This is a genomic window from Pseudomonas sp. HLMP (assembly GCF_046365545.1).
GTDB classification, from domain to species: Bacteria; Pseudomonadota; Gammaproteobacteria; order Pseudomonadales; family Pseudomonadaceae; genus Aquipseudomonas; species Aquipseudomonas guariconensis_B.
Window position 1 is genome coordinate 4,779,996 of record NZ_JBDLLR010000001.1, and the last position, 55,389, is coordinate 4,835,384.

Here is a 55,389-nt window from a genome sequence, read left to right on the forward strand (position 1 = left end):
ACGCTGATCCGGCAGATCTCCCAACACGCTCATTCGGAAATCGTCGGCATGCTGCCCGAAGGCAACTGGGTCACCCGTGCCCCGACCCTCAAGCGCAAGCTGCAATTGATGGCCAAGATCCAGGACGAGGCCGGTCACGGCCTGTACCTGTACAGCGCCATGGAAACCCTCGGCGCCGACCGCGACGAGGAGATCGCCAAGCTGCACAGCGGCAAGGCCAAGTATTCGAGCATCTTCAACTACCCGACCCTGAGCTGGGCCGACATGGGCGCGGTGGGTTGGCTGGTCGATGGCGCCGCCATCGTCAACCAGGTGGTGCTGCAGCGCACCTCCTACGGCCCCTACTCCCGCGCCATGATCCGCATCTGCAAGGAAGAGAGCTTCCACCAGCGCCAGGGCTACGAACTGCTGCTGACCATGATGCGCCACGGCACCCAGGCGCAGAAGGACATGGTCCAGGACGCCATCAACCGCCTGTGGTGGCCGGCACTGATGATGTTCGGCCCCAGCGACGAGCATTCCCCCAACAGCGCCCAGTCCATGGCCTGGAAGATCAAGCGCCAGACCAACGACGAACTGCGCCAGCGCTTCATCGACCAGACCGTGCCGCAACTGGAGCTGCTCGGCTGCACCGCGCCCGACCCGCACCTGAAGTGGAACGAGGCTCGCGGCCACTACGACTTCGGCCAGATCCAGTGGGACGAGTTCTACGAAGTCATCAAGGGCAACGGCCCCTGCAACCAGGAGCGCGTGGCCACCCGCCGCAAGGCCATCGAAGACGGCGCCTGGGTACGCGAGGCCGCGGTGGCCTACGCACGCAAGCAACAGAACAAGAACGCCGCCTGAAGCGGCGATTGATGCGGAGAATCGAACATGTCTGTCTGGACCCTCTATGAAGTCTTCGTGCGCAGCAAGCACGGCCTGAACCACAAGCACGTGGGCAGCGTGCATGCCGCCGATGCCGCCATGGCCATCGAGAACGCCCGCGAGCTCTACACCCGCCGCAGCGAGGGCGTCAGCCTGTGGGTGGTGCCCTCGGCGCTGATCACCGCCTCCTCGCCCGACGAGAAAGACCCACTGTTCGCCCCCTCGGACGACAAGGTCTATCGCCACGCCAGCTTCTACGAGCTGCCCGAAGAAGTCGGACACATGTGAGGCCAGCCATGCATAGAGAAGACCTCATCCAATACCTGCTGCTGCTCGGCGACAGCGCCCTGGTCCAGGGCCAGCGCCTGTGCGAGTGGTGTGGCCGGGCACCGGCCCTGGAAGAAGAACTGGCGCTGATGAACGTCGGCCTCGACCTGGTGGGCCAGGCGCGCAACTGGCTGGAATACGCCGCCGAGCTGCTCGACGACGGCCGTGATGCCGACGCCCTGGCTTTTCGCCGGGACGAGCGGGCGTACCGCAACCTGTTGCTGGTCGAGCAGCCCAACGGCGACTTCGCCGTGACCATGGCCAAGCAGTTCTTCTACGACGCCTGGCACCTGGCGATGCTCGAAGGCCTGGCCCGCTCCAGCGACGAGCGCATCGCCGGCATCGCCGCCAAGGCGGTCAAGGAAGTCACCTACCACCTGCGCCGTTCCGGCGAATGGGTGCAGCGCCTGGGAGGCGGTACCGAGGAAAGCCGCCAGCGCATGCTCGAGGCGATCCCGGCCTTGTGGCGCTTCACCGTGGAACTGGTCGCCGGCAGCGATGCCGAAGCGCGCCTGGCCGAAGCCGGTATCGCCGCCGACCCGGCCCAGGTCGGGAGCGCCTGGCTAAAGCAGGTGAACGCGACCTTCGCCAGCGTCGAGCTGCCGCTGCCCAAGGCCGCCAGCCACTTCTACCTGGACGGGCGCAAGGGCCTGCACACCGAGCACCTGGGCCTGCTGCTGGCCGAGATGCAGTTCCTGCCGCGGGCCTATCCCGATGCGACCTGGTGAGCTGATCGCCAGCGACCGCGGCGCCCGGGCGCCCCGGCACGACGACCTGGCCCGGGCCTGGGAGGTGCTGGAGCAGGTGATGGACCCGGAAGTGCCGGTGGTCAGCGTGGTCGACCTGGGCATCGTCCGCGACCTGGGCTGGCACGCCGGACACCTGCACCTGGTGGTGACACCGACCTACTCCGGTTGCCCGGCGACCGAGGTGATCGAAGGTGACATACGCCAGGCCCTGGAACAGGCCGGTTTCGCCGAGCCAGCCTTGGAACGCCGCCTGACCCCGGCCTGGAGCACCGATTGGATCAGCCCCCAAGGCCGGGAACGGCTGCGCGCCTATGGCATCGCCCCGCCCGAGGGCAGCCACAGCAAGCGCAGCCTGCTCGGCCAACCGCCCCAGGTGTGCTGCCCGCAGTGCGGCAGCGCCCACACCGAGCTGCTCAGCCAGTTCGGCTCCACGGCCTGCAAGGCGCTGTACCGCTGCCGCGAGTGCCTGGAGCCTTTCGACTATTTCAAATGCATTTGAGCCGTGGAGAACGCCATGAGCCAGTTTCACAGCCTGACCATCAAGCAAGTGCGCAGCGAGACCCGCGACGCGGTGTCCATCCTCTTCGACGTGCCGACGCACCTGCAGGCGCAGTTCCGTTTCACCCAGGGCCAGTACCTGGTCATGCGCACCCGGTTGGACGACGAGGAAGTGCGCCGCTCCTACTCCATCTGCAGCGCGGTGCAGGACGGCGAATTGCGTGTGGCCGTCAAGCGCGTGCCGGGCGGGCGCTTCTCGGCCTTCGCCAACGATGCGCTCAAGGCGGGCCAGCAACTGGAAGTGATGCCGCCGAGCGGCAGCTTCTTCGTGCCGCTGGACCCGGAGCGCCACGGCCACTACTTGGGCGTGGCGGCCGGCAGCGGCATCACGCCGATCCTGTCGATCATCGCCACCACCCTGGCCAGCGAGCCCAATAGCCGCTTCACCCTGCTCTACGGCAACCGTTCCAGCTCCGGGGCGCTGTTTCGCGACAAGCTCGAGGACCTGAAGAACCGCTACCTCGACCGCCTGAACCTGATCTTCGTGTTCAGCCGCGAGCAACAGGACGTCGACCTCTACAACGGCCGTATCGACGCCGACAAGTGCGGCCAGCTGTTTTCCCGCTGGCTCGACGTACGCGCCCTGGACGCTGCCTTCATCTGCGGCCCCCAGGCCATGACCGAGACCGTGCGCGAGAGCCTGCAGGCCAACGGCATGGCCAAGGAGCGCATCCATTTCGAGCTGTTCGCCGCCACCGGCAACCAGGCCCGCCGCGAAGCGCGCGAGGCCGCCCGGCAGGTGGACTCGGCGCTGAGCCACATCACCGTGATCAGCGATGGCCGTGCCCTGACGTTCGACCTGCCGCGCAACACCCAGAACATCCTCGAGGCCGGCAATGCCATCGGTGCCGAGCTGCCCTACTCGTGCAAGGCCGGGGTCTGCTCGACCTGCAAGTGCAAGGTGGTCGAGGGCGAGGTGGAGATGGACAGCAACCATGCGCTGGAGGACTACGAGGTAGCGGCCGGGTACGTGCTGTCGTGCCAGACCTACCCGGTGAGCGACAAGGTGGTGCTCGATTTCGACCAGCTCTGATACCGGAGCGCCTGCTTCGCGGGCTTGCCCGCGAATAGGCCCCGGCGACCCCGCAACACCCGCGTGACCTGAAAGAACAATTACAACACCAGAGAGATCGCTTCCCATGACCCCCGAACGCATCGAAAGCATCAGCAACCACCCCGACTTCCAGCACCTGGTACGCCACAAGCGCCGCCTCAACGGCAGCCTGACCCTGACCATGCTGGTGGCCTACTACGGCTTCGTCCTGCTGGTGGCCTTCGCCCCCGGCGTGCTCGGCCAGTCCCTCGCCGGCGGCGTGACCAGCGTCGGCATGCTGGTCGGCGTGCTCATGGTGCTGCTGTCCTTCCTTCTCACCGGCCTCTACGTGCACCGCGCCAACAACGTCCTCGACCCGCTCAACGAAAAGGTCAAGCAGGAGTGCGCGCAATGAACTGGACCGCCATCTCGATGTTCATGGTGTTCGTCTGCTTCACCCTGCTGGTGACCCGCTGGGCCGCGGCGCGCACCCGTTCGGCCAGCGACTTCTACACCGCCGGCGGCGGCCTGAGCGGCATGCAGAACGGCCTGGCGATCGCCGGCGACATGATCAGCGCCGCCTCCTTCCTGGGCATCTCGGCCATGATGTTCATGAACGGCTACGACGGCCTGCTGTATGCCCTGGGCGTACTCGCCGGCTGGCCGATCATCCTGTTCCTGATCGCCGAGCGCCTGCGCAACCTGGGCAAGTACACCTTCGCCGACGTGGTCTCCTACCGCCTGGCCCAGACCCCGGTACGCCTGACCTCGGCCTTCGGCACCCTGGCCGTGGCGCTGATGTACCTGGTGGCGCAGATGGTCGGCGCTGGCAAGCTGATCGAGCTGCTGTTCGGTATCAGCTACCTCTACGCGGTGGTCCTGGTCGGCGTGCTGATGGTGCTGTACGTCACCTTCGGCGGCATGCTCGCCACCACCTGGGTGCAGATCATCAAGGCCGTCATGCTGCTCTCGGGTACCACCTTCATGGCCTTCATGGTGCTGCGCCACTTCGGCTACAGCACCGAGCAAATGTTCGCCAGCGCCGTGGCCGTGCATGCCAAGGGCCAGGCGATCATGGCCCCCGGCGCCCTGCTGTCGAACCCGATCGACGCCATTTCCCTGGGCCTGGGCATGATGTTCGGTACCGCCGGCCTGCCGCACATCCTGATGCGTTTCTTCACCGTCAGCGATGCCAAGGAAGCGCGCAAGAGCGTGTTCTACGCCACCGGCTTCATCGGCTACTTCTACCTGCTGCTGATCGTCATCGGCTTCGGCGCCATCGTCATGGTCGGCACCGAGCCGGCCTACCGCGACGCCAGTGGCGCGATCATCGGCGGCGGCAACATGGTCGCGGTGCACCTGGCCCAGGCCGTGGGCGGCAACCTGTTCCTCGGTTTCATCTCGGCGGTGGCCTTCGCCACCATCCTGGCGGTGGTAGCAGGCCTGGCGCTGTCCGGCGCCTCGGCGATCTCCCACGACCTGTACGCCTGCGTGGTGCGCAAGGGCCAGGCCAGCGAGCAGGAAGAGATGCGCGTATCGCGGATCGCCACCCTGGTGATCGGCGTGCTGGCCATCGTCCTGGGCCTGGTGTTCGAGTCGCAGAACATCGCCTTCCTCTCCGGCCTGGTACTGGCCGTCGCCGCCTCGGTCAACTTCCCGGTGCTGCTGCTCTCGATGTTCTGGAAGGGCCTGACCACCCGTGGCGCGGTCTGCGGCAGCATGGCCGGGCTGGTCTCGGCGATCGTCCTGGTGGTGCTGGGCCCGGCGGTGTGGGTCAACGTACTGCACAACGAACAGGCGCTGTTCCCCTACAGCAACCCGGCGCTGTTCTCCATGACCCTGGCCTTCCTCGGTGCCTGGGCGTTCTCGGTCACCGACGGCTCCGAGCGGGCCAACCAGGAGCGCGGACGCTACCTGGCCCAGTTCATCCGCTCCATGACCGGTATCGGCGCCGCCGGCGCCAGCAAGCACTGATCCTTGAACATCGAATGTCGGGTACAACAACAATGAACCACACTCGCTTCAAGTCGGCCGCCTGGTTGGCCAGCCTCGTCCTGCCCCTGCCGGCCATGGCGGATTTCATCGGCGACAGCCAGGCACGGCTGGAGATGCGCAACCACTACATCAACCGCGACTTCCGCCAGGACAATGCGCCCCAGGCCAAGGCCGAGGAATGGGGCCAGGGTTTCACCGCACGCCTCGAGTCAGGCTTCACCGATGGCCCGGTTGGCGTCGGCGTGGACGCCATCGGCCAGCTGGGCATCAAGCTCGACGCCAGCCGCGATCGGCGCAACACCGGCCTGCTGCCCTTCGGCCCGAACAGCCATGAACCGGTCGACGACTACAGCGAACTGGGCCTGACCGGCAAGCTGCGGGTGTCGAAGAGCACCCTGCGCCTGGGCACCCTGCAGCCGATCCTGCCGGTGGTGGTGTACAACGACACCCGCCTGCTGGCCTCGACCTTCCAGGGCGGCTTGCTGAGCAGCCAGGAACTCGACGGCCTGACCGTCAACGCCGGGCGCCTGACCAAGGCCAACCTGCGCGATTCCTCCGGGCGCGACGACATCGGCTACGGCGCGGCCAGCAGCGACCACTTCGACTTCGCCGGCGGCAGCTACGCGATCACCCCGCAGACCAGCCTGAGCTACTACTACGCCAAGCTCGACGAGATCTATCGCCAGCAGTACCTGGGCCTGGTCCACACCCAGCCGCTGGCCGAAGGCGTGAGCCTGCGCACCGACCTGCGCTACTTCGACAGCCGTGGCGACGGCGCCGAGCGTGCCGGCAACATCGACAACCGTAACTTCAACGCCCTGTTCACCCTTGGCGTGCGGGCCCACAAGTTCTCCGCCACCTGGCAGCAGATGTCCGGCGACAGTGCCTTCCCATTCCTCAACGGCGGCGACCCGTACACCGTCAACCTGGTCACCTACAACACCTTCACCCGCGCCGGGATCGACTCCTGGCAGTTGCGCTACGACTACGACTTCGTCGCCCTCGGCATCCCCGGCCTGAGCTTCATGACCCGCTACACCGACGGCCGCCATGCCCAGACCCCGACCTCGGGCAACGGCCGCGAGCGCGAACGCGACACCGACATCACCTACGTCATCCAGAGCGGGCCGTTCAAGGACGTCAGCCTGCGCTGGCGCAACGTCACCTTCCGTTCCGGCAATGGCCTGAACAATGCCGTGGACGAGAACCGCCTGATCATCGGCTACACCCTGGCGCTGTGGTAACAGCGCCCCTCAACAGGAGAACAGCATGTCTGACGCCCCAACCCTGCAAAGCTTCATCGCCGGCCGCTGGATCGGCCAGCACGGCGCCCAGGCCCTGCGCAGCGCCCTGGACGGCCATGTCCTGGCCTACAGCCACGAGGAGCGCCCGGACTTCGCCGAAGCCCTCGAACATGCCCGCCGCCAGGGCCTGACCGCGCTGATGGCCCTGGACTTCCAGCAGCGTGCCGCCCGTCTGAAGGCCCTGGCCCTGTACCTGGCCGAGCGCAAGGAGCAGCTCTACGCCCTCTCCCACCACAGCGGCGCGACCCGTACCGACAGCTGGATCGACATCGAAGGCGGCAATGCCACGTTGTTCGCCTATGCCGGCATCGGCAGCCGCGAGCTGCCCTCGGGCAACCTGGTGCACGAAGGCCCGGCCATCCCTCTGGGCAAGCAAGGGCATTTCGCTGGCAGCCATATCCTGGTGCCGCGCACCGGGGTGGCGGTGCACATCAATGCCTTCAACTTCCCGATCTGGGGGATGCTGGAGAAGTTCGCCCCGACCTTCCTCGCCGGCATGCCGTGCATCGTCAAGCCAGCGACCTCGACCAGCTACCTGACCGAGGCGGTGGTGCGCCTGATGAACCAGTCGGGCTTGTTGCCGGCGGGCAGCCTGCAGCTGGTGATCGGCAGCACCGGCGACTTGCTCGAGCGCCTGCAGGGCCAGGACGTGGTGACCTTCACCGGCTCCGCCGACACCGCCGCCAAGTTGCGGGTAACGCCGAACCTGGTGCGCCACTCGGTGCCATTCACCGCCGAGGCCGACTCGCTCAACTGCGCCATCCTCGGCCCGGACGTCAGCCCCGACAGCGAGGAGTTCGACCTGTACATCAAGGAGGTGGTGCGCGAGATGACCACCAAGGCCGGGCAGAAGTGCACCGCCATCCGCCGCGCCATCGTCCCGGCCAGGCACCTGGACGCCGTGGCCACCCGCCTGCGCGAGCGCCTGGCCAAGGTGGTGGTGGGCGACCCTTCGGTCGAAGGCGTGCGCATGGGTGCGCTGGCCTCCCACGACCAGCAGCGTGATGTTGGCGAGCGCGTGCGTAGCCTGCTCCAGAGCTGCGATCAATTATTCGGCGCGAGCGACGGCTTCGCCCCGGTCGGCGAGGGCGTGGCCGAAGGCGCGTTCTTCGCCCCAACCCTGCTGCAAGCCCGCGATCCCCATGCCGAAGGCGGCGCCCACGACATCGAGGCCTTCGGCCCGGTGAGCACGCTGATGGCCTACGACGACCTGGACGAAGCCCTGGCCCTGGCGGCCCGTGGCAAGGGCAGCCTGGTGGCGACCCTGGTCACCGCCGATCGCGCGGTGGCGGCCAAGGCCATCCCGGCGGCGGCCGCCTGGCATGGGCGCCTGCTGGTGCTCGACCGCGAGGCGGCCAAGGAATCCACCGGCCACGGCTCCCCCTTGCCACAGCTCAAGCACGGCGGTCCCGGCCGGGCCGGTGGTGGCGAGGAGCTCGGTGGCCTGCGGGCGGTCAAGCACTACCTGCAGCGCGCGGCGGTGCAAGGCTCGCCGAGCATGCTGACGGCAGTGACCGGCGAGTACGTGCGTGGCGCCGAGGTGATCGAGAGCGAAGTGCATCCGTTCCGCCGTCATTTCGACGACCTGCGCATCGGCGAGTCGCTGCTCACCCACCGGCGTACCGTGACCGAGGCGGACCTGGTCAACTTCGGTTGCCTGTCGGGCGACCATTTCTACATGCACTTCGACGAGATCGCCGCCAAGGCCTCGCAGTTTGGCAAGCGCATCGCCCATGGCTACTTCGTGCTGTCCGCGGCGGCAGGGCTGTTCGTGTCGCCGGGCGAAGGGCCGGTGCTGGCCAACTACGGCCTGGATACCCTGCGCTTCATCAACCCGGTGGGCATCGGCGACACCATCCAGGCCCGCCTGACCTGCAAGCGCAAGATCGACCAGGGCAAGTCCAGTCCGCTGGGCCAGCCCCAGGGCGTGGTGGCCTGGGACGTGGAGGTGACCAACCAGCTGGGTGAGCTGGTGGCCAGCTACGACATCCTGACCTTGGTGCTCAAGCGGACTTGAATGCCGTGAGGGCTTGGGGCCGCAAAGCGGCCCCCAATGGCGACGCAAGCCTGGCCCCCACCTGCCACCGCGGTTGACTCCCCCTGCCATAAATGCTCAGATGCGCCCCTGTTTCAGGTGTCCCCCGCCGCCGTGCGGGGGGTTAAACGGGAAGCCGGTGCCTCGCCCTCGCGCGACCAGTCCGGCGCTGCCCCCGCAACGGTAAGCGAGCGATGCATTCGACACACCACTGTGCCGCCGGCATGGGAAGGTGAATGCCTCACGCCCCTCGCAAGCCCGGAGACCGGCCTGACACTGCAATTGGCAACTCCCGCGGTGGGCGGGCGCGGGCCGGTCCTGGGGCAGCCTCGTGCCCACGATTGCTCCGTGCGTGCGCTCCGTCGGGTCTTCTCAACCCCGCAACGGTCGCTCACCCATGTCTTTGCCTACCCTGCGCATCGAAGGCCTGCACTGGTCACCGTCACCCGGCGAACGCCGGCTGCTCGACGGCATCGACCTTGAGGTCGGCCCTGGCGAGTTCGTCGGCCTGATAGGCCCCAACGGCAGTGGCAAGACCAGCCTGTTACGCTGCGCCTACCGTTTCACCCGGCCAGACAGCGGCCGCGTATCGCTAGAAGGCGAGGACATCTGGCAGCGCCCGCCGCGCTGGGTGGCACAACGCATCGCGGTGATGCTGCAGGAGTTTCCCGAGGACTTCGGCCTGAGCGTGCGCGATGTCGTCGCCATGGGCCGTACCCCGCACCTGGGCTGGTTCCAGGGCGACAGCGAAGCGGCGCTGGTCGATGCCTGCCTGCGCGAGCTGGGCCTGCTGGCCTGCGCCGAGCAGGGCTTCGCCAGCCTGTCCGGCGGGGAAAAGCAGCGGGTGCTGCTGGCCAGGGCACGGGTGCAGCAACCGCGCCTGATGATCCTCGACGAGCCGACCAACCACCTCGATCCGCGCTACCAACTGGCCCTGCTCGAGCACATGCGCGGTACCGGGCTGAGCCTGCTGGCGAGCTTCCACGACCTGAACCTGGCCGCCGCCTTCTGTGACCGGCTGTATGTCATCGAGGCCGGCCGCATCGTTGCCCATGGCACGCCGCAGCAGGTCCTGACCGAACAGTGCCTGGCCCAGGTGTTCGGCGTGCACGCCCTGGTCGATCGTCATCCCCTCGCCTGCCACCCGCGCATCACCTGGATCAGCCCCGCATGAAACGCTTCGTCACCTGCCTGGCCCTGCTGGCCGCCCTGCCCCTCGCCGCTCTGGCCAGCGACTTTCCCCTGACCGTGCACAGTTGCGACCGCGACGTGACCTTCACCCAGCCGCCACAGAGGGCGGTCAGCCACGACGTCAACCTCACCGGCATGCTCCTGGCCCTGGGGCTGCGCGAGCGCATGGTCGGCTACAGCGGCATCAGCGGCTGGAAGAACCTCGACCCGTCGATGCGCCAGGCCCTGGCCGGCCTGCCGGAACTGGCGGCACGTTACCCATCGCTGGAAAACCTGCTGGACGTGGACGCCGACTTCCTGTTCGCCGGCTGGAGTTACGGCATGCACGTGGGCGGGCCGGTCACGCCACAGACGCTGGCGCCCTTCGGCATCCCGGTCTACGAGCTGAGCGAATCCTGTTCGCGGATCATGCCCCAGCGCCAGGCCAGCCTGGAGGACCTGTACCGGGACCTGGACAACCTCGGCAGGATCTTCGCCGTGCCCGCCCAGGCCCAGGCTTTGATCGGCCAACTGCGCCAGCGCATCGCCCGGGTGACGGCCCAACTTGGCGAGGTGCAGCGCAAGCCCCGGGTGTTCCTCTACGACAGCGGCGAGGACCGCCCGACCACCTCCGGCCGCCTGGGCATGCCCCAGGCGCTGATCGAGGCGGCCGGTGGCGAGAATGTGATGGCCGATGTCAACGCCAGCTGGACCGAGGTCAGTTGGGAAAGCCTGGTCGAACGCGACCCGGAGGTGATCGTCATCGTCGACTACGGCCCCACCCTCTGGCAGCACAAGCGCGACGTCCTCCTCAAGCACCCGGCCCTCGGCGAGGTGAAGGCGATTCGCGAACGGCGCTTCGTGGTGCTGTCGTACCTGCAGGTCACGCCCTCGGTGGACAACGCCGTTGCCATCGAGCACCTGGCCGCCGCGCTGCATCCGCAACGGTTCGCCGGGGCGCCGCGCTGATGCCGGTGCGTAGCCCTGCCGGCTATCGCCTGTTGCTGGTCGCACTGCTGGCGGCGCTGGTGTTTTCCTGCCTGCTGTCGCTGGGCTTCGGCGCTGCCCAGGTGCCGCTGGCCAAGGTGCTGGGTATCGTTCTGCAGCAACTGGGCCTGGCCGACGGCGGCGACTGGAGCCGCGGACAGGCGCAGATCGTCTGGCAGATCCGCGCCCCACGGGTCGTGCTCGGCGCGCTGGTGGGCGCCGGCTTGGCCCTGGTTGGCGGCGCCCTGCAGGCGGTGACGCGCAACCCACTGGCCGATCCGCACCTGCTAGGGGTCAGCTCCGGTGCAGTGTTGGGCGCGGTGCTGGTGGTGCTGTTCCTTGGCCCCTTCGCCGGTGCCTTGAGCCTGCCCCTGGCGGCCTTCATCGGCGCCCTGGGCAGCATGCTGCTGGTGCTGGGGGTGGCCAGCCGACGTGGCCGGCTGGAGAGCGAACGGCTGTTGCTGGCCGGGGTAGCGGTGTCCTTCGTGGTCATGGCCCTGGCCAACCTGCTGCTCTACACCGGCGATCCCCATGCCGCCAGCTCGGTCATGTTCTGGATGCTCGGCGGGCTGGGCCTGGCGCACTGGTCGCTGCTGTGGCTGCCGGCCGTTTGTGTGCTGGCCGGCTTCCTCTTGCTGCTCAGCCTGGCCCGCGCCCTCAATGCGCTGATGAGCGGGGAGCAGACCGCCGTCAGCCTCGGCTTCGACACCCGCCGGGTGCGCGCCCAGGTGTTCGTCGGCTGCGCCCTGCTCACGGGCGTGCTGGTGTCGCTGTCCGGGGCGATCGGCTTCGTCGGCCTGATGCTGCCCCACGTGGCCCGCTGGCTGGTGGGCGCCGAGCATCGCCGCCTGCTGCCGGCCTGCGCCGTGCTCGGTGCGCTGTTCGTGGTCTGGGTCGACATGGGCGCACGCACCCTGATCGCCCCCCAGGACCTGCCCATCGGCATCGCCACCGCGGCCATCGGCGGGCTTTTCTTCATCATCCTGTTACGTCGCAGGCCCTGACATGCCCTGTCGATCGCACGGGCGTGAGCGCCGTTGGTCGGTGCCGCAGGCCCGGGCAGGGATCGACAGCCGCCTTGCGCCGCTCTGATGCCATGAGGGGTGGTCAGTGGCTTCGCCCCTCGCGCCTGTTTCCGGCCCGCCCGCCGGCAGGTCTTTTCCCATCGAAGCCAAGCCGAGGAAGCCGTCATGAACGAGACACTGCGAATGGGTGGTGGCAGCGCCCAGGACGACTGGCCAGAACTCGATCCCGAAAAACGCAATGACCGGGCCGACGATCCCGATGTCGACCCCAACCTGACCGAAGAAGAGGACCGGCCTGGCGTGCCAGCCAGTGATCCGGAATCCGGGGCCTGATGGCGTCGGGCCCGTCACCGGTGAATGCGTTGCCCTGACCGGCCCCTTCGTAGGTTTGCCCGCGAAGGGGCCGCCTCGACACCCCACGCACAGGGCTGCGTCGTTTCGCCGCAGGCCCAGGCCCCTTGGGCAAATCCCGCGCAAGGCATAGAATCGCGCCGCCTTTTCACCCGTCGCCTCGTACGGTGGCAACCCGCAGCAACGACAGCGTCCACGCCTGAACACATGATCGCGCATGTGCAACAGGCTCAACCGCCCCGCCCGGCCACCTTCCCCAGGTGCCAGCGGTTGAGTCTTGCCCTGGTCGCATCCTCCCCGGCCAGGCATGCAGGCACGAAAAGGCGCCTATACCGCTTTTCGAATACTTTGAGGTACCTATGTCTGCGCGTCTGCTGGCCATGGCGCTGGCACCCCTGCTCGGGTTGTTCATCGTTGCCCTGGGCAATGGCTTCCTGTCCTCCCTGACCACCCTGCGCCTGGGCGCAGCCGGCGAATCGGCGACGATGATCGGCATCGTCTCGTCGGCCTACTTCATCGGCCTGACCCTCGGGGCGATCTTCAACGACCGGCTGATCCTGCGCATCGGTCACATCCGCGCCTACACCAGCTTCGCCTCGCTGATCGGCGCGACCATCCTCCTGCAGGGCCTGTTCTACGACACCACCTGGTGGTTCGCCTTGCGCCTGGTCAACGGCTGGGCCTCGGTCGGTGTGTTCCTGGTCATCGAGAGCTGGCTGCTGCTGGCCGGCGATGCGAAGATCCGCGGGCGCCTGCTGGCGCTGTACATGATCGCCTTCTACGGCGCCGGCGTGCTCGGCCAGGCGGCCTTGGGCGAGATCACCGGCTGGGGCGACACCGCGCCGTTCATGGTCGCCGGCATGCTGGCCTCGCTGTCGGTGTTGCCGATCGTGATCCTGCCACGGGTGTCGCCGCTGCTGGAGCAGGTCGAGCCGCTCAAGCCCCGCCAGTTGCTGGGGGTGGCACCTACCGGGCTGGTCGGCTGTTTCGGCTCGGGGATCGCCATCGCCGCCGTGTATGCCCTACTGCCGCTGTACCTGCAGCGCATCGGCCTGGACGTGGGCGAGGTCGGCAACATGATGGCCTGGGTGATCCTCGGCGCGATGCTGCTGCAATACCCGGTGGGGCGTTGGTCCGACCGCAAGGACCGCCAGGACGTGCTGATCGCCCTGGGCGCGCTGTGCACGGTGCTGTCGGTGGTGATCGTGCTGCTGCCGCCTGCTTCGGCGCTGCTGCCGGCCATGCTGTTCCTGCTGGGCGGCGGCGTGTTCGCCCTCTACCCGGTGGCGGTCAGCCATGCCGCCGACCGGGCACCGGCCGATGCGCTGGTGCCGATGATCCAGGGCTTGCTGCTGATCAACTCACTGGGCTCGGCCCTGAGCCCGCTGGCCATCTCGCCGGTGATGACTTCCTACGGCGAGGCTGGGCTGTTCTGGGCCTTCGCGGTGGTCAACCTGTGCATGGTGACCTTCTTCCTCTGGCGTCGCGGCAAGCGCCCGGCGCCCGAGCACCCCGCCCCGTTCGCCCCGTCGACGACCTTCTCGCCGACCGGTGCCGAACTGCGGGTGACGGAGGACCTGATGCACGCGGCGCAGGAGCATCCGCCGATGGCGGACGCCCTGGGTGGGGAAAACCCTGTGCCGGTCAAGTAGGCTGGGCTTGGTGTTCCTGGGGCCGCTCTGCGGCCCCAACTGGCATGACCACCCGTCGCCCTGCGGGCACCCCACCCTCACTCCGACAGCCGAACGAATGACGATCATCCCCACAGGAGATTCATCATGGTCCGTATTCGTCCGCTCTCCTTCCTCCTCGCCCTCGGCCTGGGTATCGCCTCCACCGCCAGCCTCGCCGCCACCGACGTGAACGGCACCGGCGCCCAGCCTCAGACCGAACACGCCTCCGGCGACCACTCCAAAGGCAGCACCGCTGGCGAAGGCAGCAGCACCAATACCCCCGGCGGCACCCAGGGCAACGACAGCAGCGACAGCGCTAGCCAGCCCGACGCGGTCGATGGCCGCACGGGTGGCTCGGGCAGTACGGGCGAAGCCACCGGCTCGGGCGCCGGCAGCTCCGGCGGCACCGCCGAGGACCAGGACAGCCGCTAATGGCTAGCGGGCGGGGCGGCGCTCAGCGCCAGTAGCGTGGCTCGTCCACCACCCGCTCGTGCTCCGCGAACAGCAGCGGCAACTGCTCCTTGAGAAAGTCCAGCCAGGTGCGCACCTTGGCATCCAGGTAATGCCGCGACGGATAGATCGCGTAGATCTCCCGCTGACGCAGCCGGTGTGGCGCCAGCAAACGGCACAGGCGCCCCTCCTCGATGGCCTGGCTGGCCGAGTAGTACGGCAGCAGGCCCACCCCCATCCCCAACTCGGTGGCCTTGAGCATGGCATCGGCCACATTGGTGAGGAAGGTGTCCTGGGGCACGATCACGCAGCTCTCCGGCGCCTGGCCGAACGCCCAGTCCTCTTCGAACAACGGGTCCACGGTGCGCAGGCAGATGTGCTGGTGCAGGTCTTCCGGCCGCTTGGGGACCCCGTGGCGGGCCAGGTAGTCCGGCGAGGCGCAGAGGATGCTGTAGATGCTGCCCAGGGGGATGGCGATCAGTTGGGAGTCCGGCAGGCCCTGGCCCATGGTGATCACCACGTCGTGCCCCTCCGCCAGCGGGTCCGGATTGCGCTGGGAGAGGGTCAGCTCCATCACCACTTCGGGGCAGGATGCGTTGTAGCGGGCGACCAGCGGCATCATCAGCAGGCCCAGGCCGTGGGTGCAGTGGAAACGCAGGTGGCCACGGGGCGTGAGGTGGGCGCCACGCGCTTCGTCGACGGCCTCCTCGGTCAGCAGCATGATCTGCCGCGAGCGCTCGAGGAAGCGCTCGCCCGCCTCGCTCATGCGCAGCCGGCGGGTGGTGCGGTGCAACAGGCGCGTCTGCAGTTGGCTTTCCAGCTCCGCGACGATCCGCGACACCTGCGCCGCCGAGATGTCCAGGGCGTTGGCGGCCGCGGCGAAACTGCCGCACTCCACCACCCGGGCAAAGGTTCGCATGGCATGCAGCATATCCATGATTGCGTCGCTCCCTCAGGCCTATTCGTACATTCCGGGCAGGAATCTATCACGAAATAGCCCATTTATTGTGAATGACCAATGAATACATCATTAGTCATACATTCAAGATAAGGAGCCCATCATGAAACGCTCGATCGCTTTCCTTGCCCTGTTCGCCTCCCTTGCCTCGTTCGGGGCCTTTGCCGAGCAGGCCGTCAACCCGCCGGTCACCGCCAGCAGCGAGACCTACGAATACGGCATGCCGCTGGACATCGCCAAGGTCGTTTCCATCACCCCCGCCAGCAATGCCGCCGATTGCCAGGTGGGCACCGCGCACATGGTGTATGTCGACCATCAAGGCCAGACCCGCGAGATCGACTACCGGGAAATGGGCAACTGCTCGCAGCTCTGACACCCTGCCGCCCGCCGCTTCACGCCAGTAACTGCTCGATCCACCGCACCTGCATCGCCACTTCCTGCGCCTTCTCCTGCGGCACCGCCTGTCGCGCACGGGCGAAATGCGCCATGACCCGCCGCTTGCGCTTGAGGTTCAGGCCCCATTTGGCGAGGAACGCCGGGCTGCGCTGCTGCATCAGCAAGGGGCCGAAATACAACTCCTGGGGGGAGTACGCCACCGCTGTGCAACGCTCGGCCACGATGATCTCGTAGGTGAATTCGTTTTCCTCCAGCAACTCCTCGCAAAGGATGCGGTAGCCGTTTTCCATCAGCCATTCGCGCAGGGTCCCTTCGCGCACGTTGGGCTGCAGGACCAGGCGCTCCCGACCGCTCAGGCGATGTTTGCCGCGCTCGAGGATCTCGCGGATCTTCTCGCCGCCCATGCCGCAGAGGCTGATGGTGCTGATGCGATCTTGCGGCTCGATGGCCTCCAGGCCGTCGGCCAGGCGCACACTGATCCTGTCGTCCAGGCCGTTCTTGCGCACCTTGCGCTCGGCGGAGCGAAACGGCGTGAGCGCCGCCTCGCCGGCCACGGCGGCCTCGATATGCCCACGCAACATCAAGGCCACGGGCAGGTAGCCATGGTCCGAGCCGATATCGGCCAGGCGCGCTCCGGCCGGCACGTGCGCGGCCACGCGCTCCAGGCGCATCGACAATGTCTGTTCGTTCAACCCTCGCCCCTTCTTCACGACAAGCACCCGGCACGCTCGGCCGGATCGGGCCGCGATTCTGACGGCCAATGCCGTGCATTTCAAATCCTGGCGACCGGGGCCAGCGCTCGACCCGCCCTGGCCGCTCGCGTAGGCTTGCGGGTTTCCTTCCGTTGCAAGGTTCAACCCCCATGGCAAACGCAGATATCACCTTCATCCCCGACACCGACCCGGCGTCCATCTCTTCCGATGTCGCCGACTTCAACGGCCTGCTGGTGACCACCCAGGTCCCCACCCGAGCCGACGGCAGCCTCGAGCTGGGCGGTATCGTCGAGCAGAGCGAATGCACCCTGCAATCGCTCAAGGACGCCCTCGAGCGCGCCGGCAGTTCGATGGACCGGGTGCTGCACCTGACCATCTACCTGACCGACATGGCCGACCGCGCGGCGTTCAACGAGGTCTACCAACGCTTCTTCGCCAAGCCCTGGCCGGTACGCGCTGCCGTCGGCGTGGCGTCGCTGGCCTATGAGGGCATGCGCGTGGAAGTGACCGCGATGGCGGCCAAGGCCTGAATTGCGCGCCTTGTTCGCGGGCAAGCCCGCTCCCTGGTCCGAGTCGATCACCTGTGATGGGGTCGGCAGGATCGTGTGGGAGCCGGCTTGCCGGCGATCGGCTGCGCAGCCGCCGCGGGCCCACCGGGCAGGCCAAGGGTGCCGCCGGGCCATTTCGCCGCTACAATGCGCGCCTTGACCGTGACAGCCCGACCATAACGACATGTCCCTTCCAAAGAACCACCTGGAACTGCTCAGCCCTGCCCGTGACGTGGCCATCGCCCGCGAGGCGATCCTGCACGGCGCGGATGCCATCTATATCGGCGGCCCGAGCTTCGGCGCACGCCACAATGCCTGCAACGAAGTCAGCGATATCGCCCAACTGGTGGAGTTCGCCCATCGCTACCACGCGCGGGTATTCACCACCCTCAACACCATCCTCCACGACAACGAGCTCGAACCGGCCCGCCAGCTGATCCACCAGCTGTACGACGCCGGCGTCGACGCGCTGATCGTCCAGGACCTGGGGGTGATGGAGCTGGACATCCCGCCGATCGAGCTGCACGCCAGCACCCAGACCGACATCCGCACCCTGGAGCGGGCCAGGTTCCTCGACCAGGCCGGTTTCTCGCAGCTGGTCCTGGCCCGCGAGCTGAACCTGCAGCAGATCCGCGCCATCGCCGACGAGACCGAGGCGGCCATCGAGTTCTTCATCCATGGCGCCCTGTGCGTGGCCTTCTCCGGCCAGTGCAACATCTCCCATGCGCAGACCGGCCGCAGCGCCAACCGCGGCGACTGCTCCCAGGCCTGCCGCCTGCCCTACACCCTCAAGGACGACCAAGGCCGCGTGGTCGCCTTCGAAAAGCATCTGCTGTCGATGAAGGACAACAACCAGAGCGCCAACCTGCGCGCCCTGGTGGACGCCGGCGTGCGTTCGTTCAAGATCGAGGGCCGCTACAAGGACATGGGCTACGTGAAGAACATCACCGCCCATTACCGCCAACTGCTCGATGCCATCCTCGACGACCGCCCGGACCTGGCCCGCGCCTCCAGCGGGCGTACCGAGCATTTCTTCGTGCCAGACCCGGACAAGACCTTCCACCGTGGCAGCACCGACTATTTCGTCAGTGCGCGCAAGATCGACATCGGCGCCTTCGACTCGCCGACCTTCACCGGCCTGCCGGTGGGCGTGGTGGAAAAGGTCGGCAAGCGTGACCTGCAGGTGCTCACCGAGGTGCCGCTGACCAACGGCGACGGCCTCAACGTACTGGTCAAGCGCGAGGTGGTGGGTTTTCGTGCCAACATCGCCGAGCCCAGGGGCGAATTCGAGGAAGACGGCCAGAAGCGCTACCGCTACCGCGTCGAGCCCAACGAGATGCCCGAGGGCCTGCACCGCCTGCGCCCGAACCACCCGCTGTCGCGCAACCTGGACCACAACTGGCAGCAGGCGCTGCTGCGCACCTCTGCCGAGCGCCGTGTCGGCGTGGCCTGGAACGCCGTGCTGCGCGAGGCGCGCCTGGAACTGACCGCCACCAGCGAGGAAGGTGTCAGCGTGCAGGTCGCCCTGGAGGGCCCGTTCGGCGTGGCCAACAAGCCGCAGCAGGCCCTCGAGCAGTTGCACGACCTGCTCGGCCAACTGGGCACCACCCCGTACCACGCCACCGCCATCGCGCTGGACGCGCCCCAGGCGTACTTCATCCCCAACTCGCAGCTCAAGGCCCTGCGCCGCTCGGCCATCGAGGCGCTGACCGAGGCACGGGTCAAGGCCCACCCTCGCGGCCGGCGCAAGGCCGAGACCGACCCACCGCCGGTCTACCCCGAGTCGCACCTGTCGTTCCTGGCCAACGTCTACAACCAGAAGGCCCGCGACTTCTACCAGCGCCATGGGGTGGAGTTGATCGACGCGGCGTTCGAGGCCCACGAGGAACACGGCGAAGTGCCGGTGATGATCACCAAGCACTGCCTGCGTTTCTCCTTCAACCTCTGCCCCAAGCAAGCCAAGGGCGTCACCGGCGTGCGCACCAAGGTCGCGCCGATGCAACTGGTGCATGGCGATGAGGTCCTGACCCTGAAGTTCGACTGCAAGCCCTGCGAGATGCATGTGATCGGCAAGATCAAGGACCACATCCTCGACCTGCCGACCCCGGGCAGCGCCGTGGGCCAGGTGGTCGGGCACATCAGCCCGGAAGACCTGCTCAAGACCATCGTGCGCGCACCGCATTGAGCCGCAGGGTTCTGCGCTGACTGAAAGTGCCTTGTGCATGGGGCTGGGTAATCCCCAGCCCCATGCCTGCATTTTTTGGCCAGGCACGGAACCAGAATGTCTCAAATGACACCTTTCTTGCCCGAATGAGTTGAAGCTACCCGCAATTTCTGCACAATGCGATGAATGCGAGCAACGCGAGGCCTCCCGATGCACCCCACGCCCCACGACGAACGCCTGCTCAAGGCATTGGCCCATGCCCTCGTCGTCCACCCCCGGGCCACCCTGAAGGCGCTGGCCGAAGCGGCCGGCGTCAGCAAGGCCACCCTGCACCGTTTCTGCGGCACCCGCGACAACCTGGTGAACATGCTCGAGCACCACGGCGAGCAGGTACTCAACGAGGTCATCGGCAAGGCCGACCTGGAGCACGCCGATCCGCTGGCGGGGCTGCGCCACCTGATCGCCGAACACCTCAAGCACCGCGAGATGCTGGTGTTCCTGATGTTCCAGTACCGCCCGGACACGCTGCTTGGCGGCGACAACCAGCGCTGGCGTGCCTACACCCAGGCGATGGACGCTTTCTTCCTGCGTGCCCAGCAGTTGGGGGCACTGCGCATCGACATCAGCGCGGCGGTGTTCACCGAGATGTTCCTCAGCATGATCTACGGCATGGTCGATGCCGAGCGGCGCGGGCGGGCGGCCAGTGCCAACTCGGCGCAGGCGCTGGAGCAATTGTTCCTGCAAGGGGCGCAAGCCAGGGCTTGATGGTGGGCATGGGGCTGCTTTGCAGCCCCAAAGACTGCCAGGCACAAAAAAGGCCCCTGAACACCAGGTCCAGGGGCCGAAGCGGTTGGATTTCCCAACCAAAGGAGCCGTTACGGGTGCTCGATCTCGGTCGCACGCTCGCTTTGCACACCCCTGCGCCTTAGCAGCGACAATACCCAGACAAAGCAGATAGGCACGAACACCACTCCCAGCAAGGTAGCGCTGAGCATGCCGCCGATCACCCCGGTGCCGATCGCCCGCTGGCTGGCCGCGCCGGCCCCGGTGGCGATGGCCAGGGGCACCACGCCGAGGATGAACGCCATGGAGGTCATGACGATTGGCCGCAAACGCAGGCGTGCAGCCTCGATGGCCGCCTCGCGCAGGCCACGGCCCTGCTCCCGCAGCGCCTTGGCGAACTCGACGATGAGGATGGCGTTCTTCGCCGCCAGGCCGATGATGGTGATCAGGCCGACCTTGAAGTACACATCGTTGGGCAGGCCGGTGGCCATCACCGCCAACACCGAGCCCAGGGCGCCGATCGGCACGATCAGCATCACCGTCAGCGGGATCGACCAACTCTCGTACAGCGCCACCAACAACAGGAACACCACCAGGATGGCCAGGGCGAACAACTGGCTGGCCTGGCCGCTGGAGACCTTCTCCTGGTACGACAGGCCCGTCCAAGCGTAGCCGATGCCCTCCGGCAACTCGCCGACCAGACGCTCCAGCTCGGCCATCGCCTGGCCGGTGCTGTAGCCCGGCGACGCGTCGCCGGTGATGCGGATCGCCGGGTAGCCGTTGTAGCGCACGATCTGCACCGGCCCCTCCTCCCAACGGGTACTGACGAAGGCACTGAACGGCACCTGCTGGCCATCGGCATTGGGGGCATAGAGGCGCAGCACGCTTTCCGGGGTCATGCGCTCGCCCTGCTCGGCCTGCACCACCACCCGCTGCTGGCGGCCGGCGTTGCTGAAGTCGTTGATCACTTGGGAGCCGAAGGCGGCGGACAGCGTGCTGTTGATGGTTTCGAAGGTCACGCCCAGGGTGCGGGCCTTCTCCCGGTCGATCTCCAGCCGCAGTTGCGGTGCCTCGGCCAGGCCTTCCATCATCGCGTAGAGGATCACCGGGTTGCCGTTGGCCTGCGCCAGCAAGCGGTCACGCGCCGCCAGCAGGGCCTCGCGGCCAAGCCCGCCACGGTCCAACAGGCACAGGGAGAAGCCGCCGGCATTGCCCAGGCCATCGATCGGCGGTGGGTTGACCGCGGTGATGGTGCCATCGCCGTGCCCGGCGAAGTGCGCATTGACCGCCGCCGCCTCGGCGTCCGCCGATTGCTCGGCACTGCGTTCGGACCAGTCCTTGAAGGTCGGGAAGGCCAATGCGGCGTTCTCGCCCATGCCGGAGAAACTGAAACCGCTGACCAGGAAAGCCGACGCCAACGCCTCGCGCGACATCAGGAACTGCTCCAGGGCCTGGCCGGTGGCGTCGGTTCGCACGCGGCTGGCGCCCGGCGGCAACTGCACGTCGACGATGGCATAGCCCTGGTCCTCCACCGGCACGAACGACTCCGGCAGGCGCAGGTAGAAGTAGCCGAGCATGGCGACGATCCCGGCATAGACCAACATGTAGCGCCCGGCGCGCTTGACCAGCGCGCTGTTCATGCCCGAATAGCGTTCGGTCAGCCGGGCAAACCCACGGTTGAAGGCGCCGAAGAAGCCGCGCTTCTCATGGTGGCCCTGGGGGATCGGCTTGAGCAGCGTGGCGCACAACGCCGGGGTGAAGGTCAGGGCCAGGAACCCGGAAAACAGGATCGACACCGCCAGGGACAGGGAGAACTGCTGGTAGATCACGCCCACCGAGCCAGACATGAACGCCAGCGGCAGGAACACCGCCGCCAACACCAGGGTGATGCCGATGATCGCCCCGGACACCTGCCCCATCGCCTTGATGGTCGCGGCCCCGGGTGCCAGGCCCTCCTCGGCCATGATCCGCTCGACGTTCTCCACCACCACGATGGCGTCGTCCACCAGGATGCCGATAGCCAGGACCATGCCGAACATGGTCATCATGTTCACCGAGAACCCCAGCAGCTTCATGACCATCAAGGTACCGAGCAGGCACACCGGCACCACGATCGACGGGATCAAGGTGTAGCGGATGTTCTGCAGGAACAGGAACATCACCAGGAACACCAGGACCATGGCTTCGATCAAGGTATGGATGACCTTCTCGATGGCCACGTCGACGAAGCGCGAGGTGTCGTAGGGCACGGAATACTCGACGCCCTCGGGGAAGAACGCCGACAGCTCGGCCAGGCGCTCCTTGACCAGCGCGGCGGTCTGCAGGGCGTTGGCGCCCGGCGCCAGTTGCACCGCACCGGCCACCGCCGGCTTGCCATCGAGGCGCGAGGAGAAGTTGTAGCTCTCCAGGCCGACCTCCAGGCGCGCCACATCGGCCAGGCGCACCTGGGAGCCGTCCGGGTTGGCGCGCAGGACGATGCGGCCGAAGGCCTCGGGGTCGTCCAGGGTGCCGTGCACCGCCAGGGTCGCGGTCAGTTCCTGCTCGCTGCTGCCGGGTGCGCTGCCGAAGCTGCCGGCGGGCACTTGCACGTTCTGCCCACGGATGGCGTTGCCCACGTCGTCGATGGACAGGCCATAGCCCACCAGCTTCTGCGGATCGACCCACACGCGCATGGCCGCTTCCGAGGAGAAGAACTGCAGCTTGCCGACACCCGGCACCCGGCGCAGCTCGTTGTTGATGTTGCGCGCGGCGTAGTCGCCCAAGGCTGTGGTGTCGCTGCGACCGGCGCCCTCCTTGTAGCTCAGCGCATAGACCAGCAAGAAGCCCGCGCTGGTCTGTTCCACCTCGATACCCTGGGTGGTCACGGCCTGCGGCATGCGTGCCTCGGCCTTCTTCAGGCGGTTCTGCACGTCGACCTGGGCCAGCTCCGGATCGGTGCCGGGCTCGAAGGTCACCACCACCTCGGCGATGCCATTGGCGTTGTTGGTGGATTCGAAGTACAGCAGGTGCTTGGCGCCGTTGAGCGACTCCTCGATGATGCTGGTCACCGACTCCACGAGCACTTTCGCCGAAGCGCCAGGGTAGGTGGCGGTGATGGTGATCTGTGGCGGCGCCACGTTGGGGTACTGGGCCACCGGCAACGACGGGATCACCAGCAAGCCCGCCAGGGAAATGAACAACGCCACGACCCAGGCGAAGTTCGGCCGTTCGATGAAGAACCTGGACATCTGTGCTTACCCCCGCCTCACCGCGCCGCGGCCTGTTGTACCTGGGCCGGCGACACCGGCATGCCCGGCGCAAGACCGGCCGGGCTGCCGACGATGACCTGGTCGCCCGGGCGCAGGCCCTCGGTGATCTGCCAGCGGGCGCCGTGCATGGCGCCGGTGCGCACCTCGCGCGCCTCGGCCAGGCCGTCGGTCCCCACCAGCATGACCCGTGCCTCGCCATCGCTGCCGCGCCGCACGGCGCGTTGTGGCACGAGGATGGCCTGGTGGTCGGTGCCCTGCGGGGTGCGCACGCGCACATACATGCCGGGCAGGAGAATACCGTCGGCATTGTCGAAGCGCCCCCGCAGGATCACCTGGCCGGTACCACGGTCCACCGCCACGTCGGTGAACAGCAGTGAGCCCTGGCGCTCATAGTCGGTGCCCTCGACCCGCACGCTGAGCGCCTGGTCGTCGCCCGCGGCGAGCACACCGTCCTTGAGCGCCTGGCGCAAGCGCAGGGCCTCGGCGGCCGGCTGGGTGAAATCGACGTAGATCGGATCGAGCTGCTGGATGCGCGCCATCAGCGTGGCATCGCCCTGCCCGACCAGCGCCCCTTCGGTGACCAGGGCACGGCCGATACGTCCGGAGATCGGTGCCTTGACCGTGGCGTAGCCCAGGTTCAGGCGCGCGCTTTCGACATCCGCCTGGGCCGAGCGCACCGTGGCCTGGGCGCTGTGCAGGTCGGCGCTGGCCGTGTCGAAGTCCTGCTGGCTGACCGCCTGGATCTTCACCAGTGGCGCGTAGCGGCGCACCCTGGCCTGGGCCTCGAGCATGACCGAGCGTGCCCGCGCCAGCTCGCCTTCGGCGCGCGACAGGGCCGCCTTGAACGGTGCCGGGTCGATCTGGAACAGCACGTCCCCGGCCTTGACGTCGGCCCCTTCCTCGAAGCGCTTGTGCAGGACGATGCCGGCCACCCGGGCGCGGACTTCCGCCACCCGCATCGGTTCGACCCGGCCTGGCAAGGTCGAGGCCAGGGCCAGCGGCTCGCTGGCCACCGTGACGGTTTCCACGGGATAGGCCACTTCCGCCGCCGGTGGCGTTTCGGCCTGGTCGCAGCCGGCCAGGACGACCGTCATGGCCAGGCAGCCGGCCATCCCTATTGCACGTAAATTGCTCATGATTCACCCGAGCCTTCGATAAAAACGGCCCGAATGATATGGGTGAAACCTCAATGAGTCAATTTTGTCTCATTTGATATATTTGTGAAGAATTGTGAAGACTGGGGCTGCTTTGCAGCCCATCGCCGGCAAGCCGGCTCCCAACAGAGATAGCGCCCAACTTCAGGGTGGCGCTATATCTGGGAGCCGTCTTGCCGGCGATGGCCCGCCAAACGGCCCCTTCTTACAGCAGCCCCAGCCCCCGCGCGGTACGATCCACGGCGATCCGGGTCTTCTCCACCAGCTCATCGATATCGCCGCGGCTGGCCACCAGCGCCGGCGCCATGATCATCCGCCCCAGGGTCGAGCGAATGATCACCCCTTCCTCGAAGCCATAGGTCCGGCACTGCCAGGCCAGGTCGTTCTCGTTGGCGTAGCGCTTGCGGGTGGCCTTGTCCTCGGCGAACTGCAGCGCCGCCACCAGCCCGGTGCCCTGGATCTCGCCGATCAGCGGATGCTCGCCGAACACCTCGCGCAGGCAACGCTGCAGGTAGGGGCCGGTATCGTCCTTGACCCGGCGCACGATGCCTTCGTCGCGCAAGGCCTTGAGGTTGGCGATGGCCACCGCCGCCGCCACCGGGTGGCCGGAATAGGTCAGGCCGTGGGCGAACACCCCGCCCCGCTCCACCAGCGCCTCGGCGATGCGCTTGCTCAGCACCAGCCCGCCCATGGGCACGTAGCCGGAGGTCAGGCCCTTGGCGATGGACAGGGTGTCCGGCTCGAAGCCAAAGTGCTGGTGGGCGAACCATTCGCCGGTACGGCCGAAGCCGCCGATCACCTCGTCGGCGCACAGCAGCACGTCATACTGGCGGCAGATGCGCTGGATCTCGGGCCAGTAGCTTTCCGGCGGGAAGATCATGCCACCGGCGCCCTGGAACGGCTCGGCGATGAAGCCGGCGACATTCTCGGCGCCCAGCTCGAGGATCTTCTCCTCCAGTTGCAAAGCACAGCGGCGACCGAACTCGGCCGGACTCAGGTCGCCCCCTTCGGCGTACCAGTACGGCTCGTCGATGTGCGCAACATCAGGGATCAAGCCACCCATCTCGTGCATGAACTTCATTCCGCCCAGCGCAGTGGCCGCCAGGGTCGAGCCGTGGTAGCCGTTCCAGCGGCCGATCATGATCTTCTTGCTCGGCTGGCCAACCACCTGCCAGTAGCGGCGCACGGTACGGATCAGCACCTCGTTGGATTCGGAGCCCGAGTTGGTGTAGATCGCGTGGCTGTAGTGCCCCGGCAGCAGGCTGAACAGCAGTTCGGACAGTTCGATCACCGCCGGGTGAGTGGTGTGGAAGAACATGTTGTAGTACGGCAACTGGTCCATTTGCGCGGCAGCGGCGGCGGTCAGGTCCTTGCGGCCGTAGCCGAGCTGGGTGCACCACAGGCCGGACATGCCGTCCAGGTAGCGCTTGCCGTCGTTGTCCCACAGGTGCAGGCCCTCGCCACGGACGATGACCCGTGGGCCTTCGGCGTTGAGCGCCTTCTGGTCGAGGAAGGCATGGATGTGGTGGGCGGCGTCGGCGGACTGGTAGTCACGGGTTTCGCGTTGAGGCTGGAAAGAAGCGTTCATTGTTGTTCTCCGTGGAGGGGTATCAGCGCAGTTGGAACCAGGTGGTCTTCAGTTGGGTGTATTTGTCGAAGGCGTGCAGCGAGAGGTCGCGACCGAAGCCGGACTGGCGGCCGCCGCCGAAGGGCACCGCCACGTCCAGGGCATCGACGGTGTTGACCGACACGGTGCCGGCCTTCAGGCGCCGAGCCACGCGATGGGCACGGTTGAGGTCGTCGCTCCACACCGAGGCGGCCAGGCCGTAGACGCTGTCGTTAGCCTGGCGCACGGCTTCGTCCTCGTCGTCGAAGGCGCTGATCGCCAGCACCGGGCCGAAGATCTCCTCGCGGGCCAGGGCCATGCCCGGCTGCACGTCGCTGAACACGGTCGGGGCGATGAAGTTGTCCGAGCCGTTGATACGCAGGCGCTCACCGCCGCACAGCAGGCGTGCACCGTCGGCCCTGGCCTGTTCGATGGCGGCGCAGATACGGGCGCTCTGCCCGGCATCGACGATGGCCCCGGCGCGGCTGGCCGGGTCCAGCGGGTCGCCCGGCAGCCAGTCGCGGGCCTTGGCCAGCAGGCGCTCGACGAATGCGTCGTGGATCGAGCGCTGCACGTACAGCCGGGAGTTGGCCGAGCACACCTCGCCCTGGTTGAAGAAGATGCCGAAGGCCGCCTTTTCGGCCGCCAGGTCCAGGTCGCGGCAGTCGTCGAACACCAGGTTCGGGCTCTTGCCGCCGCATTCCAGCCACACCTGCTTGAGGTTGGATTGCGCCGAATACTGCATGAAGTACTTGCCCACCTGGGTGGAGCCGGTGAACACCAGGCAATCCACGTCCGGGTGCAGGCCCAGCGCACGCCCGGCCTGCTCGCCCAGGCCGGGTACCACGTTCAGCACGCCCTCGGGCAGCCCGGCCTCCAGGGCCAGCTCGGCCAGGCGCAGGGCCGAGAACGGCGATTGCTCGGCCGGCTTGAGCACCACGCTGTTGCCGGCGGCCAGCGCCGGGGCGACCTTCCAGGCGGCCATGTCCAGCGGAAAGTTCCACGGCACCACCGCGCCGACCACACCCAGGGCCTCACGGGTGATGGTGGCCAGGGCGTCGGCAGCGGTGGGCGCCACCTGGTCGTAGAGCTTGTCCAGCGCCTCGCCGTACCAGGCGAAGACATTGGCCGCGCCGGGCACGTCGATGTTGTAGGCATCCATCACCGGCTTGCCCATGTTCAGCGAATCGAGCAGCGCCAGTTCCTCGCGGTGGGCCAGCATCAGCTCGGCCAGGCGCAGCAGTACGCGCTTGCGCGCCGTCGGCGCCATGCGTGCCCAAGGCCCCTGTTCGAAGGCGCGACGGGCCACGCGCACCGCCTGGTCGATCTCCGCCTCGCCGCAGGCGGCGACCTGGGCCAGTAGCTGGTTGGTCGCCGGGTTGATCGCCTCGAAGGTGACGCCCGAGCGGGCGGCCACGGGGCGGCCGTCGATCAGGGCCGTGTCGATGAAGCTTTGCCGTGCAGCACGCTGCTGCCAATCGCTCAATGTATGCACGCAGGACTCCCTGCCGGCCGCCGCGGCGGCCGGTCGTTGTGGTGGTTCGGGTAAGGTGACGCGGTGGCTCAGCGCCTTCGCAGGTAACTTTCCAGCGGGTCCTTGCTCAAGCCTTCCTGGGCCTGGGCCAGGGCGTCGATGAACAAGGAGAACAGCTCGGACTGCTTGGCGATGTCCAGCTTGGTGTAGAGGTTCTTGCGGTGGGTCTTGACCGTGTCTTCGCTGATGCCCAGGCGCTCGGCCAGGGAGCGGGTCGAGTGGCCGCGCAGCAGGTACTGGGCGACGCGGCACTCGCGCTCGGTCAGCAAGGACGAACCGAAGTTGTTCAGCGCCGCGTTGATCTGCCGGCCCAGGGCGCTTTCGAAGCGTCCGCCCAACGCGTCGGCATCCAGGCGCCCCCAGTGCCGCTGCACCACCGCCTGCACCCAGGGGGCCACGCACTTGAGGTCGCCGACCTGCTGGCTGGCCAGGCGCCGGGTGCTGCCCAGGGCCACGGCGATGGACAGGTGCGCACCGAGGGGGACGATGTAGTTGAGTTCGTCCTCCAGGTGCGCGTGCTGGTAGAACGACAGGTAGTACTCGCTGCGCTTGAAATGGTCGGGGGCGACATCGCTCAGGCGATAGCAACCGGGTGCGATGCCGTCCATGCAGGCGCGGTAGAACGGGCACAGCAGGTAGTAGCCGTCGAGGTACTTCTGCACATTGCCCTCGGGCAGCCAGGGCCCTTCTTCGTCCTTCTCGAACAGCGCCGAAGGCAGCCCCTTGCGTGGGTAGAGGAAGACGGTGATGGCCTGGGAGGGGGCCAGGCAGTTGAGCGCGGCGAACAGGGCCTCGACGAAGCCGGGCGTACCGATGGCATCGATGACACGGGCCATCTGCGCGTACCAGTCGGGCGATTTCAGCCGGTCTTTGCTCATGTTCTTGTTCCCCGCCAGGGTTATCGTGGCCAGGATTGTTTCACGCAGCGCACGGCTCGACCATCACCCTTCAGGGTGAGCCGGCGCAGGCCGCTCCGATCGAACGGAGCAGCCCACCATCCCGATGGCCTATCCACGAAAGTAGTACCTTGTTCGCCCGTGTCACAGGGCTAAAGTGGCAATACCCGGTCCGGAGGCGGCACCCATAAGGCAAAAATGCAGGAACACCCTGCAGATTTGCCGATTGTGCCGCGCAAATTCGCATGCCAGGATCCTGCGATCCTCCAGCGAACTCCAGACTTCACTTGGAAAATCAATAACAAAGCAGGGAGAACGCGATGACCGCGCACGCTCAAACCTCGGCAACGGAGCATGTCCTGGCCGAAGTTCGCAACCACATTGGCCACCTCACCCTCAACCGCCCCGCCGGCCTCAATGCCCTGACCCTCGACATGGTGCGCAGCCTGCAGCAGCACTTCGACCACTGGGCGCAGGATCCGCAGGTGCATGCCGTGGTGCTGCGCGGCGAAGGCCCCAAGGGCTTCTGCGCCGGTGGCGACATCCGCTCGCTGCACGACAGCTTCAAGGCCGGCAATGCCTTGCACAGCACCTTCTTCGTCGAGGAATACGCCCTGGACCTGTGCATCCACCGCTACCGCAAGCCGGTGCTGGTGCTGATGGACGGCTTCACCCTGGGCGGCGGCATGGGCCTGGCCCAGGGCGCCGACCTGCGCGTGGTCACCGAACGCAGCCGCCTGGGCATGCCGGAGGTGGCCATCGGCTACTTCCCCGACGTAGGCGGCAGCTACTTCCTCTCGCGCCTGCCAGGGGAGCTGGGTACCTACCTCGGGGTCAGCGGTACCCAGGTCCAGGCTGCCGATGCGTTGTACTGCGGCCTGGCCGACTGGTACCTGCCCAGCGAGAAGATCACCGCCCTGGATGCCGCCCTCGACCGCCTGAGCTTCAGCGACCATCCGCTCAAGGACTTGCAGGGGCTGCTCGCCAAGCTCGGCACCCAGGTGCTGGACGATGCGCCCCTGGCCAAGCTGCGCCCGGTGATCGACCACTTCTTCGCCCTGCCCGACCTGCCCAGCATCATCGAGCAACTGCGCGCCGTGAGCATCGGCGACAGCCATCCCTGGGCCCTGGCCACTGCCGACCAGCTGGAAAGCCGCTCGCCCCTGGCCATGGCGGTTACCCTGGAGATGCTGCGCCGTGGCCGGCACCTGGGCCTGGAGGAGTGCTTCGCCATGGAACTGCACCTGGATCGCCAGTGGTTCGCGCATGGCGACATCATCGAGGGCGTGCGCGCCCTGATCATCGACAAGGACAAGCAGCCACGCTGGAACCCGCCGACCCTCGCCGGGCTGACGCGCCAGCGGGTCGAACAATTCTTCGAAGGCCTGTGAGCCGGGGAGTACACAGATGCAAGACGTGGAACTGAGCGAAGAACAGATCATGATCCGCGACATGGCCCGGGACTTCGCCCGTGGCGAGATCGCGCCCCATGCCCAGGCCTGGGAGAAGGCCGGCTGGATCGACGATGGCGTGGTGCGCAAGATGGGTGAGCTGGGCCTGCTCGGCATGATCGTGCCGGAGGACTTCGGCGGTAGCTACACCGACTATGTCGCCTACGCCCTGGCGGTGGAGGAAATCGCGGCAGGCGATGGTGCCACCGGTGCCCTGATGAGCATCCACAACTCGGTGGGTTGCGGCCCGCTGCTGGCCTACGGCACACCCGAGCAGCAGCAGGCCTGGCTGCCACGCCTGGCCAGTGGCGAGGTGATCGGCTGTTTCTGCCTGACCGAGCCCCAGGCCGGCTCCGAGGCCCACAACCTGCGGACCCGCGCCGAGCTGGTGGATGGCCACTGGGTGATCAACGGGGCCAAGCAGTTCGTCAGCAATGCCCGCCGCGCGGGACTGGCGATCGTCTTCGCGGTCACTGACCCGGAGCTGGGCAAGAAGGGCCTGTCGGCCTTCCTGGTACCCACCGACAACCCGGGCTTCAAGGTCGACCGCAGCGAGCACAAGATGGGCATCCGCGCCTCCGACACCTGCGCGGTGACCCTGGACGACTGCCGCATCCCCGCCGCCAACCTGCTCGGCGAGCGCGGCAAGGGCCTGGCCATCGCCCTGTCCAACCTCGAGGGTGGGCGCATCGGCATCGCCGCCCAGGCGCTGGGGATCGCCCGTGCCGCGTTCGAGGCGGCCTTGGCCTACGCCCGCGATCGCGTGCAGTTCGGCAAGCCGATCGCCGAGCACCAGAGCATCGCCAACCTGTTGGCCGACATGCAGGTCCAGGTCAATGCCGCACGCTTGCTGATCCTGCATGCCGCGCGCCTGCGCAGTGCCGGCAAGCCATGCCTGTCCGAGGCGTCCCAGGCCAAGCTGTTCGCCTCTGAGATGGCCGAGCGGGTGTGTTCCATGGCGATCCAGGTGCATGGCGGGTATGGCTACCTGGAGGACTATCCGGTGGAGCGCTACTACCGGGACGCACGGATCACCCAGATCTACGAAGGCTCGAGCGAGATCCAGCGGATGCTGATCGCGCGGGAGCTGAAGCACTACCCGCTTTAACCGAGCTGCAAGCTACAAGCTGATCGGCGCAGAATGTCAGGGCTGTGCTCGGCTCGTACAGGCGCCGTCTGCTTTTTCTTGCAGCTTGCAGCTGCCAATCAACGCCATAGCATTTATCCATTGAACGCAACGCTAAAGGTGCAGTAAGCTCGGGACCATTCACTGGAGAGCATCATGACCCACAGCCTTCGCAACCACGCCAACCACACCGGTCGCACCCCGCGCCCAGTGCTGGCCGTTGCCGGTCGCCAGGTCGTTGCCAGCTTTTATTTTGGGTATTGGTTTAGCCACTAGGCGCCGCTGATACCCACACGGCGCCCACCTTCGAGGGGCCGCCGAACACGAGAATACTCAAACCCCCGGTCGGCCCCCCGACTGGGGGTTTTGCGTTTCCAGGGCCTGAAAAAACACCGATTCATACCGAGGACAGATCCATGAACTACGCCACCTACTCCTACGCCGACACCTACGCCTGGCGATTTAGCCAATCCCGTTCGGGCCAGCCTGCCGCCTCCGTTCGGTCGACCACTGGTGGCAACGCTGTGCACAGCACTCCGAATATTTGTCGAACACCTCGATAGGGCCGACCGCGCGGGCCCGAACCCGCCGTCCGCCCAGGGAAAAACGCCATGCAATCCTCTTCGCTCGCCCTGCCCCTGAACCAGCCCCAGGCTGCCAACACCGCCGTCAGCCAGCGTCTGCCCAGCCCCCACCTGCTCAAGCAGCAGATGCCACTCGCCAACGAACTCGCCCAGCAGGTCCACGCCCAGCGCCAGGCCATCCGCGCCATCCTCGAAGGCCGCGACCCACGTCTGCTGGTGATCGTCGGCCCGTGTTCGATCCACGACCCACGCTCGGCCCTGGAATACGCCGACCGCCTTGCCCAGCTCAGCCGTGAGGTCGACGACAAGCTGCTGCTGGTGATGCGCGCCTATGTCGAGAAACCCCGCACCACGGTCGGCTGGAAAGGCCTGGCATACGATCCGCACCTGGACGGCAGCGACGACATGCACGCCGGCATCGCCCTGTCCCGCGGGCTGATGCTGGGCATGCTCGAGCGCGGCCTGCCGGTCGCCACCGAACTGCTGCAGCCGATGGCCGCTGGCTACTTCGACGACCTGCTCGGCTGGGCCGCCATTGGCGCGCGCACCACCGAGTCGCAGATCCACCGCGAGATGGTCAGCGGCCTGGCGCTGCCGGTTGGCTTCAAGAACGGCACCGACGGCAGCGTGGGTATCGCCTGCGACGCCATGCGCAGCGCCGCCCACCCGCATCGCCATTTCGGCATGGATGCCCAGGGCTACCCGGCGATCATCGAGACCCTGGGCAACCCCGATACCCACCTGGTGCTGCGCGGCGGCCACCAGGGCCCGAACCACGATGCGGCGAGCATCGCCCAGGCGCGCCAGGGCCTGGTCAAGGCCGGGCTGGCGGCGCGGATCATGGTCGATTGCAGCCACGCCAACAGCGGCAAGGACCCGGCGCGCCAGCCAGCGGTGTTCGAGGATGTGCTGGGCCAGCGCCTGGCGGGCGATCGCTCGATCGTCGGGGTGATGCTCGAGAGCCATCTGTTCGACGGCTGCCAAGCCCTGGGCAAGGGCCCGTTGAAGTATGGCGTGTCGATCACCGACGGCTGCCTGGGCTGGCGTTCGACCGAGGCGCTGCTGCGCCAGGCTGCGGAACGCTTGTAGGTATCTTGTGGCAAGCCTTGCGAGACATTTCGCGGACAAGTGCGCTAGGCTTGCCTTTTTCACCCAAGGAGTAGTTTCCCATGGCCCGAGCCACTGCCCGCCACATCCTGGTCAGCACCGAAGAGAAGTGCAACGAACTGAAAGCGCAGATCGAAGCGGGTGCCGACTTCGCCGAAGTCGCCAAAGCCAACTCCACCTGCCCGTCCAGCCGCCAGGGCGGCGACCTGGGCTCGTTCGGCCCGGGCCAGATGGTCCGCGAGTTCGACACCGTCGTGTTCAGCGCCCCGCTCAACACCGTGCAAGGCCCGGTCAAGACCCAGTTCGGCTACCACCTGTTGGAAGTGACCAGCCGCCAGGACTGATTCACCGTTGCCGGTGCTGTCTCCCGTGGGGGCGGGCCCGCTCCCATGCCGGCCAGCCAAGCGGCCATCTGGGGCTGCTTCGCGCCCCATCGCCGGCAAGCCGGCTCCCACAGCATGCGCTGCATGGCAGATGATTCGTGAACGCCACTGGCCCCTGTGGGAGCCGGCTTGCCGGCGATGGGCTGCAGGGCAGGCGCAATGCTGCTTGCGGCTCCTGACCTGCCTTACACTGCTGTGCATGGCCATCACCGCCCAGGCCACGCCCAGCCACGCCCTCACCGTCTATGGCCAAGCCCCGCGCTACCCCGAATCCTTCCGCCACTTCGACTACGTCAACCCCGACGCCCCCAAGGGCGGCAGCCTGCGTCGTTCGGCGGTGGAGATCGGCCAGTTCGACCACATCCTGCCGTACATCGACCAAGGCATCGGCGTCAGCGAGGTCGATGGCTGGCTCTATGCGCCGTTGGCGGTGCGTGCCTATGACGAGCCCTACACCGTCTACGGCCTGATCGCCCGACGCATGGAGCGCGGCCCCGGCGATGCCTGGCTGCGCCTGGAGATCGACCCGCGCGCCACCTTCGCCGATGGCAAGCCGGTGCGCGCCGAGGACGTGCGCTTCACCTTCGAGCTGCTGATGAGCAAGGGCAGCCTCAAGTTCCGCACCCAGTTCGCCGACGTCGCCAAGGTGACCGTCGAAAACCCACGGCAGGTGCGCTTCGACTTCAGGCAGCCCCATGGCCGCACCCTGCCCCTGGACCTGGCCAGCCTGCCGGTGCTGCCCGAACACGACTGGCAGACGCGCGACTTCGCCAGCGGTGCCGGCTTCGACAAGCCGGTGGGCAGTGGCCCCTACCGCATCGGGCGGATCGACAACGGCCGCAGCATCACCTTCGAACGCGATCCCCACTGGTGGGCCAAGGACCTGCCGGTCAACCGCGGGCGCTACAACTTCGAGCGCATCCGCATCGAATACTTCGGCGACACCGAGGTGGCGCGCCAGGTCCTGCGCGGCGGTGGCTACGACTACAACCGCGAATTCTCCGCCACCGCCTATACCATCGGCTACAACGGCGCAGCCCTCGACGACGGCCGCCTGCAACGCGCCCACCTCGGCCCGGCCAAGCCGCAGAACGCCCAGGGCTTCGTGTTCAATCTCAGCAAGCCGCTGTTCCAGGACCGCCGCGTACGCCAGGCCTTGGCCATGCTCTGGGACTTCGAGTGGAGCAACCGGCAGATGATGCGCAACCTGTACATCCGCCAGCAGAGCGTGTTCTCCAATACCCCGTTGGCCGCCCGCGCGCTGCCCGACGCCGAGGAACTCAAGCTGCTCGAACCGCTGCGTGGCCAGGTGCCCGAAGAGGTCTTCGAGCAGGTGTTCACGGCGCCGGTCACCGACGGTTCGGGCATTATCCGCCCTCAGCAGCTGCAGGCCCTGGCGCTGCTGCAGTCCGCCGGTTGGCGGCCCGAGGGCGATCGCTTGGTCAACGCCCAAGGCGAGCCCCTGAGCTTCACCTTCCTCAACGGCCAGGCCGGGCTGGAACGCCTGGTGCTGCCCTGGAAGCGCAACCTGGCGCAGATCGGCATCACCCTGAACATTCGCAACGTCGACTCGGCCCAGTACATCAACCGCCTGATGGCCCGCGACTACGACATGATCGTCACCGGCTACCCGGTCACCCTGTCGCCGGGCGCCGAGCTGTACAATTACTTCGGCTCGGCGGCAGCCACCGACCCTGGCTCGAACAACCTGATGGTGCTGCGCGACCCGGCCGTGGACAGGCTCCTCGATGGCCTGGTCCGCGCCGACAGCCAGGCCGCCATGCTGCGTCACGCCCGCGCTCTGGATCGGGTGCTGCAGTGGAACTACTACTGGATCCCCAACTACTATCCGCCGGGCAGCTCGACGGTCTGGTGGAACCGCTTCGGCCTGCCCAAGGTGCAGGCCGCCTATGACGAGGGCCTGGACACCTGGTGGGAAGTCAGCCCGACGGCGCTGACCAACCAGCAGATGGCCGAACGCCGGAAGACTGCGCCATGACCGCCTACATCCTGCGCCGCCTGCTGCTGATCGTGCCGACCCTGCTGGCGATCCTGCTGGTCAACTTCGCCATCGTCCAGGCCGCACCGGGTGGCCCGGTGGAGCAGGCGGTGGCGCGCCTGCAAGGCATCGGCGGCGGCGCACCCGGCGCGCGCAGCGAAGCCGTGCACGGCGAGTCCCGGGCCAGCCGCGGCCTGGACCCGAAACTGATCGCGCAGATCGAACGCCAGTACGGCTTCGACAAGTCCGCCCCCGAGCGCCTGTGGCTGATGCTCGGCCAATACGCACGGCTGGACTTCGGCAAGAGCTTCTTCCGTGGTGCCAAGGTCACCGACCTGATCCTGGAGAAACTGCCGGTGACCCTGTCGCTGGGCTTCTGGGCCACGCTCATCACCTACCTGGTGTCCATCCCTCTGGGCATCCGCAAAGCGGTGCACCATGGCAGCCGCTTCGACGCCTGGAGCAGCGCGCTGATCGTGATCGGCTATGCCCTGCCCTCGTTCCTGTTCGCCCTGTTGCTGATCGTGCTGTTCGCCGGTGGCACCTCGCTGAACTGGTTCCCGGTGCGCGGTCTGGTCTCGGACAACTTCGACCAGCTGAGCCTGCTGGGCAAGCTCGCCGACTACTTCTGGCACCTGGTGCTGCCGGTCGGCGCCCTGGTGATCGGCGGCTTCGCCACCCTCACCCTGCTGACCAAGAACGCCTTCCTCGATGAGATATCCCGCCAGTACGTGGTCACCGCCCGGGCCAAGGGCCTGAGCGAGCGCCGGGTGCTGTATGGCCATGTGCTGCGCAATGCCATGCTGCTGGTGGTGGCCGGCCTGCCCCAGGCGCTGATCACGGTGTTCTTCGCCGGCTCCCTGCTGATCGAAGTGATCTTCTCCCTCGACGGCCTGGGGCGCATGAGTTACGAAGCAGCGGTATCGCGGGATTATCCGGTGGTGTTCGGCACCTTGTTCATCTTCACCCTGGCGGGGCTGTTGATCCGCCTGCTCGGCGATCTGGCCTACACCCTGCTCGATCCGCGCATCGACTTCGACACGAGGGCGCACTGATGCTGTCGCCCATCGCCCGCCGTCGCCTGCAGCGCTTTCGGCGCAACCGTCGGGGCTGGATCTCGCTGTGGCTGTTCGCCGGCCTGCTGCTGTTGAGCCTCGGCGCGGAGCTGGTGGCCAACGACAAGCCGCTGTTGCTGTCGTACCAGGGCGAGCTCTACACCCCGGCGCTCAAGCGCTACACCGAGCAGCAGTTCGGCGGGCAGTTGCCGTTCCAGCCAGACTACCGCAGTGTCTACGTGCGTCAGTTGATCGAGGGCCAGGGGGGCTGGATGCTGTTCGCGCCGATCCCGTTCAGCGCCGACACGCCCAACTACGACCTGCAGGTGCCCACGCCCAGCCCGCCGAACGCGAGCAACTGGCTGGGCACCGACGACCAGGGCCGCGACGTGCTAGCGCGGGTGCTGTACGGCACACGGGTGTCGCTGCTGTTCGCCTTCGCCCTGACCGTGGTGAGCGTGTTGATCGGCGTCACCGCCGGCGCCCTGCAGGGCTACCATGGCGGCTGGGTCGACCTGCTCGGCCAGCGCTTGCTGGAGGTGTGGTCGGGGCTGCCGGTGCTGTACCTGCTGATCATCCTCAGCGGCTTCGTCGAGCCGGATTTCTGGTGGTTGCTGGGGATCATGGCGCTGTTCTCCTGGCTGGCGCTGGTGGATGTGGTGCGCGCCGAGTTCCTCCGGGGGCGCAACCTGGAGTACGTCAAGGCCGCCCGCGCCCTGGGGCTGGCGGATGGCCAGGTGATGCTGCGGCACATCCTGCCCAATGCCATGAACGCCACGCTAACCTATGTGCCATTCATGCTCACCGGCGCCATCACCACCCTCACCGCCCTGGACTTCCTGGGCTTCGGCATGCCGGCCGGCAGCGCTTCGCTGGGCGAGTTGGTGACCCAGGGCAAGCAGCACCTGGAAGCGCCGTGGCTGGGGTTCACCGCTTTCTTTGCCCTGGCGCTGATCTTGTCGTTGCTGGTGTTCATCGGCGATGCGATGCGCGAGGCGTTCGATCCACGGGGGTAGGTTGTCAGTGCCCCACAGACCACACTCATCATCCAGCCTCTGCCATCCACAGGCCCACCCCATGCACGAAAGCGACAGCCTCAAGGACTACCCCCAGGTACGGCAACTGGCGATCCGCTCGCTGTTCGAGATCATCGAACAGTCCAGCGAGGGCACGGTGATCGTCGACCGCCAGGCACGCATCGTCTGGATGAACGAGCGCTACGCCCGGCGTTTCGGCCTGGCCGACGCCGCCAGTGCCATCGGCCAGCCCTGCGAGGCGGTGATCCCCGGCAGCCTGATGCGCGAGGTGGTCAGCAACGGCCGGCCGATCCTGCTCGACATGCTCGACACGGCCAACGAGCCGCTGGTGGTCATGCGCCTGCCGATCCACGACGACCAGGGCACGCTGATCGGCGCCATCGGCTTCGCCCTGTTCGACGAGCTGCGCAGCCTCTCGCCCCTGCTCAAGCGCTATTCGAGCATGCAGCAGGAACTGGCCTCGACGCGCTCGCAGTTGCGCGCCCGACAGGCCAAGTACAGCTTCGCCCAGTTCGTCGGCAGCAGTGCCGCCAGCCTCGAGGCCAAGCGCCGGGCCCGGCGTGGCGCGGGTAGCGACTCGCCAGTGTTGCTGCTGGGCGAGACCGGTACCGGCAAGGAACTGCTGGCCCATGCCATCCACGCCGCCTCGCCACGGGCGCACAAGGCGTTCGTCAGCATCAACAGCGCGGCGATCCCGGAGACCTTGCTGGAGGCCGAGTTCTTCGGCACCGCACCCGGCGCCTTCACCGGCGCCGACCGCAAGGGCCGCAGCGGCAAGCTGCAACTGGCCGAAGGCGGCACGCTGTTTCTCGACGAGATCGGTGACATGCCCCTGGCCCTGCAGAGCAAGCTGTTGCGCGTGCTGCAGGAGAAGGAGTACGAGCCGGTAGGCTCCAACCAGATGCTGCGCAGCGATGTACGGATCATCGCCGCCACCTCTATCGACCTGCAGGCCGCCATGGCCCGTGGCAGCTTCCGCGCCGACCTGTACTACCGCCTCAACGTGCTGCCGATCCAGGTACCGCCGCTGCGCGAGCGCCTCGAGGACCTGCCGGCCCTGTGCGAGGCGATCCTCGCCGAACTGGGCAGCCAGTACGAACTGGAGCCCGAGGCCCTGGCGTTACTGGGCCGGCATGCGTGGCCTGGGAACATCCGCGAGCTGCGCAACGTGCTGGAGCGGGCGACCTTGCTGGCCGACCAGCCACGGCTGACAGCCACCGACCTGCGCTCGGCGCTCGGGCCGTTGAGCCCGCTGGAGCCGGTTGAGCCTGTTCGGCTGGGCTACCGGGAAGCCTGTGAAGCGTTCGAGCGCACGTTGATTGCCGAGGCATTGGCAGGGTGTGCCGGGAATGTGCCGCAGGCTGCGAAGTTGCTGGGGTTGGGGCGTTCTACGCTGTACAAGAAGATGGTGGCGCTGGGGGTTTCGTCTCAATAGAGAGACGTTCGTCTCCAAATAGAGACCGGGCCGGATCTTGGGGGCGCTTAACGCCCCATCGCCGGCAAGCCGGCTTCCACAGGGGTCGAGCCGGACACAAAGGATGCGGTTTGCAGGGCCCTATGGAGGCGGGCTTGCCCGCGAAGCAGGCGACTCCGGTCTCCAATCAGAGACACACCTTTCGGCGAATCAGTAAAAATCCTTTTAAATCATATAGTTAATTAATTGGCACGATTCCCGCTATCTCCCGGCCACCGATAAAAACAAGACCCACTCCAGGAGATCTTCCCCGATGACCGTGCTCATCGCCCTCGCCGCCTTGGCCCTGCTGATGCTGGCCGCCTACCGTGGCTACAGCGTGATCCTCTTCGCCCCCATCGCCGCCCTCGGCGCTGTCCTGCTCACCGACCCGTCCGCCGTGGCGCCCGCCTTCACCGGGGTGTTCATGGAAAAGATGGTCGGTTTCATCAAGCTGTACTTCCCGGTGTTCCTGCTCGGCGCGGTATTCGGCAAGCTCATCGAACTGTCGGGCTTCTCGCGCTCGATCGTCGCCGCCGCCATCCGTCTGCTCGGCACTCGCCAGGCCATGCTGGTGATCGTGCTGGTCTGCGCGCTGCTCACCTATGGCGGCGTCTCGCTGTTCGTGGTGGTGTTCGCGGTGTACCCGTTCGCCGCCGAGATGTTCCGCCAGAGCGACATCCCCAAGCGCCTGATCCCGGCGACCATCGCCCTGGGTGCGTTCTCCTTCACCATGGACGCCCTGCCCGGCACCCCGCAGATCCAGAACATCATCCCCAGCACCTTCTTCAACACCACCGCCTGGGCCGCGCCCTGGCTGGGGCTGATCGGCACGCTGTTCGTGTTCTGCACCGGCATGCTCTACCTGCAACGCCAGCGCAACAAGGCCCAGCGGGCCGGCGAAGGCTACGGCAAGAACCTGCGCAACGAACCCGAGACCGCCGAAGACCTAGCCCTGCCCAACCCCTGGCTGGCCCTCTCGCCGCTGATCCTGGTGGGCGTGATGAACCTGCTGTTCACCCACTGGATCCCCCAGTGGTACGGCGCCAGCCACACCCTGCAGTTACCGGGCATGAGCGCGCCGGTGCAGAGCGACGTGGCCAAGCTGACCGCCATCTGGGCAGTACAGGCGGCGCTGCTGGTGGGCATCCTGATGGTGCTGGTGTGCGCCTTCGGCAGCATCCGCCAGCGCCTGGCCGACGGCACCCGCAGCGCGGTCGGCGGCGCCTTGCTGGCGGCGATGAACACCGCCTCGGAATACGGCTTCGGTGCGGTGATCGCCTCGCTGCCGGGCTTTTTGGTGCTGGCCGATGCCTTGCGCGGCATCCCCAACCCGCTGGTCAACGAGGCGATCACCGTGACCCTGCTGGCGGGCATCACCGGCTCCGCCTCCGGTGGCATGAGCATCGCCCTGGCAGCCATGAGCGACAGTTTCATCGCCGCCGCCAATGCCGCGGGCATTCCCCTCGAAGTGCTGCACCGGGTGGCGGCCATGGCCAGCGGCGGCATGGACACCCTGCCGCACAACGGCGCGGTGATCACCCTGCTGGCCGTGACCGGGCTGACCCACCGCGAGGCCTACAAGGACATTTTCGGCATTACCCTGATCAAGACCCTGGCGGTATTCGTGGTCATCGCCACCTTCTACGCCACCGGCATCGTCTAAGGAGCTTCCTGCATGACACTCAAAGGCAAGACCGCACTCGTCACCGGTTCCACCAGTGGCATCGGCCTGGGCATCGCCCAGGTGCTGGCCGCGGCGGGCGCGAACATCCTGCTCAACGGCTTCGGTGACCCGGCCCCAGCGCTCGCCGACATCGCCCGCCACGGCGTCAAGGTCGCCCACCACCCGGCGGACCTGTCCGAGCTGGCCCAGATCGAGGCGCTGTTCGCCCTCGCCGAGCGCGAGTTCGGCGGTATCGACATCCTGGTCAACAACGCGGGCATCCAGCACGTGGCGCCGGTGGAGCAGTTCCCGGTCGAGACCTGGGACAAGATCATCGCCCTCAACCTCTCGGCGGTGTTCCATGGCACCCGCCTGGCGCTGCCCGGCATGCGGGCGCGCAACTGGGGGCGGATCGTCAACATCGCTTCGGTGCATGGCCTGGTCGGCTCCACCGGCAAGGCCGCCTACGTGGCGGCCAAGCATGGGGTGGTGGGCCTGACCAAGGTGGTCGGCCTGGAAGCCGCCACCAGCAACGTCACCTGCAACGCCATTTGCCCAGGCTGGGTACTCACGCCGCTGGTGCAGAAACAGATCGACGACCGCGCCGCGGCCAGCGGCGATGCGCAGCAGGCACAGCGTGAGCTGTTGGCCGAAAAACAGCCCTCGCTGGACTTCGTGACACCCCAGCACCTCGGCGAACTGGTATTGTTCCTCTGCAGCGAGGCCGGAAGCCAGGTCCGCGGCGCCGCCTGGAACGTCGATGGCGGCTGGCTGGCCCAATAAGGGCCGGCCGGGGCCTGGCACGGTCTTGCATCCGTTTATCTGCAAGGAGGCCCCATGCGCCCAATCCCATTCACCGCAATCCTTTCCCTGACCCTGGCCAGCGCCGTACCGGCGATGGCTGCCGAACTCAAGGACGTCGCGCCCTATCCCGATGCAGAAAAAGGCTTCACCCGCCAGGTCATCCACTTGCCGGCACAAACCGACGAGTCAGCGCACCAGTTGGAGATCCTGGCCGGCAAGACCCTGATGGTCGACTGCAACCGCCAGCGCCTGGCCGGCAGCCTCCAGGAGCACACCCTGGAAGGCTGGGGCTACAGCTACTACCGCCTGGAAAAGGTCGGCGGTCCGGCCACCACCCTGATGGCCTGCCCCGACGGCAAGCAGACCGAGGCCTTCGTGCCGGTGGTCGGCGAGGGTTTCATGCTGCGCTACAACAGCAAGCTGCCCGTGGTGGTGTACGTGCCGGAGGGCGTCGAGGTGCGCTATCGGGTGTGGTCGGCGTCGGAGGATGTGCAAAAGGCTAAAGTTGAATAAGCGCGAGCATCCGGCCATTTAGGGGCGCTTGACCGACTAGCATTAGGGCAAGCCCTGCGATTGCATTGGAGGTTTCGGCATGAACGATGTGCTCTGGCGCCCCACCACGGCGCAGGTCGAGGCCAGCCGGATGGATGCCTTCCGCCGCCGGGTCAACCTGCGGTTCAACCTCCAGCTCAACGACTATGCCGCGCTGCACCGCTGGAGCGTCGAGCAGCGCCCGGCCTTCTGGCAGGCCCTCGCCGAGTATTTTCACGTCAACTGGCACACACCTGCGACCCAGGTCCTGGACGAAGGCCCAGGCATGCCCGAGGCTCAGTGGTTCGTCGGGGCCACCCTGAACTACGCCGAACACCTGCTGCACCGGCGCGATGACCGCCCGGCGCTGGTCGCCGTGCGCGAGGACGGCACCCGTCAGGTACTTACCCACGCCCAGCTGGCCGCCCAGGTCGCCGGGCTGCAGAAGGCGCTCCAGGCAGCGGGCATCCAGGTCGGCGACCGGGTCGCGGCGGTGATGCCCAACACCTGGGAAACCCTGGTGGCCATGCTCGCCTGCAGCAGCCTCGGGGCGATCTGGTCCAGCTCGTCGCCGGAGTTCGGCCTGCACGGGATCATCGACCGCTTCGGCCAAATCGCGCCGAAACTGCTGATCGCCTGTGCCGGTTACCAGTACGCCGGCAAGACCATCGACCAGGTGGAGAAGATCAACCAGGTCACCGCCCAGTTGCCCGGCCTGGAACACCTGCTGGTCGTGCCCCATACCCGTACGCAGACACGCCCCGAGGAGTTCCACGCGCCGCGTGTCAGCCTGTGGCAGGACTTTTTCCAGCCCGGCGGCGAACCGCGCTTCGTGGCGCTGCCCTTCGACCATCCGCTGTACATCCTCTATTCGAGCGGTACCACCGGCGTGCCCAAGTGCATCGTCCACCGTGCGGGCGGGGTGCTGCTGCAGCACTTGAAGGAACACGGCCTGCACAACGACCTCAAGGCCAACGACGTGCTGTTCTACTACACCACCTGCGGTTGGATGATGTGGAACTGGCTGGCCAGCGGCCTGGCGGTCGGCGCCACTCTGGTGCTGTACGACGGCTCGCCCTTCCATCCCGGCCCCGAGCGCCTGCTCGATTTGATCGACGCCGAAGGCATCCAGGCCTTCGGCACCAGCGCCAAATACCTGGCCGCCCTTGAGCAGGAAGGCCTGGAACCGGCCCGCAGCCACCGCCTCGGCAGCCTGCGCCTGCTCATGTCCACCGGCTCGCCGCTGTCGCCCCACAGCTACGACTATGTCTACGGCAGGATCAAGGCCGACCTGTGCCTGGCCTCGATGTCCGGCGGTACCGACATCGTTTCCTGCTTCGTGCTCGGCAACCCGCTGCTGCCGGTGCGCCGTGGCGAGATCCAGTGCAAGGGGCTGGGCATGGCGGTCGAGGTGTGGAACGAGCACGGCCAGCCGGTGACCGGTGAGAAAGGCGAGCTGGTCTGTACCCGCAACTTCCCTTGCATGCCGCTGGGCTTCTGGGGCGACCAGGACGGCAGCCGCTACCGCGATGCCTATTTCAGCCAGTACCCCGGCATCTGGGCCCAGGGCGACTATGCCGAGGAGCGTCCGAGCGGCGGCTGGGTGATCCATGGCCGCTCCGACGCCGTGCTCAACCCCGGCGGCGTGCGCATCGGCACGGCGGAGATCTACCGGCAGGTGGAAAAGGTCGAGCAGGTGCTGGAAAGCGTGGCCATCGGCCAGGACTGGAAGGGCGACGTGCGCGTGGTCCTGTTCGTCCGCCTGCGCGAGGGCCTGCAGCTCGACGATGCGTTGCGCCAGCGCATCCGCCAGGTCATCCGCCAGTACACCACACCGCGCCACGTGCCGGCGGTGATCGTCCAGGTCAGCGACATCCCGCGCACCATCAGCGGCAAGCTGGTGGAGCTGGCGATCCGCAACGTGGTCCATGGCTTGCCGGTGAACAATACCGATGCCCTGGCCAACCCCGAGGCCCTGGAACAGTTCCGCGACCGCGCGGAGCTGCGCGATCAGGCATAATGGCGCCCTTTTTCGCCCGAAGCACAGGTACCCCATGAAAGCTCAAGCCCGCCACATCCTGGTCAAGACCGCTGCCGAAGCCGAACAGCTCAAGCAACGCCTCGCCAAGGGCGAGGCCTTCGACGTGCTGGCGAAGAAGTTCTCCACCTGCCCGTCGGCCAAGCGTGGCGGCGACCTGGGCGAGGTGCGCCCCGGCCAGTTGGTGGGCGCCATCGACCAAGTGATCTTCAAGAAGGCCTTGCGCGTGGTGCACGGCCCGATCAAGACCAAGTTCGGCTACCACCTGGTGCAGACCTTCTACCGCGACTGACCCTCAGCGCCGCGCCGCCAACAGCCCCAGCCCGGCACAACCGAGCAGCGACGCGCTGACCCGGTTGAACAACCGGCGTGGCCTCGGGCGGCTGAACCAGCGCTGCAGATAAGCGCCCAGGCCGGAATAGAGGGCGATGGCGGCCCACTCCAGCAGCAGGAACAGCACGCCCAGCCAGAGGAACTGCTCGCTTACCGGCGTAGCGCTGCCGACGGACACGAACTGCGGCAGGAAGGCGGTGAAGATCAGGATGGCTTTCGGATTGCCCGCCGCCACCCAGAACTCCTGGCGCGCCAGGCGCCAGGTGCCCCGTGGATGGTCACCAGCCACCACGGCTTCGCCCACTGGCGCGCGCCACAATTGCCAGGCGATGTAGAACAGGTAGGCGGCGCCCACCACCTTGATCGCCAGGAACAGGTATTCGCTGGTGTGCAGCACCACCGCCAGGCCCATGGCGGCCAGGGCGATCATGCCGCTGAAGGCGAGGATCCGCCCGCCGCCGGCGACACAGGCAGTGCGCAAGCCATAGCGGCTGGCGTTGTGCAGGGACAGCAGGTTGTTGGGCCCCGGCGCCATGTTCAGGGCGAAGCAGGCGGGGATGAATAGCAGCAGGCTCGACAGGTCCATCATCGTTCTCCATGGAAACGACAGCAGCCTCGCGTTGGGCACCCTCCACGTCAAGCACAGTCGTGCAGCGAATGGCCGTAACAGTGGCTTCGGGGCTAGACTGCACGTCCCGGCAACCGGCAAGCAGGCCCCTCATGCCCTCGACCCACAGCGAACTCTGGCGCGACCCGGCCCTGCCCTTCGTGGAAAGCCGCCGCGCCTGCCACAGCCGGGCCTGCTACAAGGCCCACAGCCACCCGACCTTCTCCATCGGCGCGGTCGACGCCGGCGCCAGCCATTTCAGTGGCGCCGGTGCCGGCCGGCAGCGCCTCACACCCGGCACCCTGGTGCTGGTGCCGGCGCAGCGGGTGCATGCCTGCAACCCCGAACCGGGCCGGGCCTGGAGCTACCAGATGCTGCACCTGGATGCCGACTGGCTGCGCCGCCTGCGGCTGGAGTCGGGGGTGGCGGCGGGCGAACCGGGGGCGCCAGCACGTATCACCCGCTCGGCGGCGTTGTATCGTCAGTTCTGCCGGCTCAACGCGCTGCTTTTTTCCGCTGCCAGCCCGGCGGAAAAGGAAGCGGCGCTGGTGGCGTTCATCGGTGACCATGACTTCGCCGCCTGCCCCACCCTCGACGCCGCACCGGTGCCGGCGCAGGACCTGCAGGCCCTGCGCGGCCTGATCGAGCGTATCCAGGTGGACAGCCAGGCGGACCTGAGCCTCGCCCGGCTGGCGGAGCTGGCCGGCCTGGGTCGTTACCAGCTGATCCGCACCTTCCGGGCCGCCACGGGGATGACGCCTCATGCGTACTTGCTCAATGCCCGGATCAACCAGGCCCGCGAGCTGCTGCGCCAGGGCCTGGCGCTGTCGGATGTCGCCTATCGCTTGGGGTTCGCTGACCAGAGCCATTTCCAGCGGGTGTTCAAGGCCCATGCGGGGGTGACGCCAGGACATTATCGGCAGGGCGTCAGTTAACAGCGTAGGGGGTTGGCAATTGCTGGGGCGCGAGGCAGCCCCAAAGAAGGAACTGCACCGGCAATGTCCCCTACCCCGCAATAATCTTCAATACGCCACTGGGCCCCCAGCGACAGACTGCGGCTTTCGTCCCTTGCCACAGAAGCCCGCCCCCATGGAGCAGTTCCTGATCGTCGCCACCGTCCACTTCCTCGCCCTGCTGTCCCCCGGCCCCGACTTCTTCCTGGTCGCCCGCACCTCGGCCACTGCCGGCTGGCGCGTGGCCAGCGGTGCCTGCCTGGGCATCGCCCTGGCCAATGGCCTGTTCATCGGCGCCGCCTTCACAGGCATGTCGGCCCTGCATGACGGCACCGCCCTGTTCATTGCCCTGCAACTGGCCGGCTGCGCCTACCTGCTGTACATCGGTGCGCTGTTCCTACGGCACGCGGGCCACAGCAACCTAGTACCCGCCGCCGAGCGCCGCGCCCAGGCAGCCCACGGCTGGCTGCAGAGCCTGGGCATGGGCTTCGCCTCCGGCATCCTCAACCCGAAGAACGCCCTGTTCTACGCCAGCCTGGCGAGCATGGTCGCCAGCAGCAGCGCGGCCTGGAAACTGGCCTACGGCAGCTGGATGTTCGCCATCGTCCTGCTCTGGGACTTGCTGGTGGCCGTTGCCATCGGCAACCAGCGGGTGCTGCGTCGCTTCGCCCGGGCCCTGCCCTGGCTGGAACGGGCATCGGGCGCCATGTTGATGTTGCTCGCAGCCGCCGTGCTCATGCACCTGCTACTGGGCTGACCAGCTCCAGGGAGTCCAGTGCCATCAGGCTGAAGAATCCGCTGCTCCAACCGCCAGTGTCCAGGTGCCAGACATTGCCCAGGCGCTTGGCCCGCACCACCGGCGTGTGCCCCACCAACAGGGCCCGCAGCCCCTCGACCGGCTGGGTATCGCCTTCGCGCAGGCGACGTCGCGACCACTGGCAGACCTCACGCACCGCGGGGTCGTCCGCCGCCTGCAAGCGCGCGCGCAGCGTCGGCCAGTCGGCGAACGGGCTGTCGGCATGCAGCAGGCCGACCAGCCCGTCGGCGGTCTGCACCTCCATGCCGATAGGCATGGAGGCAAATCCCTCGACATAACGCTGCTGGTCGGCCCTGGGCAGGTCGAGGAACCAACCGCCACCGGCGGCGCGGTACATGTCCAGGTCGAGCCGGCCGCCGCGCAGGTGATTGATCGCCAGCGCCTCGTGGTTGCCCTGTACCGCGTAGAACCAGGGGCGGGCCAGCCAGTCCAGGGCCTGCAGGCTGTCCGGGCCGCGGTCCACCAGGTCGCCGACGCTGAACAGCCGGTCGACCTCGGGGTCGAAGCCCAGCGTGTCCAGGCACTGCCGCAGGCGGGCGAAATGGCCATGGATATCGCCCACCGCCAGGTCGCGTCCCCTTGTATTGGCGGCTACCCGCCTGAAACGGTTCATGGCATCGATCCTCTGCTAGCTGGCCAGCGTCAGGCGTAGAATAGAGGGGCAAAGCAGTCCGCCACCGGAGGTGCATCATGCGTACCGCCCTCGCTTGTACCGTGCTGATGGTGCTGGCATTCGACAGCATGGCACAAGGCACCCCGACCGCGCAGGTCGAGGTCCGTTTCGACCATCCCGAGAAATTCCGCGATGCCAGCCTCGATAGCCAGGGCTACGAGCGTGGCGCCGATGCCTACGTCATGAAAAGCCTGACCCAGCACCTGCAGAAGCTCGGCCAGCGCTACCTGCAGCCTGGCCAGCAGCTGCGCATCGCCATCAGCGACATCGACCTGGCCGGCCGCTACGAGCCCTGGCACGGCCGCGCCTACGACGTGCGCTTCATGCGCGAGATCACCTGGCCGAGCATCGACCTGAGCTACACCCTGAGCCAGCCTGGGCAGCCGGATCGCCAGGCCCAGGAGCGGGTCAGCGACAAGATGTACCTCAGCCGCCCGGGCCGCCAGGCCAGCAGCAGCGACCGCCTGTATGCGGAAAAGGCCATGCTCGACGACTGGTTCCGCCAACGCTTCGCGCCGCTTCCGGCCTCCTGAGCCCGACGCGATGGCCGCTGGTGCAGGCGACCCGGCCGGGGGTATCCTCTGCCGTTCGCCTTCACCAGGGATGGAAGCACCATGAAGCTATGCGCCGTACAACTGGCCAGCCGCAAGGGCGATCTGCCAGGCAACCTGCGCCGTCACCTGCACTGCATCGAGCGCGCCGTCGAGTTGGGCGCGCAGTTGGTGGCCTTTCCCGAACTGTCCCTGACGGGCTACGAACCCTCCCTCGCCCGCCAACTGGCGCACCCCGCCGATTCGGCGTTGCTCGATCCCCTGCAAGCCTTGTGCGATCGCCATGGCGTCAACGTGGCGGTCGGGCTGCCGCTACCGGCGGCAGATGGGGTGCACATCGGCCTGCCGATCCTGCGCCCGCACGCGCCGCGCCTGGCCTATGCCAAGCAGCGCCTGCACAGCGATGAACTGCCCTTTTTCGTCGCAGGCGACCGTCCCCTGGTCTTTCCCCTCGGCGACCGGCATGTCGCGCCGGCGATCTGCTACGAGTCGATGTTCTTCGAGCATGCCGAACAGGCCAGGTCGATGGGCGCAGACATCTACCTGGCCAGCGTGGCCAAGACCGCCAAGGGGATCGAAGAAGGGTTCACGCACTATCCCGAGGTGGCCCGGCGCCTTGGCATGCCGGTGTTGCTGGCCAACTGCGTCGGCCCGGCAGACACTTTCGTCGGCGCTGGCCATTGCGCCGCCTGGGACGATCGGGGGCGATTGCTGGCAGCGCTGGATGGGCACGCGCAGGGGTTGCTCCTGCTGGACACCTCGCTGGCCAGCGCCCAAGCCCTGCCACTGGATGACCTGCCAGCATGAAATACCTGCTGACGACCTTGGCCAGCTATGCCTGCACCTATTACCTGACCGGCCTGCTGATCCGCGGGCGCCTGGCCGACATCGCCGAGGGGCTGCGCCACCGCCCGGACGCCCCGCCGCCTGGCCAGTACCTGCGTGAGGTGGAGCAGCACGCCCGGCGTGCCCATCGGCGCTACAGCCTGGCGGCCGGTACCCTGGTGGCGGCGCTGGCCTGCCTGCTGCTGGCCTGGCTGGAGTGAAGCCGCCGGCGACTAGAAGTCCAGCGCCAGGCTCTGCCGCCCCTCCAGGGCGAGCAAGTACTGCTTGGCCGGCAGGCCACCGGCAAAACCGGTGAGGCTGCCCGAGGCGCCGATCACCCGGTGACACGGGGCGATGATCGAGATCGGGTTGCGCCCATTGGCCGCGCCGACCGCCCGCACGGCGCTGGGGCTGCCGATCTGCCGGGCGATCTCGCTGTAGCTGCGGGTTTCGCCGAAGGGGATGGTCAACAGCGCCGCCCACACCTGGCGCTGGAAGTCGGTGCCGGCGAAGTCCAGGTCCAGTTCGAAGCGCTGACGCTGGCCGGCGAAGTACTCGCCCAACTGGCGGGCGGTTTCCACCAGCACGGGGTGGCTATCGTCCCGGTGCAGCTCGCCCAGGCGCACCCGGTTCTCCCGCTCCGCCTCCCACAGCACGGCAGCCAGCCGCTCGCCCCGCGCCACCAGCGTCAAGGTGCCGACGGGCGATTGCATCAGGGTGAAGGCGCAGGACATGACGGACTCCTCGGCAAGAAACGATTCCGAGGGACTGTACGCGTAACACCGTCAGATTGCATAGTCACTGCCCCAGCGCTTCCAGTGACAGCGGTGACAGTGGTTCGGGCGGCAGTTGCGACTGAAAGCATCGCACCCCGCCGCCCGGCAGAAGGTTCCTACCTACCAGTGCAGGCAACGGCCACCTCGATATTGGCCGGGGACCTCGGCGTCTGCAGCGCAGCATCGTTGACGATCCGCCTGGCGCGCCCGACGCCCCAGGCCAGGGCCCGGGTCATCGACTCGCCCGGACGGGAGTCGAACGCCTCCTCGTGCATCGCCATGCCGGATGGCGCATAGACGCCGATGAACATCTGCGTGGCGCCTGTACGCGACAGTCTCACCCGCACATCGATGCAGGTACCGTCGTCGAGTGTCTCGTCGTGTGTCCGATGATGAAGGGTCGGGTCTGCCCAAGACCAGTAAACGTCACCGCGAATTCTCATGCCGCCTCCTACGACTTTAGTCTTATACGTGTCGGTAGTGGCACCATAGCGCAAGGCCAGCAGGACGCAACCGCCGTTGGCCGGCCCGAGCGCGGAATCGGACGGTCGGGCGAGGGCCAGGTGTTGGCCAGTCGCTAGTCGGGTTTGGGCCTGGCCTTGTCGCGGGCGCAGGTGCCAGGGTACGACTCGACCCACTTGCGTTCCTGGCTCACCGCGCGAGGGTCATCGTCTTCCCTGCCACCGCCCTCCTCCTCGTTCATCAGCGGATCTTCGTCAGGGTCGGGTATATCGGGCCGTTCTGGGTCGATCGGGCCGTCAGGTGGTGTCGGGGCGTTCGGGTGCATGCCGCCTTGTTGCCTCGAGTCAGGGGTCATCGTCGTCTCCCTCGGGAAAGTCGCTGTCATCACACCTGGTTGGATGAAAGGCGCCGGGGGCCCGTTCGTTTTATCTGACGCCATTGGTCGGTCGAGCAGTTGGGGCCGCTTTGCAGCCCCAAGCGCACCAGCCCCCAGGTACATCACGGCGATATCGGGTCGCTCGCCGGAAAGGTCTCGTCCAGCGCATTGTCCACGTTGGCTTCCCTTGGCTGCACCGCTTCACCACACTTGCAGTCGGCCATGCGGCACGGCTCGCCGTTGCGGTGGCCGGTGGCGCAGGCCTCGCAGCAGTACGCCTTGCCATCCTGCAACAGGGCATTGGCGTCCACCGTGCAGGAACAATGGTTACAGGCACAACGTTGCTCGCTCATGCTCAGCTCCTTTCTCGATCATCGTCATCCCCTTCCACCGGCGATACCCGGTCGGTCCAGGGTTCGCCGTCGAGGGGCGCGGAGCGGGCCAGCTCGGCCTCGTCCAGGCCGATGCCGCCGCCGATCTCGCGCTCCTCGACCCGGCGCAGGGTCTTGTCCGCCGGCCCCCCGCTGCCGCCCGGCTCACGGGGGTCGCGGGCGCCGCTCTGGTCATGGAGGGTGTCGGGGCTCAGGTCGTCGAGGGTGACGTTGTCCTCGTGCAAGCTGTCGCTCAGGGCCTCGCCACCGCTCATGCCGCTTTCGGCCACCCGCCGCGGCGGGTAGTCCTGGGCCACCTCCTGGGCCGGGCGCTCATCGCCGGCCCGTCCCTCGCGCTCGTCGTGACGGTCGCTGAAGTCCAGTTCGCGGACGCTGCCCATGCGGTCCTCGGTATCGTCGATCTCGGCCTGTGGCCGGTGTTTCGGGTCGTCTGGCTGGGGCATCACGGCTCTCCGTCAGGTGGGTTCATCCGGTCGACTGCCGACGCGGGGCAATGATTCAGAGTTTCTGCTGGATGGCGGCACCAGCCGCCTCGAAAATTTGAACTCTCCCCGCCAGCGCTCCCTCCCACCTCTAGAGACCCGCGAACCGTCCCGGAGCCCGCCATGGCCAAGCCCCTGCAGGAGTACCAGCGCAAACGCGACTTCGACGCCACGCCCGAGCCGTCCGGCAAGCGTCGCCACGGGCAGCAGGCCCACGCACTGCAGTACTGCATCCAGAAGCACGACGCCAGCCACCTGCACTACGACTTCCGCCTGGAACTGGACGGCACCCTCAAGAGCTGGGCCATCCCCAAGGGCCCCTCCCTCGACCCCACGGTGCGCCGCCTGGCGGTGCACGTGGAGGACCACCCGCTGGACTACGCCGATTTCGAAGGGCACATCCCCGAAGGCCACTACGGCGCCGGCGACGTGATCGTCTGGGACCGCGGTGTCTGGCAGCCGGAGGGCGACCCCCACGCCGCCTACGCCAAGGGCAAGCTGCGCTTTCGCCTGCAGGGCGAGAAGCTGGCCGGTGCGTGGAACCTGTTCCGTACCCACCTGGCTGGCAAGAAGGAGCAATGGCTGCTGGTCAAGTCCCATGATGGCGCGGCGCGCAGCGAGGCCGACTACAGCATCGTCGAGGCCGAGCCCGACAGTGTCCTCAGCGAACGCACCCTGGTGCCTCGTCGAGCCAAGGCCAGCGCCGCCAGCCCCCGCAAGCGCCCCGGCAAGGCCGAGCTGCCAGCACTGCTGCAACCGCAACTGGCCACGCTGGTCGACGCCCCGCCCGCCGGCGACTGGCGCTACGAGGTCAAGTTCGACGGCTACCGCATCCTCGCCCGCGTCGACGGCGACGACGTGCGCCTGTTCACCCGCAACGGCCATGACTGGAGTGCCCGAATGCCGCGCCAGGTGGCCGCCCTGGGCAAACTCAAGCTGGCCTGCGCCTGGCTCGACGGCGAGGTGGTGGTGCCCGGCGAACACGGCATGGCCGACTTCCAGGCCTTGCAGAACGCCTTCGACACCGAGCACGACGAACGCATCATCTACTACCTCTTCGACCTGCCATTCCTCGGCGGCCAGGACCTACGCCAGGTGCCCCTGGAGAAACGCCGGGAGACGCTGCGCCAGTTGCTGGACGGGCACGAGTCGGACCTGCTCAGGTACTCCGCCGACTTCGAGCAGCCGGTCCAGGCCCTGCTCGACAGCGCCTGCCGCCTGCAGCTCGAGGGCCTGATCGGCAAGCGCGCCGGCAGCCCCTACCGAGGCCGGCGCAGCAGCGACTGGATCAAGCTCAAGTGCAAGCAACGCCAGGAGTTCGTGATCGTCGGCTATACCGACCCGAAGGGCAGCCGCGCCGGCCTCGGCGCCCTGCTGCTGGCCCTGCACGACAACGACAGCGGCGCGCTGCGCTATGCCGGCAAGGTCGGCACCGGTTTCAGCACCACCGCCCTGCACAGCCTGCAGGCGCGCCTCGCCCCCCTGGAGATCGCCAAGCCGGCCCTGGCCAGGCCGCCGACCGGCGCCGAGGCCCGCGGCGTGCACTGGCTGCAGCCACGGCTGCTGGCCGAAGTGGCCTACGCCCAGATGACCCGCGACGGCGTGGTGCGCCACGCGGTGTTCCATGGCCTGCGCGACGACAAGCCGGCCACCGCCATCGACCTGGAGCGCGCCATGCCCAAGAGCCAAGTGTCGAAAAGCAGCACCTGGGCCTGCGGGCCGACGATACCCGGCAACCTGCGCCTGACCCACCCCGACCGGGTGATCGACGCCACCTGCGGCGTGACCAAACGCCAGGTGGCCGAGTACTACGCCGAGGTCGCCGACTGGCTCCTGCCGCAGCTCAAGCACCGCCCCGTCGCCCTGGTACGCGCCCCCGACGGCCTCGGCGGCGAGCTGTTCTTCCAGAAGAACGCCGGCCAGTTGCACATCCCTGGCGTGGTCAGCTACAGCAAGGCACAGGCCGGCCAGGCGGCGATGATCCTCAACAGCGCCGAGAGCCTGCTGGGCGCGGTGCAGATGAACATGCTCGAACTGCACACCTGGAACGGCACCGACAAGGACTTCGACCGGCCCGACCGCTTCGTCCTCGACCTCGACCCCGACCCGGCGTTGCCCTGGAAGGCCATGCTCGAAGCCACCCAGCTGACCCTCACCCTGCTCGATGAGCTGGGCCTGAAGGTGTTCCTCAAGACCAGCGGCGGCAAGGGCATCCACCTGGTGGTACCACTGACCCGCCGCGCCGATTGGGACGAGGTGAAGGACTTCAGCCACGCCGTCGTCGACCACCTGGCCGGGCTGTTCCCCGACCGTCTGAGCGCGGTGTCCGGGCCGAAGAACCGAATCGGGCGGATCTTCATCGACTACCTGCGCAACGGTAAGGGCGCCACCACCGTCAGCGCCTATTCCCTGCGGGCCCGCGAGGGCCTGCCGGTGTCGGTGCCGATCTGGCGGGAAGAGCTGGCCCAGCTCAAGGGCGCCAACCAGTGGCACATCGGCAATGTGCGCGAGCGCTTGGCCGAGGTCGACGACCCTTGGGCCGACTTCGGCAAGACCCGCCAATCGATCACCGCGCGCATGCGCAAGCGACTGGGGCTGGGCTGATGGAGCGGCTGATCGACCTGCTGCAGTGGCCGGCGATGGTGCTGACCGTACTGGCCGCCTGGTGCATTGGCTCGCGTCAGCCCCGGCGGCGGCGGATCGGGTTCTGCTGCTTCATCAGCAGCAACGTGCTGTGGGTGATCTGGGGCTGGCACGTGCAGGCGTGGGCCTTGATCGTCCTGCAGTTCTGCCTGTGCGCCATGAACCTGCGTGGCTGGAAGAAGAACACCCCGGTGGAGCATACCCCATGAGCATCGTCCAGGACTTCGACCTGACCCATCTCGACCGCCTGTTGCGCACGTTCACCGAACGGCCCCAGGCGCTGAACCTCGACACTCAGCTGCTGGCGCTGATGCAGGCGTTGCAGGCCGATCACCTCGACCTGCTGCCACTGCCCGGCCAGGGCCATACCCTGCAGCGCTGGCAGACCCTGGCCCGCATCGCTGGCTGCGACCTGGCCTTGGCCAAGCTCTACGAGGGCCATACCGATGCCCTGGCGATCCTCGCCGAATGCGCCGCGCCGCACCTGGTGGGCGACGGCATCTGGGGAGTGTGGGCCGCCGAGCCGCCGGATGCCCGCGCACGCATCGTCGCACGTGACGGCGAGCGGGTGCGCCTCGGCGGGCGCAAGGCCTGGTGCTCCGGCGCCTTGCAGATCGACCGGGCGTTGATCACCGCCTGGGCCGACGACACGCAGCCACAGTTGGTGGCCATCGAGCTGTCGCACCCCAGCCAGCGCATCCAGGCAGACCGTTGGCAGGCGGTGGGCATGGCCACCACCACCAGTGTCGAGATCGCATTCGACGACAGCCCCGGCATCGCCGTCGGTCGCCCAGGCCAGTACCTGTCGCGCCCGGGGTTCTGGCACGGTGGGGCCGGCATCGCTGCCTGCTGGTACGGCGCCGCCGAGGCCTTGGCCGACTACCTGCGCGAGCAGTGCCGCAAGCCACGCCCCGATGTCCACGCCGAGGCTCATCTGGGGGCGGTGGACGCCGCGCTGTTCGGCGCCCGCGCCGCCCTGCGCGAATGCGCCGCCTGGATCGACCGGCAGCCGACCGCCGATGCCAGCTTCGAAGTCCGCCGCACCCGCGCCCAGGTGGAGCAGGCGGTCGAGCAGGTGATCCGTCACGTGGGCCGTGCGCTAGGGGCCACGCCCTTCTGTCGCAGCAGCCATTTCGCCCGGCTCAGCGCCGACTTGCCGGTGTACCTGCGCCAGAGCCACGCCGAGCGTGACCTGGCAGCGCTCGGGCAACAGCTGGCCCAGGTGCCGGCAGGTGCGTGGCAGCTATGAGCGAGAATCGCATCCAGGCCAGCCGCGGCACGCCCTGGAGCGCCTGGCAGCACTCGGCGCACCTGGCCCGGGCCAGTTGGATCAGCCCCGATCAGCTATGCCCGCCGGGCCGGCGCCTGGTCTTGGTGGCGCCGCACCCGGACGACGAGGTTCTCATGGCCGGCGGGCTGCTGGCGGGCTTTCACGGCCGAGAACAGGACCTGCTGCTGATCTCGGTCAGCGATGGCGAGGCCAGCCACCCCGGGTCCGCGCACTGGACCGAGCATCGCCTGCGGCGCCAGCGGCCGCTGGAGAGCCGCCACGCCCTGCAACACTTGGAGCTGGACCTCAACCAACTGCAATGGCACCGGCTCAACCTCAAGGACGGTGCCGTGGCCCGCGACGAGGCGTTCCTGGTCAACCACCTGGGCCAGGCGCTCAAGCCCGGCGACCTGCTGCTGACCACCTGGCGCGGCGACGGTCATGCCGATCACGAGGCGGTCGGCCGCGCCG

At 67.5% G+C, this 55,389-nt stretch carries 54 protein-coding genes, 1 pseudogene and 1 riboswitch (2 of these 56 running past the window's edge); of the genes and pseudogenes, 41 read left to right on the plus strand and 14 right to left on the minus strand.

The features are described 5' to 3' along the window. From paaA to ABFA30_RS22175, 15 genes and pseudogenes are all read left to right on the plus strand, one after another. On the plus strand, positions 1 to 846 hold the 3' portion of the coding sequence (gene paaA, locus ABFA30_RS22105; protein WP_410045949.1) for a 1,2-phenylacetyl-CoA epoxidase subunit PaaA. It extends 144 nt beyond the left edge of the window; only the last 846 of its 990 coding nucleotides appear in the window; the start codon falls outside the window, past its left edge; its stop codon occupies positions 844 to 846. 27 nt (positions 847 to 873) lie between these two features. Continuing rightward, the gene (paaB, locus tag ABFA30_RS22110; protein ID WP_368815693.1) at positions 874 to 1,155 is read left to right on the plus strand and encodes a 1,2-phenylacetyl-CoA epoxidase subunit PaaB; all 282 of its coding nucleotides are present in this window, start codon (positions 874 to 876) and stop codon (positions 1,153 to 1,155) included. Between the two features lie 8 nt (positions 1,156 to 1,163). Beyond that, positions 1,164 to 1,922 (plus strand): 1,2-phenylacetyl-CoA epoxidase subunit PaaC, encoded by a 759-nt coding sequence (gene paaC, locus ABFA30_RS22115; protein WP_253090788.1) that lies wholly within the window; start codon positions 1,164 to 1,166, stop codon positions 1,920 to 1,922. Next, entirely contained in the window at positions 1,909 to 2,442 is a 534-nt protein-coding gene (paaD, locus tag ABFA30_RS22120; RefSeq protein WP_225787810.1) for a 1,2-phenylacetyl-CoA epoxidase subunit PaaD, read from the plus strand. The genes paaC and paaD overlap by 14 nt, the downstream gene beginning before the upstream one ends. Before the next feature lie 15 nt (positions 2,443 to 2,457). Further along, positions 2,458 to 3,534, plus strand: a complete 1,077-nt coding sequence (gene paaE, locus ABFA30_RS22125) for a 1,2-phenylacetyl-CoA epoxidase subunit PaaE (RefSeq protein WP_410045950.1) — start codon at positions 2,458 to 2,460, stop codon at positions 3,532 to 3,534. A gap of 106 nt (positions 3,535 to 3,640) precedes the next feature. Beyond that, on the plus strand, positions 3,641 to 3,949 hold the full coding sequence (locus ABFA30_RS22130; RefSeq protein ID WP_253090790.1) for a DUF485 domain-containing protein: 309 nt from the start codon (positions 3,641 to 3,643) through the stop codon (positions 3,947 to 3,949). Continuing rightward, positions 3,940 to 5,508, plus strand: a pseudogene (locus ABFA30_RS22135) (cation acetate symporter); the annotation flags it as partial. The gene ABFA30_RS22130 and the pseudogene ABFA30_RS22135, both read left to right, overlap by 10 nt. Before the next feature lie 32 nt (positions 5,509 to 5,540). Next, positions 5,541 to 6,773 (plus strand): OprD family porin, encoded by a 1,233-nt coding sequence (locus ABFA30_RS22140; RefSeq protein WP_410045951.1) that lies wholly within the window; start codon positions 5,541 to 5,543, stop codon positions 6,771 to 6,773. 25 nt (positions 6,774 to 6,798) lie between these two features. After that, the gene (gene paaZ, locus ABFA30_RS22145) at positions 6,799 to 8,850 is read left to right on the plus strand and encodes a phenylacetic acid degradation bifunctional protein PaaZ (protein WP_225787815.1); all 2,052 of its coding nucleotides are present in this window, start codon (positions 6,799 to 6,801) and stop codon (positions 8,848 to 8,850) included. Positions 8,851 to 8,948: 98 nt separating this feature from the next. Continuing rightward, positions 8,949 to 9,157, plus strand: a riboswitch (cobalamin riboswitch). Between the two features lie 108 nt (positions 9,158 to 9,265). Beyond that, a complete protein-coding gene (locus ABFA30_RS22150) occupies positions 9,266 to 10,042 on the plus strand; it encodes an ABC transporter ATP-binding protein (protein WP_410045952.1) in 777 nt (258 codons plus the stop codon). Next, entirely contained in the window at positions 10,039 to 11,007 is a 969-nt protein-coding gene (locus ABFA30_RS22155; protein ID WP_410045953.1) for an ABC transporter substrate-binding protein, read from the plus strand. Before ABFA30_RS22150 ends, ABFA30_RS22155 begins: the two co-directional genes overlap by 4 nt. Continuing rightward, positions 11,007 to 12,029 carry a FecCD family ABC transporter permease gene (locus tag ABFA30_RS22160; RefSeq protein ID WP_253080122.1) on the plus strand — a complete coding sequence of 341 codons (1,023 nt, stop codon included), beginning with the start codon at positions 11,007 to 11,009 and terminating at the stop codon, positions 12,027 to 12,029. Before ABFA30_RS22155 ends, ABFA30_RS22160 begins: the two co-directional genes overlap by 1 nt. A 186-nt stretch (positions 12,030 to 12,215) precedes the next feature. Then, complete coding sequence (locus tag ABFA30_RS22165) at positions 12,216 to 12,383, plus strand: hypothetical protein (protein ID WP_225787818.1); 168 nt, start codon at positions 12,216 to 12,218, stop codon at positions 12,381 to 12,383. 377 nt (positions 12,384 to 12,760) lie between these two features. Then, complete coding sequence (locus tag ABFA30_RS22170) at positions 12,761 to 14,053, plus strand: MFS transporter (protein WP_368815699.1); 1,293 nt, start codon at positions 12,761 to 12,763, stop codon at positions 14,051 to 14,053. A 126-nt stretch (positions 14,054 to 14,179) separates the two neighbouring features. Continuing rightward, positions 14,180 to 14,506, plus strand: coding sequence for a hypothetical protein (locus tag ABFA30_RS22175; RefSeq protein WP_368815700.1), 327 nt, complete (start codon positions 14,180 to 14,182; stop codon positions 14,504 to 14,506). Positions 14,507 to 14,528: 22 nt separating this feature from the next. On the opposite strand, the gene ABFA30_RS22180 is transcribed toward ABFA30_RS22175, so the two are convergent. After that, complete coding sequence (locus ABFA30_RS22180) at positions 14,529 to 15,461, minus strand: LysR family transcriptional regulator (RefSeq protein ID WP_225787821.1); 933 nt, start codon at positions 15,459 to 15,461, stop codon at positions 14,529 to 14,531. Between the two features lie 124 nt (positions 15,462 to 15,585). Between ABFA30_RS22180 and ABFA30_RS22185 the strand changes: the two genes are divergently transcribed. Continuing rightward, entirely contained in the window at positions 15,586 to 15,855 is a 270-nt protein-coding gene (locus ABFA30_RS22185; protein ID WP_253101438.1) for a DUF2790 domain-containing protein, read from the plus strand. A gap of 19 nt (positions 15,856 to 15,874) precedes the next feature. Here ABFA30_RS22185 and ABFA30_RS22190 read toward each other — a convergent pair whose 3' ends face one another. Beyond that, complete coding sequence (locus ABFA30_RS22190; RefSeq protein WP_317235046.1) at positions 15,875 to 16,570, minus strand: tRNA (adenine(22)-N(1))-methyltransferase; 696 nt, start codon at positions 16,568 to 16,570, stop codon at positions 15,875 to 15,877. A 170-nt stretch (positions 16,571 to 16,740) separates the two neighbouring features. Between ABFA30_RS22190 and ABFA30_RS22195 the strand changes: the two genes are divergently transcribed. The 3 genes from ABFA30_RS22195 (at position 16,741) to ABFA30_RS22205 (ending at position 20,068) form a co-directional block, all read left to right on the plus strand. After that, positions 16,741 to 17,121, plus strand: coding sequence for a RidA family protein (locus ABFA30_RS22195; RefSeq protein ID WP_225787823.1), 381 nt, complete (start codon positions 16,741 to 16,743; stop codon positions 17,119 to 17,121). Positions 17,122 to 17,323: 202 nt separating this feature from the next. Further along, positions 17,324 to 19,324, plus strand: a complete 2,001-nt coding sequence (locus ABFA30_RS22200; RefSeq protein ID WP_410045954.1) for a peptidase U32 family protein — start codon at positions 17,324 to 17,326, stop codon at positions 19,322 to 19,324. A gap of 189 nt (positions 19,325 to 19,513) precedes the next feature. Further along, positions 19,514 to 20,068: a TetR/AcrR family transcriptional regulator gene (locus tag ABFA30_RS22205; RefSeq protein WP_225787825.1), complete on the plus strand. Its 555-nt coding sequence runs from the start codon at positions 19,514 to 19,516 to the stop codon at positions 20,066 to 20,068. A gap of 110 nt (positions 20,069 to 20,178) precedes the next feature. On the opposite strand, the gene ABFA30_RS22210 is transcribed toward ABFA30_RS22205, so the two are convergent. The 5 genes from ABFA30_RS22210 to ABFA30_RS22230 form a co-directional block, all read right to left on the minus strand. Continuing rightward, on the minus strand, positions 20,179 to 23,313 hold the full coding sequence (locus ABFA30_RS22210; protein ID WP_410045955.1) for a multidrug efflux RND transporter permease subunit: 3,135 nt from the start codon (positions 23,311 to 23,313) through the stop codon (positions 20,179 to 20,181). A 17-nt stretch (positions 23,314 to 23,330) separates the two neighbouring features. Continuing rightward, positions 23,331 to 24,470, minus strand: coding sequence for a MexC family multidrug efflux RND transporter periplasmic adaptor subunit (locus ABFA30_RS22215; protein WP_225787827.1), 1,140 nt, complete (start codon positions 24,468 to 24,470; stop codon positions 23,331 to 23,333). Between the two features lie 223 nt (positions 24,471 to 24,693). Beyond that, positions 24,694 to 26,076 carry an aspartate aminotransferase family protein gene (locus ABFA30_RS22220; RefSeq protein ID WP_225787828.1) on the minus strand — a complete coding sequence of 461 codons (1,383 nt, stop codon included), beginning with the start codon at positions 26,074 to 26,076 and terminating at the stop codon, positions 24,694 to 24,696. A gap of 22 nt (positions 26,077 to 26,098) precedes the next feature. Next, a complete protein-coding gene (locus tag ABFA30_RS22225; protein WP_225787829.1) occupies positions 26,099 to 27,589 on the minus strand; it encodes an aldehyde dehydrogenase in 1,491 nt (496 codons plus the stop codon). 68 nt (positions 27,590 to 27,657) lie between these two features. Continuing rightward, entirely contained in the window at positions 27,658 to 28,506 is an 849-nt protein-coding gene (locus tag ABFA30_RS22230) for a helix-turn-helix transcriptional regulator (RefSeq protein WP_225787830.1), read from the minus strand. A gap of 338 nt (positions 28,507 to 28,844) precedes the next feature. Between ABFA30_RS22230 and ABFA30_RS22235 the strand changes: the two genes are divergently transcribed. The 13 genes from ABFA30_RS22235 to ABFA30_RS22295 all read left to right on the plus strand — a co-directional run bounded on the left by ABFA30_RS22235 (position 28,845) and on the right by ABFA30_RS22295 (position 44,050). After that, positions 28,845 to 29,915 (plus strand): enoyl-CoA hydratase/isomerase family protein, encoded by a 1,071-nt coding sequence (locus tag ABFA30_RS22235; protein ID WP_225787831.1) that lies wholly within the window; start codon positions 28,845 to 28,847, stop codon positions 29,913 to 29,915. A 16-nt stretch (positions 29,916 to 29,931) separates the two neighbouring features. Beyond that, positions 29,932 to 31,083: an acyl-CoA dehydrogenase family protein gene (locus ABFA30_RS22240; RefSeq protein WP_253080126.1), complete on the plus strand. Its 1,152-nt coding sequence runs from the start codon at positions 29,932 to 29,934 to the stop codon at positions 31,081 to 31,083. A gap of 629 nt (positions 31,084 to 31,712) precedes the next feature. Further along, positions 31,713 to 32,774, plus strand: a complete 1,062-nt coding sequence (locus tag ABFA30_RS22245; protein WP_410045956.1) for a 3-deoxy-7-phosphoheptulonate synthase — start codon at positions 31,713 to 31,715, stop codon at positions 32,772 to 32,774. Between the two features lie 80 nt (positions 32,775 to 32,854). Continuing rightward, positions 32,855 to 33,136, plus strand: coding sequence for a peptidylprolyl isomerase (locus tag ABFA30_RS22250; protein WP_225787834.1), 282 nt, complete (start codon positions 32,855 to 32,857; stop codon positions 33,134 to 33,136). Positions 33,137 to 33,374: 238 nt separating this feature from the next. Beyond that, entirely contained in the window at positions 33,375 to 35,174 is a 1,800-nt protein-coding gene (locus ABFA30_RS22255) for an extracellular solute-binding protein (RefSeq protein WP_410046066.1), read from the plus strand. Next, entirely contained in the window at positions 35,171 to 36,229 is a 1,059-nt protein-coding gene (locus tag ABFA30_RS22260; protein WP_225787836.1) for a microcin C ABC transporter permease YejB, read from the plus strand. The genes ABFA30_RS22255 and ABFA30_RS22260 overlap by 4 nt, the downstream gene beginning before the upstream one ends. Then, positions 36,229 to 37,245 (plus strand): ABC transporter permease, encoded by a 1,017-nt coding sequence (locus ABFA30_RS22265; RefSeq protein WP_410045957.1) that lies wholly within the window; start codon positions 36,229 to 36,231, stop codon positions 37,243 to 37,245. The genes ABFA30_RS22260 and ABFA30_RS22265 overlap by 1 nt, the downstream gene beginning before the upstream one ends. Positions 37,246 to 37,306: 61 nt before the next feature. Continuing rightward, positions 37,307 to 38,701, plus strand: coding sequence for a sigma-54 interaction domain-containing protein (locus tag ABFA30_RS22270; protein WP_253080130.1), 1,395 nt, complete (start codon positions 37,307 to 37,309; stop codon positions 38,699 to 38,701). A gap of 292 nt (positions 38,702 to 38,993) precedes the next feature. After that, a complete protein-coding gene (locus ABFA30_RS22275; protein ID WP_225787839.1) occupies positions 38,994 to 40,385 on the plus strand; it encodes a GntP family permease in 1,392 nt (463 codons plus the stop codon). A gap of 12 nt (positions 40,386 to 40,397) precedes the next feature. After that, on the plus strand, positions 40,398 to 41,168 hold the full coding sequence (gene hbdH / locus ABFA30_RS22280; protein ID WP_253080132.1) for a 3-hydroxybutyrate dehydrogenase: 771 nt from the start codon (positions 40,398 to 40,400) through the stop codon (positions 41,166 to 41,168). A 54-nt stretch (positions 41,169 to 41,222) separates the two neighbouring features. Then, the gene (gene eco / locus ABFA30_RS22285) at positions 41,223 to 41,702 is read left to right on the plus strand and encodes a serine protease inhibitor ecotin (RefSeq protein ID WP_253090799.1); all 480 of its coding nucleotides are present in this window, start codon (positions 41,223 to 41,225) and stop codon (positions 41,700 to 41,702) included. Positions 41,703 to 41,781: 79 nt separating this feature from the next. Further along, positions 41,782 to 43,740, plus strand: a complete 1,959-nt coding sequence (locus ABFA30_RS22290) for an acetoacetate--CoA ligase (protein WP_410045958.1) — start codon at positions 41,782 to 41,784, stop codon at positions 43,738 to 43,740. A 34-nt stretch (positions 43,741 to 43,774) separates the two neighbouring features. Beyond that, entirely contained in the window at positions 43,775 to 44,050 is a 276-nt protein-coding gene (locus ABFA30_RS22295; protein WP_225787843.1) for a peptidylprolyl isomerase, read from the plus strand. Between the two features lie 3 nt (positions 44,051 to 44,053). On the opposite strand, the gene ABFA30_RS22300 is transcribed toward ABFA30_RS22295, so the two are convergent. Continuing rightward, complete coding sequence (locus tag ABFA30_RS22300; protein ID WP_225787844.1) at positions 44,054 to 44,677, minus strand: LysE family translocator; 624 nt, start codon at positions 44,675 to 44,677, stop codon at positions 44,054 to 44,056. Between the two features lie 134 nt (positions 44,678 to 44,811). Between ABFA30_RS22300 and ABFA30_RS22305 the strand changes: the two genes are divergently transcribed. Then, positions 44,812 to 45,633, plus strand: coding sequence for an AraC family transcriptional regulator (locus tag ABFA30_RS22305; RefSeq protein WP_253080135.1), 822 nt, complete (start codon positions 44,812 to 44,814; stop codon positions 45,631 to 45,633). A 154-nt stretch (positions 45,634 to 45,787) separates the two neighbouring features. After that, complete coding sequence (locus ABFA30_RS22310) at positions 45,788 to 46,408, plus strand: LysE family translocator (protein ID WP_253080136.1); 621 nt, start codon at positions 45,788 to 45,790, stop codon at positions 46,406 to 46,408. Here the strand turns inward: ABFA30_RS22310 and ABFA30_RS22315 are convergent. Further along, complete coding sequence (locus ABFA30_RS22315; protein ID WP_253080137.1) at positions 46,386 to 47,081, minus strand: metallophosphoesterase; 696 nt, start codon at positions 47,079 to 47,081, stop codon at positions 46,386 to 46,388. The genes ABFA30_RS22310 and ABFA30_RS22315 overlap by 23 nt on opposite strands. Positions 47,082 to 47,158: 77 nt before the next feature. Here ABFA30_RS22315 and ABFA30_RS22320 point away from each other — a divergent pair, with 77 nt between their 5' ends. From ABFA30_RS22320 to ABFA30_RS22330, 3 genes are all read left to right on the plus strand, one after another. Next, the gene (locus tag ABFA30_RS22320) at positions 47,159 to 47,674 is read left to right on the plus strand and encodes a DUF3016 domain-containing protein (protein WP_225787848.1); all 516 of its coding nucleotides are present in this window, start codon (positions 47,159 to 47,161) and stop codon (positions 47,672 to 47,674) included. A gap of 81 nt (positions 47,675 to 47,755) precedes the next feature. Next, positions 47,756 to 48,499 (plus strand): carbon-nitrogen hydrolase family protein, encoded by a 744-nt coding sequence (locus ABFA30_RS22325; protein ID WP_225787849.1) that lies wholly within the window; start codon positions 47,756 to 47,758, stop codon positions 48,497 to 48,499. Beyond that, the gene (locus tag ABFA30_RS22330; RefSeq protein WP_225787850.1) at positions 48,496 to 48,738 is read left to right on the plus strand and encodes a hypothetical protein; all 243 of its coding nucleotides are present in this window, start codon (positions 48,496 to 48,498) and stop codon (positions 48,736 to 48,738) included. The genes ABFA30_RS22325 and ABFA30_RS22330 overlap by 4 nt, the downstream gene beginning before the upstream one ends. Positions 48,739 to 48,750: 12 nt before the next feature. On the opposite strand, the gene ABFA30_RS22335 is transcribed toward ABFA30_RS22330, so the two are convergent. The 5 genes from ABFA30_RS22335 to ABFA30_RS22355 all read right to left on the minus strand — a co-directional run bounded on the left by ABFA30_RS22335 (position 48,751) and on the right by ABFA30_RS22355 (position 50,966). Continuing rightward, positions 48,751 to 49,251 (minus strand): methylated-DNA--[protein]-cysteine S-methyltransferase, encoded by a 501-nt coding sequence (locus tag ABFA30_RS22335; RefSeq protein ID WP_253080139.1) that lies wholly within the window; start codon positions 49,249 to 49,251, stop codon positions 48,751 to 48,753. A gap of 158 nt (positions 49,252 to 49,409) precedes the next feature. After that, positions 49,410 to 49,736: a hypothetical protein gene (locus tag ABFA30_RS22340; protein ID WP_410045959.1), complete on the minus strand. Its 327-nt coding sequence runs from the start codon at positions 49,734 to 49,736 to the stop codon at positions 49,410 to 49,412. 134 nt (positions 49,737 to 49,870) lie between these two features. Continuing rightward, positions 49,871 to 50,110 (minus strand): hypothetical protein, encoded by a 240-nt coding sequence (locus tag ABFA30_RS22345; RefSeq protein WP_253080141.1) that lies wholly within the window; start codon positions 50,108 to 50,110, stop codon positions 49,871 to 49,873. A 143-nt stretch (positions 50,111 to 50,253) separates the two neighbouring features. Next, positions 50,254 to 50,484 carry a metallothionein gene (locus tag ABFA30_RS22350; RefSeq protein ID WP_225787854.1) on the minus strand — a complete coding sequence of 77 codons (231 nt, stop codon included), beginning with the start codon at positions 50,482 to 50,484 and terminating at the stop codon, positions 50,254 to 50,256. A gap of 2 nt (positions 50,485 to 50,486) precedes the next feature. Beyond that, positions 50,487 to 50,966, minus strand: a complete 480-nt coding sequence (locus ABFA30_RS22355) for a phosphotransferase system, HPr-related protein (RefSeq protein WP_410045960.1) — start codon at positions 50,964 to 50,966, stop codon at positions 50,487 to 50,489. Between the two features lie 162 nt (positions 50,967 to 51,128). On the opposite strand from ABFA30_RS22355, the gene ligD reads away from it, so the two are divergent. The 4 genes in view from ligD to ABFA30_RS22375 are tightly spaced (each overlapping or abutting the next) and all read left to right on the plus strand, a layout consistent with a single transcriptional unit that may run on beyond the window. Continuing rightward, positions 51,129 to 53,609, plus strand: coding sequence for a DNA ligase D (ligD, locus tag ABFA30_RS22360; protein ID WP_410045961.1), 2,481 nt, complete (start codon positions 51,129 to 51,131; stop codon positions 53,607 to 53,609). Continuing rightward, positions 53,609 to 53,857, plus strand: coding sequence for a hypothetical protein (locus tag ABFA30_RS22365; RefSeq protein WP_225787857.1), 249 nt, complete (start codon positions 53,609 to 53,611; stop codon positions 53,855 to 53,857). The genes ligD and ABFA30_RS22365 overlap by 1 nt, the downstream gene beginning before the upstream one ends. Then, positions 53,854 to 54,897 (plus strand): acyl-CoA dehydrogenase family protein, encoded by a 1,044-nt coding sequence (locus tag ABFA30_RS22370; protein ID WP_225787858.1) that lies wholly within the window; start codon positions 53,854 to 53,856, stop codon positions 54,895 to 54,897. Before ABFA30_RS22365 ends, ABFA30_RS22370 begins: the two co-directional genes overlap by 4 nt. Further along, positions 54,894 to 55,389 carry the 5' portion of a PIG-L deacetylase family protein gene (locus ABFA30_RS22375; protein WP_225787859.1) on the plus strand. 260 nt of this gene lie beyond the right edge of the window, so the window shows 496 of its 756 coding nt (coding positions 1-496); it begins with the start codon at positions 54,894 to 54,896; the stop codon falls past the right edge of the window. Before ABFA30_RS22370 ends, ABFA30_RS22375 begins: the two co-directional genes overlap by 4 nt.

Bases quoted from the DNA above. Each gene is read 5' to 3' on its own strand.
- paaB (WP_368815693.1), top strand. From the start codon at position 874: ATGTCTGTCTGGACCCTCTATGAAGTCTTCGTGCGCAGCAAGCACGGC.
- ABFA30_RS22335 (WP_253080139.1), bottom strand. From the start codon at position 49,251: ATGTCCTGCGCCTTCACCCTGATGCAATCGCCCGTCGGCACCTTGACG.
- ABFA30_RS22345 (WP_253080141.1), bottom strand. From the start codon at position 50,110: ATGACCCCTGACTCGAGGCAACAAGGCGGCATGCACCCGAACGCCCCG.
- ABFA30_RS22290 (WP_410045958.1), top strand. From the start codon at position 41,782: ATGAACGATGTGCTCTGGCGCCCCACCACGGCGCAGGTCGAGGCCAGC.
- ABFA30_RS22315 (WP_253080137.1), bottom strand. From the start codon at position 47,081: ATGAACCGTTTCAGGCGGGTAGCCGCCAATACAAGGGGACGCGACCTG.
- ABFA30_RS22320 (WP_225787848.1), top strand. From the start codon at position 47,159: ATGCGTACCGCCCTCGCTTGTACCGTGCTGATGGTGCTGGCATTCGAC.
- ABFA30_RS22205 (WP_225787825.1), top strand. From the start codon at position 19,514: ATGCACCCCACGCCCCACGACGAACGCCTGCTCAAGGCATTGGCCCAT.
- ABFA30_RS22230 (WP_225787830.1), bottom strand. From the start codon at position 28,506: ATGAGCAAAGACCGGCTGAAATCGCCCGACTGGTACGCGCAGATGGCC.
- ABFA30_RS22220 (WP_225787828.1), bottom strand. From the start codon at position 26,076: ATGAACGCTTCTTTCCAGCCTCAACGCGAAACCCGTGACTACCAGTCC.
- ABFA30_RS22175 (WP_368815700.1), top strand. From the start codon at position 14,180: ATGGTCCGTATTCGTCCGCTCTCCTTCCTCCTCGCCCTCGGCCTGGGT.
- ABFA30_RS22215 (WP_225787827.1), bottom strand. From the start codon at position 24,470: ATGAGCAATTTACGTGCAATAGGGATGGCCGGCTGCCTGGCCATGACG.
- ABFA30_RS22275 (WP_225787839.1), top strand. From the start codon at position 38,994: ATGACCGTGCTCATCGCCCTCGCCGCCTTGGCCCTGCTGATGCTGGCC.
- eco (WP_253090799.1), top strand. From the start codon at position 41,223: ATGCGCCCAATCCCATTCACCGCAATCCTTTCCCTGACCCTGGCCAGC.
- paaC (WP_253090788.1), top strand. From the start codon at position 1,164: ATGCATAGAGAAGACCTCATCCAATACCTGCTGCTGCTCGGCGACAGC.
- ABFA30_RS22265 (WP_410045957.1), top strand. From the start codon at position 36,229: ATGCTGTCGCCCATCGCCCGCCGTCGCCTGCAGCGCTTTCGGCGCAAC.
- ABFA30_RS22140 (WP_410045951.1), top strand. From the start codon at position 5,541: ATGAACCACACTCGCTTCAAGTCGGCCGCCTGGTTGGCCAGCCTCGTC.
- paaE (WP_410045950.1), top strand. From the start codon at position 2,458: ATGAGCCAGTTTCACAGCCTGACCATCAAGCAAGTGCGCAGCGAGACC.
- ABFA30_RS22255 (WP_410046066.1), top strand. From the start codon at position 33,375: ATGGCCATCACCGCCCAGGCCACGCCCAGCCACGCCCTCACCGTCTAT.
- ABFA30_RS22165 (WP_225787818.1), top strand. From the start codon at position 12,216: ATGAACGAGACACTGCGAATGGGTGGTGGCAGCGCCCAGGACGACTGG.
- ABFA30_RS22300 (WP_225787844.1), bottom strand. From the start codon at position 44,677: ATGGACCTGTCGAGCCTGCTGCTATTCATCCCCGCCTGCTTCGCCCTG.
- ABFA30_RS22295 (WP_225787843.1), top strand. From the start codon at position 43,775: ATGAAAGCTCAAGCCCGCCACATCCTGGTCAAGACCGCTGCCGAAGCC.
- ABFA30_RS22310 (WP_253080136.1), top strand. From the start codon at position 45,788: ATGGAGCAGTTCCTGATCGTCGCCACCGTCCACTTCCTCGCCCTGCTG.
- ABFA30_RS22150 (WP_410045952.1), top strand. From the start codon at position 9,266: ATGTCTTTGCCTACCCTGCGCATCGAAGGCCTGCACTGGTCACCGTCA.
- ABFA30_RS22240 (WP_253080126.1), top strand. From the start codon at position 29,932: ATGCAAGACGTGGAACTGAGCGAAGAACAGATCATGATCCGCGACATG.
- ABFA30_RS22170 (WP_368815699.1), top strand. From the start codon at position 12,761: ATGTCTGCGCGTCTGCTGGCCATGGCGCTGGCACCCCTGCTCGGGTTG.
- ABFA30_RS22350 (WP_225787854.1), bottom strand. From the start codon at position 50,484: ATGAGCGAGCAACGTTGTGCCTGTAACCATTGTTCCTGCACGGTGGAC.
- hbdH (WP_253080132.1), top strand. From the start codon at position 40,398: ATGACACTCAAAGGCAAGACCGCACTCGTCACCGGTTCCACCAGTGGC.
- ABFA30_RS22250 (WP_225787834.1), top strand. From the start codon at position 32,855: ATGGCCCGAGCCACTGCCCGCCACATCCTGGTCAGCACCGAAGAGAAG.
- ABFA30_RS22365 (WP_225787857.1), top strand. From the start codon at position 53,609: ATGGAGCGGCTGATCGACCTGCTGCAGTGGCCGGCGATGGTGCTGACC.
- ABFA30_RS22160 (WP_253080122.1), top strand. From the start codon at position 11,007: ATGCCGGTGCGTAGCCCTGCCGGCTATCGCCTGTTGCTGGTCGCACTG.
- ABFA30_RS22195 (WP_225787823.1), top strand. From the start codon at position 16,741: ATGGCAAACGCAGATATCACCTTCATCCCCGACACCGACCCGGCGTCC.
- ABFA30_RS22180 (WP_225787821.1), bottom strand. From the start codon at position 15,461: ATGGATATGCTGCATGCCATGCGAACCTTTGCCCGGGTGGTGGAGTGC.
- ABFA30_RS22305 (WP_253080135.1), top strand. From the start codon at position 44,812: ATGCCCTCGACCCACAGCGAACTCTGGCGCGACCCGGCCCTGCCCTTC.
- ABFA30_RS22130 (WP_253090790.1), top strand. From the start codon at position 3,641: ATGACCCCCGAACGCATCGAAAGCATCAGCAACCACCCCGACTTCCAG.
- paaD (WP_225787810.1), top strand. From the start codon at position 1,909: ATGCGACCTGGTGAGCTGATCGCCAGCGACCGCGGCGCCCGGGCGCCC.
- ABFA30_RS22155 (WP_410045953.1), top strand. From the start codon at position 10,039: ATGAAACGCTTCGTCACCTGCCTGGCCCTGCTGGCCGCCCTGCCCCTC.
- ABFA30_RS22200 (WP_410045954.1), top strand. From the start codon at position 17,324: ATGTCCCTTCCAAAGAACCACCTGGAACTGCTCAGCCCTGCCCGTGAC.
- ABFA30_RS22235 (WP_225787831.1), top strand. From the start codon at position 28,845: ATGACCGCGCACGCTCAAACCTCGGCAACGGAGCATGTCCTGGCCGAA.
- ABFA30_RS22325 (WP_225787849.1), top strand. From the start codon at position 47,756: ATGAAGCTATGCGCCGTACAACTGGCCAGCCGCAAGGGCGATCTGCCA.
- ABFA30_RS22330 (WP_225787850.1), top strand. From the start codon at position 48,496: ATGAAATACCTGCTGACGACCTTGGCCAGCTATGCCTGCACCTATTAC.
- ABFA30_RS22270 (WP_253080130.1), top strand. From the start codon at position 37,307: ATGCACGAAAGCGACAGCCTCAAGGACTACCCCCAGGTACGGCAACTG.
- ABFA30_RS22340 (WP_410045959.1), bottom strand. From the start codon at position 49,736: ATGAGAATTCGCGGTGACGTTTACTGGTCTTGGGCAGACCCGACCCTT.
- ABFA30_RS22355 (WP_410045960.1), bottom strand. From the start codon at position 50,966: ATGCCCCAGCCAGACGACCCGAAACACCGGCCACAGGCCGAGATCGAC.
- ABFA30_RS22260 (WP_225787836.1), top strand. From the start codon at position 35,171: ATGACCGCCTACATCCTGCGCCGCCTGCTGCTGATCGTGCCGACCCTG.
- ABFA30_RS22185 (WP_253101438.1), top strand. From the start codon at position 15,586: ATGAAACGCTCGATCGCTTTCCTTGCCCTGTTCGCCTCCCTTGCCTCG.
- ABFA30_RS22210 (WP_410045955.1), bottom strand. From the start codon at position 23,313: ATGTCCAGGTTCTTCATCGAACGGCCGAACTTCGCCTGGGTCGTGGCG.
- ligD (WP_410045961.1), top strand. From the start codon at position 51,129: ATGGCCAAGCCCCTGCAGGAGTACCAGCGCAAACGCGACTTCGACGCC.
- paaZ (WP_225787815.1), top strand. From the start codon at position 6,799: ATGTCTGACGCCCCAACCCTGCAAAGCTTCATCGCCGGCCGCTGGATC.
- ABFA30_RS22245 (WP_410045956.1), top strand. From the start codon at position 31,713: ATGCAATCCTCTTCGCTCGCCCTGCCCCTGAACCAGCCCCAGGCTGCC.
- ABFA30_RS22370 (WP_225787858.1), top strand. From the start codon at position 53,854: ATGAGCATCGTCCAGGACTTCGACCTGACCCATCTCGACCGCCTGTTG.